This window comes from Paenibacillus kribbensis (assembly GCF_001705305.1).
GTDB classification, from domain to species: Bacteria; Bacillota; Bacilli; order Paenibacillales; family Paenibacillaceae; genus Paenibacillus; species Paenibacillus kribbensis_B.
Genome location: NZ_MCBP01000007.1, coordinates 230687 through 288357 on the forward strand (window position 1 = coordinate 230687; position 57671 = coordinate 288357).

Annotated in this window: 59 protein-coding genes, 2 tRNA genes and 1 other annotated feature (2 of these 62 running past the window's edge); of the genes, 49 read left to right on the plus strand and 12 right to left on the minus strand. The window is 46.6% G+C overall.

Going from position 1 to position 57671, the window contains the following annotated elements:
• The 16 genes from murA to BAZ21_RS15130 all read left to right on the plus strand — a co-directional run.
• Positions 1-649 carry the end of a UDP-N-acetylglucosamine 1-carboxyvinyltransferase gene (gene murA, locus BAZ21_RS15055; RefSeq protein ID WP_176718154.1) on the plus strand. The gene continues 662 nt to the left of window position 1, outside the view, so 649 of the gene's 1311 nt are visible here — the last part of the coding sequence; its start codon lies off the left edge, out of view; the stop codon is at positions 647-649.
• 56 nt (positions 650-705) lie between these two features.
• Positions 706-1470: a cell division protein FtsQ/DivIB gene (locus tag BAZ21_RS15060; protein ID WP_068502183.1), complete on the plus strand. Its 765-nt coding sequence runs from the start codon at positions 706-708 to the stop codon at positions 1468-1470.
• 199 nt (positions 1471-1669) lie between these two features.
• Entirely contained in the window at positions 1670-2941 is a 1272-nt protein-coding gene (gene ftsA / locus BAZ21_RS15065; RefSeq protein ID WP_068502185.1) for a cell division protein FtsA, read from the plus strand.
• Positions 2942-3009: 68 nt separating this feature from the next.
• Positions 3010-4131, plus strand: coding sequence for a cell division protein FtsZ (gene ftsZ / locus BAZ21_RS15070; RefSeq protein ID WP_068502188.1), 1122 nt, complete (start codon positions 3010-3012; stop codon positions 4129-4131).
• A 187-nt stretch (positions 4132-4318) separates the two neighbouring features.
• Positions 4319-5332, plus strand: coding sequence for a sigma-E processing peptidase SpoIIGA (spoIIGA, locus tag BAZ21_RS15075; RefSeq protein WP_068502190.1), 1014 nt, complete (start codon positions 4319-4321; stop codon positions 5330-5332).
• A 53-nt stretch (positions 5333-5385) separates the two neighbouring features.
• Positions 5386-6126 (plus strand): RNA polymerase sporulation sigma factor SigE, encoded by a 741-nt coding sequence (sigE, locus tag BAZ21_RS15080; RefSeq protein WP_068502347.1) that lies wholly within the window; start codon positions 5386-5388, stop codon positions 6124-6126.
• 96 nt (positions 6127-6222) lie between these two features.
• Complete coding sequence (gene sigG / locus BAZ21_RS15085; protein WP_007431182.1) at positions 6223-7005, plus strand: RNA polymerase sporulation sigma factor SigG; 783 nt, start codon at positions 6223-6225, stop codon at positions 7003-7005.
• Between the two features lie 111 nt (positions 7006-7116).
• A complete protein-coding gene (locus tag BAZ21_RS15090; RefSeq protein WP_176718155.1) occupies positions 7117-7458 on the plus strand; it encodes a YlmC/YmxH family sporulation protein in 342 nt (113 codons plus the stop codon).
• Positions 7459-7538: 80 nt separating this feature from the next.
• The gene (gene pgeF, locus BAZ21_RS15095) at positions 7539-8423 is read left to right on the plus strand and encodes a peptidoglycan editing factor PgeF (RefSeq protein ID WP_068502196.1); all 885 of its coding nucleotides are present in this window, start codon (positions 7539-7541) and stop codon (positions 8421-8423) included.
• Positions 8424-8431: 8 nt separating this feature from the next.
• On the plus strand, positions 8432-9133 hold the full coding sequence (locus BAZ21_RS15100) for a YggS family pyridoxal phosphate-dependent enzyme (RefSeq protein WP_068502199.1): 702 nt from the start codon (positions 8432-8434) through the stop codon (positions 9131-9133).
• The gene (locus BAZ21_RS15105; protein WP_010345429.1) at positions 9124-9576 is read left to right on the plus strand and encodes a cell division protein SepF; all 453 of its coding nucleotides are present in this window, start codon (positions 9124-9126) and stop codon (positions 9574-9576) included. The genes BAZ21_RS15100 and BAZ21_RS15105 overlap by 10 nt, the downstream gene beginning before the upstream one ends.
• Before the next feature lie 5 nt (positions 9577-9581).
• Positions 9582-9836, plus strand: a complete 255-nt coding sequence (locus BAZ21_RS15110) for a YggT family protein (protein ID WP_068502202.1) — start codon at positions 9582-9584, stop codon at positions 9834-9836.
• A gap of 8 nt (positions 9837-9844) precedes the next feature.
• A complete protein-coding gene (locus tag BAZ21_RS15115; protein WP_068502205.1) occupies positions 9845-10627 on the plus strand; it encodes a YlmH family RNA-binding protein in 783 nt (260 codons plus the stop codon).
• A 172-nt stretch (positions 10628-10799) separates the two neighbouring features.
• Positions 10800-11309 (plus strand): DivIVA domain-containing protein, encoded by a 510-nt coding sequence (locus BAZ21_RS15120; protein WP_007431174.1) that lies wholly within the window; start codon positions 10800-10802, stop codon positions 11307-11309.
• 173 nt (positions 11310-11482) lie between these two features.
• Positions 11483-11762 (plus strand) — a binding site (T-box leader).
• An 82-nt stretch (positions 11763-11844) separates the two neighbouring features.
• Complete coding sequence (ileS, locus tag BAZ21_RS15125) at positions 11845-14934, plus strand: isoleucine--tRNA ligase (protein WP_068502209.1); 3090 nt, start codon at positions 11845-11847, stop codon at positions 14932-14934.
• 140 nt (positions 14935-15074) lie between these two features.
• Complete coding sequence (locus BAZ21_RS15130) at positions 15075-15467, plus strand: DUF5665 domain-containing protein (RefSeq protein WP_068502211.1); 393 nt, start codon at positions 15075-15077, stop codon at positions 15465-15467.
• Positions 15468-15495: 28 nt separating this feature from the next.
• Here the strand turns inward: BAZ21_RS15130 and BAZ21_RS15135 are convergent, their stop codons facing one another.
• Positions 15496-16233, minus strand: coding sequence for a TraR/DksA C4-type zinc finger protein (locus BAZ21_RS15135; RefSeq protein WP_068502214.1), 738 nt, complete (start codon positions 16231-16233; stop codon positions 15496-15498).
• A gap of 213 nt (positions 16234-16446) precedes the next feature.
• Between BAZ21_RS15135 and lspA the strand changes: the two genes are divergently transcribed.
• From lspA to BAZ21_RS15190, 12 genes are all read left to right on the plus strand, one after another.
• Positions 16447-16938, plus strand: a complete 492-nt coding sequence (gene lspA, locus BAZ21_RS15140) for a signal peptidase II (RefSeq protein WP_068502216.1) — start codon at positions 16447-16449, stop codon at positions 16936-16938.
• Between the two features lies 1 nt (position 16939).
• Positions 16940-17911 carry an RluA family pseudouridine synthase gene (locus tag BAZ21_RS15145; RefSeq protein ID WP_068502219.1) on the plus strand — a complete coding sequence of 324 codons (972 nt, stop codon included), beginning with the start codon at positions 16940-16942 and terminating at the stop codon, positions 17909-17911.
• A gap of 506 nt (positions 17912-18417) precedes the next feature.
• Positions 18418-18984: a bifunctional pyr operon transcriptional regulator/uracil phosphoribosyltransferase PyrR gene (gene pyrR, locus BAZ21_RS15150; RefSeq protein ID WP_068502223.1), complete on the plus strand. Its 567-nt coding sequence runs from the start codon at positions 18418-18420 to the stop codon at positions 18982-18984.
• A complete protein-coding gene (locus BAZ21_RS15155) occupies positions 18981-19895 on the plus strand; it encodes an aspartate carbamoyltransferase catalytic subunit (RefSeq protein ID WP_068502226.1) in 915 nt (304 codons plus the stop codon). Before pyrR ends, BAZ21_RS15155 begins: the two co-directional genes overlap by 4 nt.
• A gap of 59 nt (positions 19896-19954) precedes the next feature.
• A complete protein-coding gene (locus tag BAZ21_RS15160) occupies positions 19955-21277 on the plus strand; it encodes a dihydroorotase (RefSeq protein WP_068502229.1) in 1323 nt (440 codons plus the stop codon).
• A 63-nt stretch (positions 21278-21340) separates the two neighbouring features.
• Positions 21341-22477, plus strand: coding sequence for a glutamine-hydrolyzing carbamoyl-phosphate synthase small subunit (gene carA / locus BAZ21_RS15165; RefSeq protein ID WP_068502232.1), 1137 nt, complete (start codon positions 21341-21343; stop codon positions 22475-22477).
• 1 nt (position 22478) lies between these two features.
• A complete protein-coding gene (gene carB / locus BAZ21_RS15170) occupies positions 22479-25697 on the plus strand; it encodes a carbamoyl-phosphate synthase large subunit (protein WP_068502235.1) in 3219 nt (1072 codons plus the stop codon).
• A gap of 67 nt (positions 25698-25764) precedes the next feature.
• On the plus strand, positions 25765-26559 hold the full coding sequence (gene pyrF / locus BAZ21_RS15175; protein WP_084011666.1) for an orotidine-5'-phosphate decarboxylase: 795 nt from the start codon (positions 25765-25767) through the stop codon (positions 26557-26559).
• Positions 26556-27197, plus strand: a complete 642-nt coding sequence (pyrE, locus tag BAZ21_RS15180; RefSeq protein ID WP_068502240.1) for an orotate phosphoribosyltransferase — start codon at positions 26556-26558, stop codon at positions 27195-27197. The genes pyrF and pyrE overlap by 4 nt, the downstream gene beginning before the upstream one ends.
• A gap of 148 nt (positions 27198-27345) precedes the next feature.
• Positions 27346-27510, plus strand: coding sequence for a hypothetical protein (locus tag BAZ21_RS29020; RefSeq protein WP_010345444.1), 165 nt, complete (start codon positions 27346-27348; stop codon positions 27508-27510).
• Positions 27511-27623: 113 nt separating this feature from the next.
• A tRNA-Ile gene (locus tag BAZ21_RS15185) sits at positions 27624-27697 on the plus strand.
• Positions 27698-28041: 344 nt separating this feature from the next.
• Entirely contained in the window at positions 28042-28665 is a 624-nt protein-coding gene (locus tag BAZ21_RS15190; protein WP_068502243.1) for a LysE family translocator, read from the plus strand.
• Positions 28666-28795: 130 nt separating this feature from the next.
• Here the strand turns inward: BAZ21_RS15190 and BAZ21_RS15195 are convergent, their stop codons facing one another.
• On the minus strand, positions 28796-29128 hold the full coding sequence (locus BAZ21_RS15195) for a hypothetical protein (RefSeq protein ID WP_068502246.1): 333 nt from the start codon (positions 29126-29128) through the stop codon (positions 28796-28798).
• A 164-nt stretch (positions 29129-29292) separates the two neighbouring features.
• On the minus strand, positions 29293-30789 hold the full coding sequence (locus BAZ21_RS15200) for a GDSL-type esterase/lipase family protein (protein ID WP_068502249.1): 1497 nt from the start codon (positions 30787-30789) through the stop codon (positions 29293-29295).
• A gap of 165 nt (positions 30790-30954) precedes the next feature.
• Between BAZ21_RS15200 and BAZ21_RS15205 the strand changes: the two genes are divergently transcribed.
• A complete protein-coding gene (locus BAZ21_RS15205; RefSeq protein ID WP_068502252.1) occupies positions 30955-33216 on the plus strand; it encodes a helix-turn-helix domain-containing protein in 2262 nt (753 codons plus the stop codon).
• A gap of 29 nt (positions 33217-33245) precedes the next feature.
• On the opposite strand, the gene BAZ21_RS15210 is transcribed toward BAZ21_RS15205, so the two are convergent.
• A complete protein-coding gene (locus BAZ21_RS15210) occupies positions 33246-34145 on the minus strand; it encodes a carbohydrate ABC transporter permease (RefSeq protein ID WP_007431156.1) in 900 nt (299 codons plus the stop codon).
• Positions 34146-34413: 268 nt separating this feature from the next.
• Between BAZ21_RS15210 and BAZ21_RS15215 the strand changes: the two genes are divergently transcribed.
• The 7 genes from BAZ21_RS15215 to BAZ21_RS15245 all read left to right on the plus strand — a co-directional run bounded on the left by BAZ21_RS15215 (position 34414) and on the right by BAZ21_RS15245 (position 42619).
• The gene (locus BAZ21_RS15215) at positions 34414-35379 is read left to right on the plus strand and encodes an ABC transporter permease (protein WP_068502255.1); all 966 of its coding nucleotides are present in this window, start codon (positions 34414-34416) and stop codon (positions 35377-35379) included.
• Positions 35380-35400: 21 nt separating this feature from the next.
• On the plus strand, positions 35401-36024 hold the full coding sequence (locus BAZ21_RS15220; RefSeq protein WP_068502258.1) for a YesL family protein: 624 nt from the start codon (positions 35401-35403) through the stop codon (positions 36022-36024).
• Between the two features lie 28 nt (positions 36025-36052).
• The gene (locus BAZ21_RS15225) at positions 36053-37573 is read left to right on the plus strand and encodes an extracellular solute-binding protein (protein WP_068502262.1); all 1521 of its coding nucleotides are present in this window, start codon (positions 36053-36055) and stop codon (positions 37571-37573) included.
• Positions 37574-37777: 204 nt separating this feature from the next.
• Positions 37778-39139, plus strand: coding sequence for a glycoside hydrolase family 28 protein (locus BAZ21_RS15230; RefSeq protein ID WP_068502265.1), 1362 nt, complete (start codon positions 37778-37780; stop codon positions 39137-39139).
• Positions 39140-39164: 25 nt separating this feature from the next.
• Positions 39165-40049 carry a dienelactone hydrolase family protein gene (locus BAZ21_RS15235; RefSeq protein WP_068502269.1) on the plus strand — a complete coding sequence of 295 codons (885 nt, stop codon included), beginning with the start codon at positions 39165-39167 and terminating at the stop codon, positions 40047-40049.
• Between the two features lie 25 nt (positions 40050-40074).
• Positions 40075-41079 (plus strand): pectinesterase family protein, encoded by a 1005-nt coding sequence (locus tag BAZ21_RS15240; protein ID WP_068502270.1) that lies wholly within the window; start codon positions 40075-40077, stop codon positions 41077-41079.
• Positions 41045-42619, plus strand: coding sequence for a glycoside hydrolase family 43 protein (locus BAZ21_RS15245; RefSeq protein ID WP_068502271.1), 1575 nt, complete (start codon positions 41045-41047; stop codon positions 42617-42619). The genes BAZ21_RS15240 and BAZ21_RS15245 overlap by 35 nt, the downstream gene beginning before the upstream one ends.
• Positions 42620-42645: 26 nt before the next feature.
• Here BAZ21_RS15245 and BAZ21_RS15250 read toward each other — a convergent pair whose 3' ends face one another.
• Positions 42646-43569, minus strand: coding sequence for a LysR family transcriptional regulator (locus BAZ21_RS15250; RefSeq protein ID WP_068502273.1), 924 nt, complete (start codon positions 43567-43569; stop codon positions 42646-42648).
• A gap of 117 nt (positions 43570-43686) precedes the next feature.
• On the opposite strand from BAZ21_RS15250, the gene BAZ21_RS15255 reads away from it, so the two are divergent.
• Both BAZ21_RS15255 and BAZ21_RS15260 read left to right on the plus strand, forming a co-directional pair.
• Entirely contained in the window at positions 43687-44712 is a 1026-nt protein-coding gene (locus tag BAZ21_RS15255) for a YeiH family protein (RefSeq protein WP_068502276.1), read from the plus strand.
• A 233-nt stretch (positions 44713-44945) separates the two neighbouring features.
• On the plus strand, positions 44946-46496 hold the full coding sequence (locus tag BAZ21_RS15260; RefSeq protein WP_068502280.1) for a GH25 family lysozyme: 1551 nt from the start codon (positions 44946-44948) through the stop codon (positions 46494-46496).
• Between the two features lie 68 nt (positions 46497-46564).
• Here BAZ21_RS15260 and BAZ21_RS15265 read toward each other — a convergent pair whose 3' ends face one another.
• On the minus strand, positions 46565-46831 hold the full coding sequence (locus tag BAZ21_RS15265; RefSeq protein ID WP_068502283.1) for a DUF2642 domain-containing protein: 267 nt from the start codon (positions 46829-46831) through the stop codon (positions 46565-46567).
• A 191-nt stretch (positions 46832-47022) separates the two neighbouring features.
• Between BAZ21_RS15265 and BAZ21_RS29675 the strand changes: the two genes are divergently transcribed.
• Positions 47023-47145 carry a hypothetical protein gene (locus tag BAZ21_RS29675; protein ID WP_256021231.1) on the plus strand — a complete coding sequence of 41 codons (123 nt, stop codon included), beginning with the start codon at positions 47023-47025 and terminating at the stop codon, positions 47143-47145.
• Positions 47146-47343: 198 nt separating this feature from the next.
• Here the strand turns inward: BAZ21_RS29675 and BAZ21_RS15270 are convergent, their stop codons facing one another.
• On the minus strand, positions 47344-47574 hold the full coding sequence (locus BAZ21_RS15270; protein WP_068502285.1) for a hypothetical protein: 231 nt from the start codon (positions 47572-47574) through the stop codon (positions 47344-47346).
• A 108-nt stretch (positions 47575-47682) separates the two neighbouring features.
• Complete coding sequence (locus tag BAZ21_RS15275; protein WP_068502286.1) at positions 47683-48348, minus strand: cupin domain-containing protein; 666 nt, start codon at positions 48346-48348, stop codon at positions 47683-47685.
• Positions 48349-48785: 437 nt separating this feature from the next.
• Between BAZ21_RS15275 and BAZ21_RS15280 the strand changes: the two genes are divergently transcribed.
• The 6 genes from BAZ21_RS15280 to BAZ21_RS15305 all read left to right on the plus strand — a co-directional run bounded on the left by BAZ21_RS15280 (position 48786) and on the right by BAZ21_RS15305 (position 53388).
• Complete coding sequence (locus tag BAZ21_RS15280) at positions 48786-49427, plus strand: cell wall hydrolase (RefSeq protein WP_068502288.1); 642 nt, start codon at positions 48786-48788, stop codon at positions 49425-49427.
• Positions 49428-49627: 200 nt separating this feature from the next.
• Complete coding sequence (locus tag BAZ21_RS15285) at positions 49628-49978, plus strand: hypothetical protein (RefSeq protein WP_068502291.1); 351 nt, start codon at positions 49628-49630, stop codon at positions 49976-49978.
• 32 nt (positions 49979-50010) lie between these two features.
• A complete protein-coding gene (locus tag BAZ21_RS15290) occupies positions 50011-50997 on the plus strand; it encodes a ketoacyl-ACP synthase III (protein ID WP_068502293.1) in 987 nt (328 codons plus the stop codon).
• A gap of 205 nt (positions 50998-51202) precedes the next feature.
• Positions 51203-51751, plus strand: a complete 549-nt coding sequence (locus tag BAZ21_RS15295; RefSeq protein ID WP_068502295.1) for a GNAT family N-acetyltransferase — start codon at positions 51203-51205, stop codon at positions 51749-51751.
• Between the two features lie 133 nt (positions 51752-51884).
• A complete protein-coding gene (locus tag BAZ21_RS15300) occupies positions 51885-52985 on the plus strand; it encodes a glycerol dehydrogenase (RefSeq protein WP_068502300.1) in 1101 nt (366 codons plus the stop codon).
• A gap of 187 nt (positions 52986-53172) precedes the next feature.
• Positions 53173-53388, plus strand: a complete 216-nt coding sequence (locus BAZ21_RS15305; RefSeq protein WP_007431136.1) for a hypothetical protein — start codon at positions 53173-53175, stop codon at positions 53386-53388.
• 73 nt (positions 53389-53461) lie between these two features.
• Here BAZ21_RS15305 and BAZ21_RS15310 read toward each other — a convergent pair whose 3' ends face one another.
• Positions 53462-54493: a glycosyl hydrolase gene (locus tag BAZ21_RS15310; RefSeq protein WP_068502303.1), complete on the minus strand. Its 1032-nt coding sequence runs from the start codon at positions 54491-54493 to the stop codon at positions 53462-53464.
• A 675-nt stretch (positions 54494-55168) separates the two neighbouring features.
• Between BAZ21_RS15310 and BAZ21_RS15320 the strand changes: the two genes are divergently transcribed.
• The 3 genes from BAZ21_RS15320 (at position 55169) to BAZ21_RS29025 (ending at position 55971) form a co-directional block, all read left to right on the plus strand.
• On the plus strand, positions 55169-55351 hold the full coding sequence (locus tag BAZ21_RS15320) for a hypothetical protein (protein WP_068502312.1): 183 nt from the start codon (positions 55169-55171) through the stop codon (positions 55349-55351).
• 45 nt (positions 55352-55396) lie between these two features.
• A complete protein-coding gene (locus BAZ21_RS15325) occupies positions 55397-55723 on the plus strand; it encodes a YnfA family protein (RefSeq protein WP_068502349.1) in 327 nt (108 codons plus the stop codon).
• Between the two features lie 95 nt (positions 55724-55818).
• Positions 55819-55971: a hypothetical protein gene (locus BAZ21_RS29025; protein ID WP_007431132.1), complete on the plus strand. Its 153-nt coding sequence runs from the start codon at positions 55819-55821 to the stop codon at positions 55969-55971.
• A gap of 68 nt (positions 55972-56039) precedes the next feature.
• Here BAZ21_RS29025 and BAZ21_RS15330 read toward each other — a convergent pair whose 3' ends face one another.
• The gene (locus BAZ21_RS15330) at positions 56040-56231 is read right to left on the minus strand and encodes a hypothetical protein (RefSeq protein ID WP_068502314.1); all 192 of its coding nucleotides are present in this window, start codon (positions 56229-56231) and stop codon (positions 56040-56042) included.
• Between the two features lie 148 nt (positions 56232-56379).
• Positions 56380-56538: an asparagine synthase gene (locus BAZ21_RS15335; RefSeq protein ID WP_068502316.1), complete on the minus strand. Its 159-nt coding sequence runs from the start codon at positions 56536-56538 to the stop codon at positions 56380-56382.
• 237 nt (positions 56539-56775) lie between these two features.
• Between BAZ21_RS15335 and BAZ21_RS15340 the strand changes: the two genes are divergently transcribed.
• Positions 56776-56861, plus strand: a tRNA-Leu gene (locus BAZ21_RS15340).
• Positions 56862-56938: 77 nt separating this feature from the next.
• Here the strand turns inward: BAZ21_RS15340 and BAZ21_RS15345 are convergent.
• Positions 56939-57671 carry the 3' portion of a site-specific integrase gene (locus BAZ21_RS15345; RefSeq protein WP_084011668.1) on the minus strand. It continues 11 nt past the right edge of the window, so 733 of the gene's 744 nt are visible here — the last part of the coding sequence; its start codon lies off the right edge, out of view — the gene reads right to left on this strand; the stop codon is at positions 56939-56941.

Sequence of the window (57671 nt, forward strand, 5' to 3'; positions counted from 1 at the left end):
GATTACAATTACGGGGGTCAGTAGCCTGAATCCGTGTACGTATGAGGTCATTCCGGACCGTATTGTAGCAGGAACGGTTATGATCGCAGCTGCCGCTACACGTGGTAGTGTGTCATTGACACACTGTAATCCCTCCCACTTGTCCGCACTGATTCATGTCCTTAGGCGGGCTGGTGTTCAAATCGGCATCCTGAATGATATAATGACCATAAGTTGTATGAGCCGCCCCAAAGCGGTGGAGAGGATTGTTACTTCACCTTACCCATCTTTTCCAACCGATTTGCAGTCTCAAGTCATGGTTCTGCTTTCTTTGGCGGACGGCTTCAGTGTCATGAAAGAGACCGTTTTCGAAAGCAGATTCAAACATGTGGATGAATTAAATGTGATGGGAGCCGATATTACGGTCGATGCGAATGCTGCCTTTATAAGAGGAGTTTCTCGTCTGTACGGGGCTACGGTAGAGGCTACCGATCTGCGGGCAGGGGCTGCGCTGGTTATAGCGGGGCTGGCTGCTCAGGGACGTACCATTGTTGAGCAGGTTCACCACATTGACAGAGGGTACGACCGGATCGAACGTCTTTTCCAGGGACTGGGTGCCTTAATGATTCGCCAGTCTCCGGTGCCGGAGCAGCTGGATTTCGTAAATTAATGCCTGGAACGTCCCTCCGTCAGCGGGGGGACAAAAGGCTTTTGTGGAGAGAAGCTATGCCAAATGCTCAAATACCTGTTCTTAAAAAGAATAAAACGAAAAAAAGAACAAGCCGGAAGATTGCCGTTCTTCTCATTTTATTGTTCATTGTGTTACTCGCTGTTCTCTTTTTCCGTTCTTCGTTAAGTCGGGTTTCTGAAATCCGTTTTGATGGTAATGTATTTTCGACCCGAGAGCAGCTTCTAAATCGAAGCGGTCTGGCTGTCGGGGACCAGTATTTTGGAGTTAGTTCATCTGACATTTCTGAAAAGCTGCGGGAAATTCAGTCGATTCAGCAAGTCACGGTGGACAAGCAGTTTCCGGGTGTCATTTCTGTTCACATTAAAGAGTTTGCTACGGTCGCTTATGAGTTGCAGAGTGATGGCAGCCTGCGAGCAATTCTGGCAAACGGGTCAAGCGTAGGCGTGGGCAGCAGCGGAATAGCTGTTGAGAAGCCGATTTTAACCAAATGGAAATCGGATGATCCGTATAAAGCGAAGCTGTGTGATGCGTTATCACGTATTCCGGGAGAGTGGACAGCCGATATTTCGGAAATCATTCCTGCGCCGATTCCTTCTTTTCCGGACCGCATAAAAATGTATACACGCTCCCAGTTTGAGGTGATAACAACCGTCTCGCTGCTGAACTCTAAAATCAGCTATTTGAATCAGGTGCTGGAAACAGAAGACCCCGGTCTGGTCACCATGCTGGCGGCGGATTCTTACGTTCCGTTCAAGCCGGATACGAGTGAAGAGGGACAAGAAAAAGACACTACTCAGTGATGTGAAAAAATGTTAGAATTAATTTTATGGGTAATAGACTTGCCTCCTTCTTTTTTCTTCGAATTTTTATTTGACTGCAACCATAAATTGGCTTCTAAAAAATTTGTAGAAAAAAGAGGGAAAGCATGGAGTATGTTGAATATGTACAGTGTGTGTTCAAAGAACGAAATTCATTTTGGAGTCAGGAGGTGCCACAGACTTGAGCAACAATGACATCATTGTTAGTTTGGACATCGGTACATCCAAAGTTCGGGCTATTATTGGGGAAATGAATAATGGAACCTTTAATATTATTGGAGTTGGATCTGCCGACTCGGAAGGGATTCGCAAAGGTGCAATAGTAGACATTGATCAAACCGTGCAATCAATCCGTAACGCCGTGGATCACGCAGAGCGCATGGTTGGTATTCAAATAACAGAAGTGTATGTGGGGATTTCAGGCAACCATATTGGTCTGCAAAATAGTCATGGCGTAGTAGCCGTGTCCAACGAGGACCGAGAAATCGGTGAGGAGGACATTGAGCGTGTACTGAAAGCAGCTGAAGTTATTGCCGTACCACCGGAGAGAGAAATCATTGACGTGGTAGCCAAGCAGTATGTCGTGGATGGCCTTGAAGGAATTCAGGACCCACGCGGTATGATCGGAGTTCGTCTCGAAGTAGAGGCTACGATTGTTACTGGAGGCAAGACCCCGATACATAACCTGTTGCGCTGTGTGGAGAAAGCCGGCTTGAGGATCAAAGATCTGGTGCTGCTGCCACTCGGGGCTGGGCAATTGTCTCTTTCAAAGGATGAAAAGGTGATGGGCTCGGTGCTGGTGGATATTGGTGCAGGTTCTACGAATGTTGCTATTTTCCAGGAAGGATCGATTGTTGCCACATCAACACTTCCAATTGGCGGAGAATTTGTAACCAATGATATTGCCTACGGACTGAGGACTCTTACCGATCAAGCCGAAAAAGTAAAGCTCAAATACGGCTGCGCATGGTATGATGATGCGGCAGCCGATGTCGTCTTTAAAGTAACCCGAATCGGCAGTAATGTCGATAAAGAGTTTAACCAGCAGGATTTGGCTGCTATTATTGAGCCTAGAGTGCAGGAAATTTTTCAACTCATTCAGGCGGAGGTTAAGCGCTTGGGTTACACAGAGCTTCCGGGGGGGTATATACTTACCGGAGGCACCGTCTCCATGCCTGGTGTACTTCAGGTGGCACAAAGCGAACTGGCCGCTTCCGTAAGGATCGCCGTACCTGATTTTATCGGTGTAAGGGATCCAGGCTACACGAGCGGAGTTGGCATCTTGCATAATGCCATTCGTTACTATCGTGGAAGATCAACAAGCGTTAGCAGCGGTGGCGGAAGCACCAAGAAGCCAACCAACCGAACCAAAAGCAGCAGTCCTACCGCGGAAGGCGAGCAAAAGCAGGGGTTGATTGAACGCTTAAAAAATATGTTCAGTGAATTTATATAAACGTTCATTGCTAAATATGCCAATCATGGACGGGCCATCCATGCACATTGAGGGGGAGATGGAATAGTATGTTGGAATTTGATTTTGAAATGGAGAGCTTGGCTCAAATTAAAGTGATCGGCGTCGGCGGTGGCGGCAGCAATGCGGTTAACCGGATGATCGAAAATGGTGTTCAAGGTGTAGAGTTCATTACTGTCAATACAGATGCCCAGGCACTTCATTTAGCGAAGTCTGAGCATAAGCTTCAGATTGGCGATAAGCTGACTCGCGGCTTGGGTGCCGGTGCTAACCCGGATGTGGGTAAAAAAGCGGCTGAGGAGTCGCGTGAGCTCATTATGAACACGCTCAAAGGTGCCGATATGGTATTCGTTACGGCGGGTATGGGTGGCGGTACAGGAACCGGAGCGGCTCCTGTCATTGCTGAAATTGCCAAGGAATGCGGTGCGTTGACAGTGGGCGTGGTAACACGACCATTCACGTTTGAAGGGCGTAAGCGCTCCAATCAAGCTGAACTCGGCATTGAGGGATTAAAAGAAAAGGTAGACACCTTGATTGTAATCCCGAATGACCGCCTGCTTGAAATTGTGGACAAGAAAACCCCAATGCTGGAAGCGTTCCGTGAAGCGGACAATGTTCTGCGCCAGGCGGTACAAGGTATTTCGGACCTGATCGCTGTACCGGGTCTGATCAACCTTGATTTTGCTGACGTAAAAACGATCATGACGGAGCGTGGCTCTGCTTTGATGGGAATCGGCGAAGCAACTGGTGAAAATCGTGCGGCTGAAGCAGCACGCAAGGCTATCATGAGCCCGTTGCTGGAGACGTCTATTGAAGGTGCTCGTGGTGTAATTATGAACATCACTGGCGGCGTCAATCTGTCTCTGTACGAGGTCAATGAGGCGGCTGAAATTGTAACCTCGGCTTCCGATCCGGAGGTTAACATGATTTTCGGTGCCATCATTGACGAAGAGTTGAAAGAAGAGATTAAGGTTACCGTCATCGCAACAGGCTTTGAAGGTAAGCCAAGCCAACCGGCACCGGGACGTAGACCGGCAGCTAATCCGGCGGCTTCCGAATCGACGGAAAAAGGCTCTCCTAACTTGCGTCCATTTGGTAATACTCAAAGCAGTGACCAATTGGATATTCCGACATTCTTACGTAACCGTTCACGCAATAATAACGATAACTAGTTTGAAATCAGAGAGCCCGTATTCTCCTTGGAGATGCGGGCTTCTTTGTGTTTTCCCTACCCGCGCTCCCGGAGCTTCTCCTCTTTCCGACAAAATTAGTCGATCGCCGTCCCCACCGTTAGACAGACTTTGAACAGCATGACTACTATACTTAAGCCTATCCTGCAAATGCTGGGCGGGTGAACCCTTGGTTGTTTATATCGATTTGATTTTTTTGACCAATTTGTTCATTGATGCTGTATTGCTGATGGTCACCGCTTGGATGAGAAAAATCCGTCCAGTGTGGTGGCGGCTGTTTTTTTCGGCTGTAATCGGTGCAATGTACGTGGTCATGATGTTTGTGCCAGAGCTGTCCTTTTTATTTACGTTTCTGATCAAATTTGCATTATCGGTCATTATGCTGCTGGTGGCTTTTGGATATGGCAGCATGCAGAAGTATCTTCGTACAATGGGTGCTTTTTACATGATCAATTTTGTAGCTGCAGGCGGAATTTTGGGGATGCATTATTTTCTCCAAAATACGGGGGAATTGTTTAATGGCATCTGGTATACCGCTTCGGGTGGAATGTCCTTTGAGTTGAAAATTGCATTCTGGTTTATTTTATGCGCATTTGTCGGAGTGATGCTTTTCTTTCGTATTGTACAATCCTCAAAGCAGCGTACAGAAAGGATGAGTGGTTTTTTGGGGGAAGTGCAGGTGTGGATCGGGCAGGATTATATTGAGTGTACAGGCTTGCTGGATACAGGCAACCAACTGTATGATCCTTTGACCCGAATCCCGGTCATGGTGATGGAGGCGGCCTTGTGGGAAGGGTATCTGCCCTCCTCCTGGCTCCAAAAATGTGCTGAGGGGAATGTTGATCAGCTGGTGATGGAACTGGGGGACGAATCGTTCAGCTGGCAGGATCGTGTCCGCCTTGTTCCCTATCGAGGGATCAACCGCAGCCATTCCTTTATGCTCGCACTCAAACCCGATCGTGTGGAGGTGATTATGAATGGGGCTCGTTATGTACAGGATCGAGTGCTGATTGGTTTGGATGGGGGGACCTTGTCGGCTGAGGGCCAATACCGTGCGATTATTCACCCGGATGTGACGGCACATGAAGAAGGGCATGCTGATATGAGCCAGAAGGGGGATGCACGTCTTAGCAAGCATTTACCGGCTCAGGATAGTGGGGTACGGGTACAGAATGAGGCCTGATGGAGACGAATGAGAGTTTGCACTATTTTCAAATTCAAAAGGGGGAGAAGGTTATGCGGGAACAGTTGAAATTAAAAATGAAAATCAGGCTAGCCTTGCAATTGCAATATTATCGTATTTTATTTTTGTTTGGCTTAAAAAGTGAAGAAATTTATTATATTGGCGGCAGCGAGGCGCTCCCCCCACCGCTGACGAGAGACGAGGAAGAGTATTTGCTCGGAAAGCTTTCTTCTGGAGAAGCAGCGGTACGATCCATGCTCATCGAACGGAATTTGCGGTTGGTCGTGTATATTGCCCGTAAATTTGAAAATACGGGGATCAACATTGAGGATCTTGTATCCATAGGTGCCATTGGACTGATCAAAGCGGTTAACACCTTTGATCCTGAAAAGAAAATCAAGCTTGCGACTTATGCTTCAAGATGCATTGAAAATGAAATTTTGATGTATTTGCGGCGCAATAGCAAAACGAGAACAGAGGTTTCATTTGACGAGCCCCTGAATATTGATTGGGATGGTAATGAATTATTGCTTTCCGACGTGATGGGAACGGAAAATGATACCATTTACCGTAATATTGAGGAGCAGGTAGACCGCAAATTATTGCATAAGGCGCTGGATAAGTTGACAGATCGAGAGCGTTTAATTATGGAGCTGCGCTTCGGCTTGCAGGACGGAGAAGAGAAGACACAGAAGGATGTTGCTGACCTGCTGGGCATCTCGCAATCGTATATTTCGCGACTGGAAAAACGAATTATAAAGCGCTTACGAAAAGAATTTAACAAAATGGTATAACGTTTGGGTATATCCGGAAGCGATGGAAACGGCGAATAAAAAAACGCCCTCAGGAGATAATGTACATTAATGTTGCTCCTTGGGAGGTAAGACACGATGACCCGAAACAAAGTGGAAATTTGCGGTGTGGATACCGCCAAACTGCCGGTATTAACCAATGCAGAAATGCGTGAGCTGTTCACATCACTTCAGCAAAATAATGAACGATCAGCCAGAGAAAAATTGGTCAATGGCAATCTCCGACTCGTCCTGAGTGTAATTCAGCGGTTCAACAATCGGGGAGAGTTTGTGGATGATTTGTTTCAGGTAGGCTGCATCGGCCTGATGAAGGCGATTGATAATTTTGACCTTTCGCAAAACGTGAAGTTCTCCACTTATGCGGTTCCGATGATTATCGGAGAGATACGCCGTTACTTGCGGGATAACAATCCGATTCGTGTATCGCGTTCGTTACGGGATATTGCATATAAGGCGCTTCAGGTGCGGGATAGTCTGACGAATTTGAACTCGCGCGAACCGACGATTTTTGAAATTTCAGAGGCGCTGAATGTGCCCAAAGAAGACGTTGTGTTTGCATTGGATGCGATTCAGGATCCAGTTTCGCTGTTCGAGCCGATATATCACGACGGGGGCGACCCAATCTATGTGATGGATCAGATCAGTGATGACAGAAACAAAGACGTCTCATGGATTGAGGAGATCGCTCTGCGGGAAGCGATGCATCGCCTGGGCCAGCGTGAAAAGATGATATTGTCCATGCGTTTTTATGAAGGAAAGACGCAAATGGAGGTTGCCGACGAGATCGGCATCTCTCAAGCCCAGGTTTCAAGATTAGAGAAATCGGCTATTCAACAAATGCAAAAGCACGTAAAATCCTAACGAAATGAATGGCCTGAATGACTGCGATAAAAACGATCCTACGTGGATCGTTTTTCCGTTTATTGGACATTTTTTAGGTTCTCCCGCACATATAGTGAAATAAAGGATGTGATGCGTGTGAATGCGCCGGAAACGTCGGTAAGGGCGATGAAAATTTCCGAGTTCCAAACCAAGGATGTCATTAACATTGTAGATGGACGACGACTGGGACAAATCAGCGATTTGGAGATTGATGTACGACTGGGAAAAATTGAAGCCGTTGTGGTTCCGGGTAACAGCCGGTTTATGGGCTGGTTTGGAGGGGGGAACGAATTGGTCATTCCATGGCGAAATATTGTCAAGATCGGTTCGGATGTAGTGCTTGTACGATTGGAAGGACTGGATGAGCCAGTTACAGGGGAGGAAAAGCTGTATATCGAACGCCAGGAGCGGAGTGAACGCCGGGGCTTCTGAGCAGTAGGGTTATGTATTTTAGCTGCTTGTGAAGACACGGCGACAGCTTTTTGGTACACTGGGCAGTAGAGGTGAGACAAATGGAACCGTTTGTAGTGAATACCGTGGCCACGGGGCCTGCATCCATGGAAGATGGCGCACGTCCCGTGCCGGAGTTGTTATATATTCAATCCTGGAAACGGAAGGTTCAGGGCTTGACAGCAGGTTTTACAGGACGTCATGGCGGTGTTAGCGAGGTGTCGTACGACAGTCTGAATTGTGCGTTTCATGTAGGGGATGAACCGGAGAAAGTGATCCGCAACCGACAACTGATTGCAGAGCAGCTTGGCTTTGCTGCTGAAGCATGGACGTGCGGTGAGCAAGTTCATGGCAATCATGTTGCTGTCGTCAAAGCTGCTGACCGCGGACGCGGCTTTAGGGATCGTGCATCTGCTTTCCAGGATACAGACGGACTTTTGACAGATGTGCCGGGTATTTTACTGACATCCTTTTATGCGGACTGTGTACCGTTATACTTTTGTGATCCGGTGCGGCGTGTAATTGGGCTGGCGCATGCGGGCTGGAAGGGAACCGTGGCAGAGATTGCCCTGAAAATGGTGCAAACCATGCAGAACGAATTTGGATCACGTCCATCTGATTTGCTGGCAGCCATTGGCCCTTCCATCGGCCCTGAAGCTTATGAGGTGGATGAGCATGTGATGAGCCAAATCCGGGTTTTAGAGCATGATTGCCCGGGTAATGATGATTGGGAAGGCTCCGTCTATTTCCCGTTAACTGGCGGCAAAACGCTGCTTGACTTGAAACAATGCAATCGACACATTATGATGAAAGCAGGAATATTGCCGAGCCATATCGAATGTACTACCTTATGTACGAGTAGCCGTAGCGATTTGTTTTTTTCATATCGCAAGGAAGGCGGCGTTACAGGGAGAATGGCGAGCTGGATTGGTCTGGAAGAGAGGTGAGTCCTCCCGTGTCTTTGGAGGAACGGATTAAAGAGGTGAACGCCCGTATAGAAGCAGCATGTGCTCGCAGTGGACGCTCACGTGATGAAGTGAATGTGATCGCTGTCACGAAATATATTTCGGCTGCGACAATGGAATCGGTATTGGACGGCGGATTGGAGCATGTAGGCGAAAATCGCTGGCAGGATGCTGCGGATAAATGGAGCAAGCTGGGTGACCGGGGAACGTGGCATTTTATTGGTCATCTGCAAACCAATAAGGTTAAAGATGTGATTGGGAGATTTGAGTTTATTCATTCGCTGGATCGTCTATCACTGGCTCAGGAGTTGGAAAAGAAGGCTGCCGCTTTTGGAGTAAAAGTCAAAGCCTTTGTGCAAGTTAATATCTCTGGGGAAATTTCCAAATACGGTTTGTCCCCTGAGGCGGTCGCTCCCTTCCTGGAACAAATTCGTGAGCTGGAGCATGTGGACGTCATCGGCTTGATGACGATGGCTCCTCATGAGGAAGACCCGGAAAAAACTCGGCCTGTGTTTCGTGGATTGCGCGAATTGCGTGATACGCTAAATGGACAAGCCCTGACAAGAGAGCCTATCGTTCACTTGTCCATGGGGATGTCCAACGATTTTGAGGTAGCGGTTGAGGAAGGAGCGACCTGGCTGCGGCTTGGTTCCGTACTGGTCGGACGAGAGGAGGATTTCCATTGGGCGTAATGAATAAGTTTATGAACTTTCTGGGGCTTCAGGAAGAAGAGGAAGTTATTGAGCGAGAGATTATGAATACGCCGGAAGAGCAAGAAATTGAAACCCCAAGCTTTGATAAACGTAAGAACCAGAAGGGCAATAATGTTGTCAGTATCCATTCACAGAAAAATGTGAAAGTTGTTCTGTATGAGCCGCGATCTTACGATGAAGCACAGGAAATTGCCGACCATATCCGTTCCCATCGTACCGTCGTAGTCAATCTGCAACGAATTCGCAAGGATCAGGCCTTGCGGATTATTGATTTTTTGAGTGGTACCGTGTATGCGCTAAGTGGTGGCATTTCCAAGGTCGGCAACAACATTTTTCTATGTACTCCGGACACGGTTGAAATTCAAGGGTCTATTACGGAGATACTGGCTGACACTGAACAAGAATTTAACAGAATGAGGTGAGTTTTTTGAGCGAAGTCATTTACTGGCTGTTTCAGATTTATTCTTATATGATCATTGCGTACGTGCTGATGTCATGGCTTCCTAATGCCAGAGAGAGTGTGATTGGTGATTTGCTTGCCAAGTGCGTGGAGCCTTATTTGTCTCCTTTTCGCAGGTTCATCCCGCCAATCGGGATGATTGATATTTCACCAATTGTGGCGCTGATTGCTCTGCGTTTTGCGTCGTATGGTTTGATTTCTTTAATTGGCAATTTCGTCTAGGAGGACTCATGCGAACCGAGATTTATGAGCATTTTCACCCGGATGAACGGGATTATGTGGATCGCGCTTCCGAATGGATCAGTTATGCAGGAGCATATCATGAGCAGAAGCTGACTGATTTTTTGGATCCGCGCCAACTGTACATATTGGAGACCCTATCTTCGAAGGAAGATAAGGTCACGATCAGGGTAGATGGCGGCTACGAGGCTTCGGAACGAAAGCGGGCGCTGATTGCGCCCGATTATTCATATTTAGACGATGAGGATATGGGGATTCGGGTTCTTTCGATCAGCTCAGATGATCATAAAATTAGTACACTGGAGCACGGTGATTATTTGGGGGCTATATTGGGACTTGGAATCAAGCGTGGAAAAATCGGTGATATTCATGTGCTGGATGATGGATGTCATGTATTGGTAGCTTCAGAAATCAGTGATTTCATTATGCTGCATTTACAGCAGGTTCATCGTGTCCATGTATGGACAGAACTGCTGCCTTCAGAAAGCCTGCGGACAAAGGAAGCTGAACTGGAGCCGTTGGATTTGACGGTGGCTTCTTTGCGTCTGGACGGTATCGCCAGTGACGTGTACAAGCTGAGCCGAAGCAAAATTCTAACTCCAATCCGGGCCGGACGATGCCGGGTCAATTGGAAAGTGGAAGAGAATCCATCTACTTTACTTAAGGTTGGAGACGTTATTTCTATGCAGGGTTTTGGGCGTTTCAAAGTGCTCGAAACGGACGGGATGACAAAAAAGGGAAGATTCCGTGTCAAAATCGGTAAGTTTGTATAGCTGGAGGCAGGATTCACGAGTTTTATGTCGAAAAAATTAAGCTAAAGGGTAGAGCTGGAACGATTTTGCTCTGTACAGTATTCACAAAACGGGGTATGATGACCGATAGATGATAGTGAGCGTCGTGACGCGGAATATGTATTTTTTGTCAATCTTATAGGAGGTGGACGGCATGCCATTAACGCCATTGGATATACATAATAAGGAATTTGCCCGCCGGCTTCGCGGTTATGATGAGGATCAGGTCAATGAATTTTTGGATCAGGTGATCAAGGATTATGAAGCTGTTATTCGTGAAAATAAAGAGCTGAGCACTGAGTTGCTGAACGTACAGGAGAAGCTTGACCATTTCGCGACGATTGAAGATACGTTGAGCAAGACGATTATCGTGGCGCAGGAAGCGGCAGATGAAGTTCGTAACAACGCCAAGAAAGAATCTCAGCTAATCGTGAAGGAAGCGGAGAAAAATGCCGATCGCATTGTGAATGAGGCATTGGCCAAATCCCGTAAAATCGCGTTGGAGGTTGAGGAACTGAAGAAGCAGGCTTCGATTTACCGGGCGCGTTTTCGGACTCTGGTGGAAGCGCAGCTTGACCTGTTAAGTCAGGACGGGTGGGAAGCGCTTGAAAACCGGGAACGTGAAGTGCTGGAGCGCGAGCGTGAAATGAAGGAAATTTATTAATAGTCATTTCTGACAGCGCTTATTAGGCATTGTCAGGGTTGACTTTTATCTGTAAACAGGCTATAACTGTAAATACTATACTGAATATCAACCGCTATCCGTGTATCGGTTAAGGGTTGTTATTCAAGTCAGCGGGGATACTGCTGATTCAATACACCGATGAATTTAACATGTGTAATTCGTTGATGGGAACGAGTACGTCATGATTTGTTCCTCAGAGAGTTGGCCACTTGGTGCAAGCCAACGTTCAGAACATGACCGAAGATCCTCCCGGAGAAGTGAGCTGAAGCGCTTGATTTTTACGGCGTGTGTAAGCAATCATCGTTTGCCATACGTTATAATGGCGCCCTGCTGTAGTTGAGTAGGGCTCAGAGAGCCGTGACAGTACCGTTCTTATGGAAGGGTCTGTTTATGGAATCAGGGTGGTAACGCGAGCACAGTCTCGTCCCTTTACAGGGGCGGGGCTTTTTTTGTTGCTTTTTTTTGGGAAACGCTACAACAATCAAAATGATGAGCAAAGAAGGAGAATGACATGATGAACAGAGTGGATGTAAAAGAAAAGGCACGGTCCCGCGACCTGCGCATCCTGAACAAATGGAAAGAGGAGAACACATTCCGTAAATCCATCACCAATCGTGAGGGTAAGCCGAACTTTGTGTTTTATGAAGGTCCACCTACTGCCAACGGCAAGCCGCATATCGGTCACGTGCTGGGTCGTGTAATTAAGGATTTTGTGGGCCGCTACCAAACAATGAAGGGATACCGGGTCGTACGCAAGGCGGGTTGGGACACACATGGCTTGCCGGTAGAACTGGGTGTGCAAAAGCAACTGGGCATTTCCCACAAGCCTGAAATTGAAGAATACGGCGTTGAAAAGTTTATTAAAAAATGTAAGGCAAGCGTGTTTGAGTACGAGCAGCAATGGCGTGATCTGACCGAAGCGATCGGATACTGGACAGACCTCGATCACCCGTATATTACGCTGGATAATAACTATATCGAGAGTGTATGGAATATTTTGGCAACCATTCATGAAAAAGGACTGCTGTATCGTGGTCATCGTGTGAGTCCGTATTGCCCGGATTGTCAGACAACGCTGAGCTCTCATGAAGTGGCACAGGGCTATAAAGATGTAAAGGACCTGAGCGCCACAGCCAAATTCAAGCTTCATAGCAGCGGTGAATACGTACTGGCCTGGACGACAACACCTTGGACCTTGCCGAGCCACGTGGCACTTGCCGTCAATCCTGATCTGGAATATGCCCGTGTGAAGCAGGAGGACGGTGTATACATCGTTGCTAAAAATTTGGTTGAGGACGTCATTAAAGGCGATCATGAAGTGCTTGGCACGCTGTCCGGTTCAGAACTGGTTGGTCAAACTTATACCCCGCCATTTACGTATTTCCAGGTCGAGAAGGGTAATCAGATTCTGGGGGCGAAATTCGTAACAGACTCCAGCGGTACAGGTATCGTTCATATGGCTCCGGCGCATGGTGAGGATGATTACCGGGTATGCCGCGAAAATGGCGTTGGATTCATCAATGTGGTGGATCTCCAAGGTAACTATGTTAAGGAAATTACGGACTTTGCAGGCCGTTTTGTAAAAGACTGTGATGTGGATATTGTTAAAATGCTGTCTGAAAAGGGCTTGCTGTACAGTAAAGAAAAATACGAGCACAGCTATCCGTTCTGCTGGCGTTGTGATACTCCACTGCTGTATTACGCAATGGATAGCTGGTTTATCAAAACAACCGCAATTAAGGATCAATTAATTGCCAACAACAGTGAAGTTGAATGGTATCCGGGCCATGTGCGCGAAGGACGCTTCGGCAAGTTTTTGGAGGAGCTGGTGGATTGGAATATCAGCCGTGACCGTTATTGGGGTACACCGCTGAACATCTGGGTGTGTGAGGAGACTGGGGAACAGTTCGCACCGCACAGTATTGCTGAATTGCGGGAACGTGCGATTGGCGACGTACCAGCGGACATTGAGCTGCACAAGCCATATGTGGATGACATTAAGGTGCGCAGCAAATGCGGCAAGTACGAAATGATCCGTACACCGGAAGTGATCGACGTATGGTTCGATAGCGGCTCCATGCCATTTGCACAACATCATTATCCATTTGAAAATAATGAAACGTTCGAGCAGCAATTCCCGGCTGATATGATTTGTGAGGGGATTGACCAGACACGTGGCTGGTTCTACAGCCTGCTTGCGGTTTCGACGATGCTGACTGGCAAAGCTCCTTACAAAGCAGTAATGGCAACAGGCCACGTACTGGATGAGCAGGGTCAAAAAATGTCCAAATCCAAGGGCAATGTCATTGATCCATGGGAGGTCATTGACGAGTACGGTACAGATGCTTTCCGCTGGGCATTGCTGTCAGACAGTGCGCCATGGAATAGCAAACGTTTTTCCAAAGGCATTGTAGGCGAAGCCAAATCGAAGCTGGTAGATACACTTGTAAATACACACGCTTTTCTGACCTTGTATGCAGATATCGACGGTTTTGATCCGGCGCAGCATCCGTTTAAGCCGTCGGCCCATAAGCTGGATCGTTGGATTTTGTCCCGTCTGAACAGCCTGATTTTGATTGTGGACAAAGCACTGTCTGTAAATGATTTCCTGAATTCTTCCAAAGCGATTGAATCGTTCGTAGATGAGCTGAGTAACTGGTATATCCGTCGTTCGCGCGATCGCTTCTGGGGCAACGGCCTTACAGAGGATAAGCTGGATGCGTACCGCACACTGACTGAGGTGCTGTTGACGACAGCGAAGCTGCTTGCACCGTTCACACCGCTGCTTTCAGAGGATATTTACCTCAATCTGAGCAACGGCGAAAGTGTTCATCTGGATGATTATCCAGCTGCCAATGAATCCCTGATTGATCTGGAATTGGAGCGCGATATGGAAACGGCACGTCGTGTAGTAGAATTGGCGCGTAATGTCCGCAACGAAACGGGATTAAAAACGCGTCAGCCGCTGTCCGAGCTGATTTTGTCGATGGATCAGGATTTTGAACTGAGCGGCTATGAGGAAATCATCAAAGATGAGATCAATGTGAAGCATATTCATGTGGAGACGGACGATAGCGGCTTTGTAGATTTTACACTGAAGCTGAATTTGAAGGTAGCGGGTAAGAAATACGGCAAAAATGTCGGCTTCCTGCAAAACTTTTTCAAAGGCATGTCTGCTGAGGATACCCGTTCGGTTGTAGAAAAAGGAGTACTGAACGTGACTTCTCCAGAGGGAGAAGAGCTGCAGGTTACGGCCGAGGAATTGCTGGTGGAGAAAAAAGCGAAAGAAGGCTTTGCATCTGCTTCCGGCTATGGCTTAACCGTAGCGTTGAACACGGACATTACGCCTGAGCTGGAACAGGAAGGCTGGGTACGTGAAGTGGTCCGCGCGGTGCAGGATTACCGTAAAAAGCTGGATTTGCCGATTGAAAAGTACGTGGCACTGACGCTGGATGTAGATAACGAGCTGCGTCAGGCGATCGAAAGCTTCGATTCTGTACTGCGTGAAAACGTACTGGTCACCACCGTGACATTCGGTCAAGCCGAGCCGGCAGAGCATGTAGAAGTGAACGGTAAAACGATCAGCGTTCATATTGGGGAATAATTACAAGCCCCCTGTCCCATAATACAAGAACAGGCAGCGTATAAAAACGAGCCTAAGCATCGAAAACGGATCTTCTCCGTTACGTGCTTCGGCTCGTTTGCTGCGTTCAGGGCAGCCATTGAAAAAGGGGGATTGTGCAGATGACGGCACGATCAAGGCGTAGACAGGGGATCAGTCGCCAAAAAATAAACGAGGGAGAAGCTGCCATAGCTGCAGATAAAAGTGCAACAGGTAATCAGGCAGAGAAGCTAAATCGTGTAGAAAAGCTGATACATGCTGTTTCAAAGCAGATGGAACGGACACGTATTGCCGATTACGCTCTGCTGCTGAATAAGCCTTGGCGATTACTCTGGCTGAATTTAATATCAGGTATATCCCGGGGTGTCGGCATCGCCCTAGGATTTACTTTTTTTGCGGCCACCATTATTTATGTGCTGCAAGTACTGGGGGCGCTCAATTTACCAATTATCGGTGATTATATTGCCGATATTGTACGGATTGTACAGCGACAGCTGGAGCTTACTACCTACTAGGTTACAGTTCTTTTGTTTTAATCTAAGTTTATGCTTCGTCTTCGTCCGTCATATCTGGCTCCAGCAGACCTTCACCCTCGCCATTTTCTAAATAACGCTGATAAATGGAGCTGCGAATAACAGATACATTTTTTCCATAAATGTCAGTGGCGATAAAGCTTTCGTATGGCTCTACGAAACCCATATTGTCATCGTTGGCTTCAATCTCCATATCATCATAACGATGGATTTCTCTACTTTCGGCCATGGCTGGGGTATTCGAGGTTCCCCAATTTTCAACGATTTGCCAGGCATCTTCACCGTCAAAGCCGTTTTGATCTTCACGTTCATCCAGACTTGTTCTGCCGAATGCGGGGGCCAGAAATTCCTCCTCGACTGGACGGCGCTTGGACACCTCTGTTTCGGGGTTATGCTCTTTGCAGTAAATCGTATAGGGAACGGCCAGCAGGCGTTCATAAGGAATGGGTTTGCCACAGGCGGCACAAATGCCGTACGTACCCTTTTCCATTGCCATCATGGCTGATTCGATACGTTCCAATTGGAATTCATCATGTTCCAGCAAGGAAATGTCCTTGGCTCGCTCGTATGTTTCGGTTGCCAGATCGCCCGGATGATTGTCAATCGGGGATAGCTCGCCTGTTTGATCCCGTTGCGAATCGCCGAGTCCGTAATGTTCATTGCCTTGCAAACGATGCTCAATCTCTTTCTTGCGTTGCAGCAGTTCGTTACGCAATCCCTGCAATTGTTGCTCCGTCAATGGGGACATGGAATCCTCTCCTTGTTTTAGGTTAACATGCGTGTGCATTGTCTCGGGGTATGCTCCTTGTAGTTTGCACCGGGAAGACCTCTTTTACAGTAGGAAATTCTGCTCAAAAACTGTACTTGCGAGCTCATGGGACTCGTGGACGATCTGAGAAGGCTTATGCTACAATAAATGGGTTCGACAACGGATATAAGCAGATCGGAGTGACGAAGGACTGTGATTTATTTTGGTATTGCGCTAATTATTTTTTTGATTGACCAGGGAGTCAAATATTTGGTGGCTACGCGGATGGAATTGTACGAGCAAATACCGGTAATCGGCAATTTCTTTTTAATCACGTCCCATCGTAATCGTGGAGCCGCTTTTGGGATTTTGGAAGGTCAACGTTGGCTTTTTATCGTGATTACCATTGTAGTGGTGATCGGCATCGTATGGTACATGCGAAAAACGGTGAAGGCGGGTCAGAAATTGCTTCCCGTAGCACTAAGCTTGGTGCTTGGAGGCGCAGTCGGTAACTTTTTGGATCGGGCTATTTCAGGAGAAGTGGTCGATTTCGCGCAATTCAATTTTGGAAGTTATACGTTTCCGATCTTTAATGTGGCGGATTCGGCGATTGTCATCGGTGTAGCCCTGATTATTTTGGATACACTGCTGGAGTCGCGTCGGAATAAAGAAAATGGCAATGATAGCATTGAAGGGAAGTCGTAGCATGAAAGAAACGAATGAAAGCAGTGAATCCACAGGTCTGTCTTATGAGGAAGAGCTGGAGAGTGAATCATTAGAATGGACAGCGGAAGCCGGTGATGCCAAAACGCGTATAGACAAATATATCGCCGAAAAAATGGAGGATGTGTCCCGTTCCCAGATACAGCTGTGGATCGGAAACGGTCGGGTGCTGGTCAATGGCTCCGCAATCAAAGCCAATTACAAGCTGGCTGAAGGAGATCGTATTGAATTATCCGTACCGGAGCCGGAGAGTGTCGATATTGTACCGGAAAATATTCCGTTAGATGTTGTCTACGAGGATTCGGACGTGATTGTCATTAACAAGCAGCGCGGTCTGGTCGTGCATCCTGCACCGGGACATACTTCAGGAACACTGGTCAATGCGCTGATGTATCACTGTCATGATCTTTCAGGCATTAACGGAGAATTGCGTCCCGGGATCGTTCACCGCATTGATAAAGATACATCAGGACTGATCATGGCGGCCAAAAATGATCAGGCTCATGCTTCGCTGGCAGCACAGCTGAAGGAACACAGTGTCACACGTAAATATATAGCGTTGGTGCACGGCCATTTGAGCCACGATCAGGGAACGGTTGATGCTCCTATAGGCCGTGATTCAGGTGATCGTAAATTGTTCACCGTGACGGAACGCAACAGCAAGCATGCAGTCACCCATTTTCTCGTCATTGAGCGTTTGGGGGATTACACCCTGCTGGAGCTTCAATTGGAGACAGGGCGCACACATCAAATTCGGGTACACATGAAGTTTATTGGGCATCCTTTGGTTGGTGACCCCATGTACGGGCGTAATAAAGGGATTCGCATGAATGGCCAGGCACTGCATGCAGCGGTATTGGGCTTCAAGCATCCAGCCACTGGCGAGTATATGGAGTTCAGCAGACCGATTCCTCCCGATATGGAAGATGTATTGGCGTCTTTACGCAGTCGCTAAAAACAACGAAGGTCTGTATTCGTATTCAAAAACCTGAATAAATTATTAAATACAACCGCCTATTTGGCGGTTTTTTTATTGTTTGGGCAAGGTATGGGTAAAAACAACTATGGATAATTATACAATGAAGTTGTATAATTATTAGAGTGCTTCCGGTGGTTCCGGTTGAACAGGTGTTGACACGTGATTTTCAATCTGTCATACTTCTTGTAGTTGCGATGAACTTTGTCCAAGAGATGGGTCACCATCTCATACTATGAGAAGCTGGATAAAGGAAATCCTGAATAGCACCTTTAAATCAGTCCCGTGAGGCTGGCAAGGTAACGTGAATGGATCACTGATCAGTGCATCCGCTGCGGCGGCATGTCTTCAGTGTGTCCGAGAGATCGGAGAACGGTGGAAGACTGTTCATACGAGACTCCTTGCCAAACTTGGGCAAGGAGTCTTTTTTGTATCCGAACACGGGACCAGGTCTGAAGGGAACATCACCTGAGGAGGCTGGGAGCATGAGTAATGAAACATATGTACTGATGGATGAAATTGCGATTCGTCGGGCTTTAACACGGATTGCACATGAAATTTTGGAGAAAAACAAAGGTATTGATGATTGTGTACTCGTAGGAATTCGAACACGCGGGGTTCATTTGGCGCAGCGCTTGGCTGAGAAAATTGCCGAAATCGAAGGTGCACCGATCCCATGGGGAGAGCTGGATGTCACAGCCTACCGCGATGACCGGAGCAGCGTTGGCGAAGCCAAAGGAAATGGAAATGAGCTTTTGATGAATCCTGCTGACGTATCGGTTCATGATAAGAAAGTCATTCTCTTTGACGATGTGCTGTACACAGGCCGCACCATTCGCGCGGCGATGGATGCATTGATGGACTGCGGACGACCACAAATGATTCAGCTGGCAGTGCTGGCGGATCGCGGACACCGTGAGCTTCCGATTCGTCCGGATTACATCGGCAAGAACATCCCGACTTCCAAATCCGAGGAAATCGTAGTTTCGCTTCAGGAGACGGACGGCAAGGACGAAGTGACGATCAATCAGAACCGGGGGGAACAGGAATGATCACAACAGCCAGTCAACTTAGAGAACGCAGCCTGCTCGGATTAAAGGAAATGAGCCGCAATGAAATCGAGTCCATTCTGGATCGCGCTCATTATTGGGAATCACAGCAGGAAAAGCTGATTCCAGTACTGCAATCACGCTTCGCGGCCAATATGTTTTTTGAAAACAGTACACGCACTCGCTTTTCTTTTGAAATGGCAGAAAAGCGGCTGGGCGCTCAGGTTCTGAACTTCTCTGCTGCGGCTTCCAGCGTGGAAAAAGGGGAGTCCATTTACGATACAGTACGCACGCTCGAATCCATGGGCATTGATGCTGGAGTCATCCGGTTAAAGCCAGCTGGGGTGCTGCAAGAGCTTGCTGAGAAAGTGAATGTGCCGCTGGTTAATGCCGGGGACGGCAACAATGAGCATCCGACGCAGGCTCTGCTGGACCTGTACACTATGCGTAAAGCTTTCGGTGAGCTGAAAGGCTTGAGCGTATCCATCATTGGAGACATTCTGCACAGCCGTGTGGCTCGTTCGAATCTGTGGGCCTTGCAGAAATTTGGAGCCAAGGTCAGCTTCTGCGCGCCGGATAATATGCAGGCATCTGATCTTGCGGCGTACGCGCCTTATGTATCGATGCAGGAAGCATTGCAGGCGGACGTGGTCATGATGCTTCGGGTACAGCTCGAACGGCATGCCGAAGGTATGCTGCGCTCAGCGGATGAGTACCGAGAGCAGTATGGTTTGACAGCGGAGAGAGCAGCGAGTCTCAAGCCCGGAACGATCATTATGCATCCGGCTCCAGTCAATCGGAATGTGGAGATCGACAGTGCAGTTGTGGAAAGTGAGCAATCACGGATTTTCCCACAAATGGCAAACGGGGTTCCGATCCGCATGGCGGTTATGGAACGGGCAATGAAGCTGTAGAAGCTGTCAGCAGCATCGTAGGAAAAGTCGTACAAAACCTGAGCGGAGGAACATTTCACATGAAACAATTAATTATGAATGCAAGCGTATTGAATGAGCAGGGCGAGGCTGAACTGAAATCCATTCTAATTGCCGACGGAAAAATTGCGGCTATCGTAAATGAGGGCTCCGGACTGAGTGTTTTGATACCCGAGGGAGCATCCGAAAAAGAACGCCACATCGAAAAAATCGACGCCCAGGGCAAGCTGGTCATCCCCGGTTTAATCGACATGCATGTGCATCTGAGAGAACCCGGCTTTGAATATAAAGAAACGATTGCAACTGGTAGTCGCGCAGCGGTCAAAGGCGGTTTTACGACGATTGCCTGTATGCCGAACACACGCCCGGTAACGGACAATGTGGACACAGTTCAGTTGGTACTGAAAAAGGGGGAGGAAGCCGGGCTTGCCAAGGTCCTCCCTTACGCTGCCATTACGAAAAATGAGCTGGGACGCGAGCTGACGGATTTTGAAGCACTCAAGGCGGCAGGCGCCATCGGCTTTACTGACGACGGTGTAGGGGTACAGAGTGCGCAAATGATGAAGGATGCCATGGCACGGGCCAAAGCGTTGGATATGCCGGTTATTGCGCACTGCGAGGATAACACGCTTGTTGAAGGAGCAGCGGTGACGGACGGTGAGTTTGCCAAGCGTCACGGGCTTAAAGGCATTCCGAACGAATCCGAGGCGATTCACGTTGGACGGGATATTCTACTATCTGAGGCAACCGGGGCACACTATCATGTATGTCATGTCAGCACAGAGCAGTCGGTGCGATTGATTCGCCATGCGAAGTCTTTTGGCATCAAAGTGACTGCTGAGGTATGCCCGCACCACTTGGTATTGTCGGATGAGGACATTCCTGGGCTGGATGCAAACTGGAAAATGAATCCTCCGTTGCGCTCTCCGCGTGATGTACAGGCATGTATCGAAGGACTGGAGGACGGTACGATTGACATTATCGTAACCGACCATGCGGCACACAGCGAGGAAGAGAAGGCAAAGGGGATGGAACTGGCGCCATTCGGCATTGTCGGATTTGAGACAGCTTTTCCGCTGCTATACACGAAATTTGTAGCTACCGGACACTGGACACTGGACTTTCTGGTACGCCGTATGACGGCTGACCCGGCGCGTGTCTTCCGCCTCAACACGGGACGCTTGGAGGAAGGAGCACCCGCCGACCTGACCATGATTGATCTGGAGCAGGAGCAGGCAGTTGATCCGCAAACGTTTGCCAGCAAAGGTCGCAATACTCCTTTTACAGGCTGGAAGCTCAAGGGCTGGCCCGTAAAAACCTGGGTAGACGGCAAGCTGGTTTGGTCTGCAGATCAGACCAACTAAAAATACAAATCATTCGAAAAATAGAATCTTATAGCAGGAAACAATACAGAGGAGTGAGACGGGATGCAGGCAAGATTGTTGCTTCAGGACGGCACGCTGTTTACAGGCACATCATTTGGTGCGGAAGGTAAACAAACAGGCGAGGTCGTTTTCAACACAGGGATTACAGGCTACCAAGAGGTTCTGACGGATCCCTCTTATTGCGGACAAATCGTAACGATGACTTACCCGCTGATTGGCAATTACGGAATTACTCGTGATGACTTTGAATCGGTACGGCCTTATGTTCACGGCTTTGCTGTTCGACATTACGAGCCGGTGCCAAGCAACTGGCGCGCTCAATACAGCGTGGGCGATTTGCTGAAGGAATATGGCATCATTGGCATTAGTGACATCGACACCCGCATGCTCACCCGGATTATTCGCCATCATGGCACGATGAAGGGCATTTTAACGACTGGCACTCAACCGCTGGAAGAACTGAAGGAAATGATGGCTGACATGACCATTGAAGAACTGCGCAATCAGGTGCCTTTGACTTCCACACCTCATCCGTACAGCAGTCCTGGCAACGGCGAACGGATCGTATTGATTGATTATGGTGCCAAAAGCGGTATTTTACGCGAGCTGAACAAGCGAGATTGCGATGTGGTTGTCGTTCCGCATAATACGACGGCTGAGGAAATTCGCCGCCTGAACCCGGACGGAATTCAGCTGTCCAACGGCCCGGGAGATCCGAAAGATGTGCCGCATGCTGTTCGTACGATCGCTGAGCTGCTGGGGGAATATCCTATGTTTGGGATTTGCTTGGGACACCAGTTGTTCGCGCTTGCTTCGGGAGCGGATACGGAGAAACTGAAATTCGGGCATCGTGGTGGCAACCATCCGGTGAAAGAACTGGAAAGCGGACGCTGCTTTATCACCTCGCAAAATCACGGCTACACGGTGAATGAGGAGTCGATCCAGGGAACCGACCTTGAAGTGACACACATTAATAACAACGATAAGACGATTGAAGGGCTTAAACATAAGAAGTATCCCGCGTTTTCCGTGCAATACCATCCGGAGGCTGCGCCGGGACCTTACGATAACGGCTATCTGTTTGACCGCTTTCTGGACATGATCCGTGAGCACAAAAGAAATCATCCAAAGCAACCGCGTCAGGCCGCTATCGCCGCCGCAGTGAGAGGAGAGCGCTAATATGCCGAAAAATACAGAACTTAAAAAAATACTCGTGATCGGCTCCGGTCCTATCGTTATTGGTCAGGCAGCGGAATTTGATTACGCTGGTACACAAGCTTGTCAAGCGCTCAAAGAAGAAGGCGTCGAAGTGGTATTGATCAACAGTAATCCGGCAACCATCATGACAGACACCAACATGGCTGACAAGGTATACATTGAACCGATTACCCTTGATTTTGTCACACAGATTATCCGTCAAGAGCGTCCGGACGGCCTGCTTCCTACGCTGGGAGGACAGACAGGTTTGAATATGGCGGTAGAGCTGGCTCGCGCCGGAGTGCTGGAGCGTGAAAACGTCAAGCTGCTGGGAACACAGCTTAATTCAATCGAAAAAGCCGAAGACCGTGATCTGTTTCGTGATCTGATGCGTGAGCTGGAACAGCCTGTACCTGAAAGTGTAATTGTTACTACATTAGAAGAATCCCTCGATTTTGCCAAAGAAATCGGTTATCCGATTATCGTTCGTCCCGCTTATACACTGGGGGGGACAGGCGGCGGAATCTGTGCGACCGAAGAGGAACTGCGTGAAACGGTCAGCTCCGGCTTGCGTTACAGCCCAATTGGACAATGTCTGGTGGAAAAAAGCATCGCAGGTATGAAGGAAGTCGAGTATGAGGTCATGCGTGACGGCAATGATAACTGCATCGTTGTCTGCAATATGGAAAACTTTGATCCGGTCGGTGTGCATACCGGCGACAGTATCGTCGTAGCGCCGAGTCAGACGCTATCAGATCGCGAGTATCAGATGCTGCGCTCTGCTTCCCTGAAAATTATCCGCGCCCTCAATATTGAAGGCGGCTGTAACGTACAGTTTGCGCTTGATCCGCACAGCTACCAATACTATGTCATTGAAGTTAATCCGCGCGTGAGCCGCTCTTCGGCACTGGCTTCCAAAGCAACCGGATATCCAATTGCCAAAATGGCTGCCAAAATTGCGCTGGGCTACACACTGGATGAAATCGTGAACCCAGTAACGGGACAAACGTATGCTTGCTTTGAGCCGACACTGGATTACATCGTGAGCAAAATACCGCGCTGGCCGTTCGATAAATTCATTTCTGCCAACCGCAAGCTGGGCACGCAAATGAAAGCGACGGGCGAAGTAATGGCCATTGGCCGTACGTTCGAGGAATCTATCCATAAAGCGATTCGATCCCTGGAAATTGGTGTGCATCGTCTGCACCTGAAGGGAGCCGATCAGCTGTCTGATGAGGTGCTTAAAGAGCGTCTGATTAAAGCAGATGACGAGCGTTTGTTCTTGGTAGCTGAGGCATTCCGTCGCGGCTGGCAGCAGCAGGAGATACAGGATTTAACGAACATTGACTGGTGGTTCCTCGATAAGGTAGAAGGAATCGTTAAGTTTGAAGCTGTCATTGCAGGAGAGTCTGAGCTGACTTACGAAACGCTCTATCAGGCCAAACGCAAAGGATTTACCGACCGTTCTATCGCCGAGATTCGCAGTCTGGGTCAAACCACTAACAAGCTGACAACCGAGCACGAGGTGCGTGAGTTCCGTCTGGGTCACAACCTGCGTCCTGTCTACAAAATGGTAGATACGTGTGCAGCCGAGTTTGAAGCCACAACGCCTTACTACTACTCCTCTTATGAGGTGGAAAACGAAGTGATTCCATCCAACAAGGAGAAAGTTATTGTTCTCGGTTCCGGGCCGATTCGGATCGGGCAAGGGATTGAATTTGATTACTCCACCGTACATGCGGTATGGGCTATTCAAAAGGCAGGCTACGAAGCAGTCATCATTAATAATAACCCGGAGACCGTTTCGACCGACTTTAACACATCTGACCGTCTCTACTTTGAACCACTTTTCTTCGAGGACGTCATGAATGTCATCGAGCAGGAAAAACCAATCGGCGTTATCGTTCAGTTCGGCGGTCAAACAGCCATTAATCTCGCAGCTCCACTTAGTGCGGCAGGCGTGAACATTTTGGGTACAAGTTTGGAAAGCATTGACGAAGCGGAAGATCGGAAAAAGTTCGAGCAACTGTTGTCTCGTCTGGCCATCGCACAGCCTAAGGGCAACACGGTTACTTCTGTAGACGAAGCGGTAGGAACCGCTCAGGCGCTGGGTTATCCGGTGCTGGTACGTCCATCCTACGTCCTGGGCGGACGCGCCATGGAAATTGTCTACTCGGATGCGGAATTGCTGCGGTACATGGAAGAAGCCGTTAAAATCAATCCGGAACATCCTGTGCTCATCGACCGTTATATGCTGGGCAAAGAAGTTGAGGTCGATGCCATCTGTGACGGCGAAACGGTACTGGTACCAGGCATTATGGAGCATGTGGAACGGGCTGGGGTCCACTCAGGTGACTCTATCGCCGTGTATCCGCCACAGCACTTGTCTGCCGAGCTGAAGCAAAAAATCGTGAATATTACGATCAGCATCGCCAAGGAATTGAAAACGATCGGTCTGGTCAACATTCAATTCGTCATTCATCAAGAGCAGGTGTATGTCATCGAGGTTAACCCTCGCTCCTCGCGGACGGTTCCTTTCCTGAGCAAGGTAACAAACATCCCGATGGCGAATCTGGCGACACAAGCTATTTTGGGCGGGAAGCTTAAGGATGCAGGCTACACAGAGGGGCTATGGCCTGAAAGTAACTATGTCTCGGTTAAGGTTCCGGTATTCTCCTTTGCCAAACTGCGCCGTGTAGAGCCAACGCTGGGGCCGGAAATGAAATCGACAGGTGAAGTTATGGGTCGTGATATCCAGTATGCCAAAGCGCTGTACAAAGGACTCGTGGGCGCGGGTATGAAAATCCCATCCACCGGAGCGATCATCATCACGGTAGCGGATAAAGATAAAGAAGAAGCTGTCGAGCTGATGCAGGGCTTTTACAGACTGGGCTACAAAATTATTGCTACAGGCGGAACGGCAACGGCACTGGAACAGGCTAACATTCCGGTGAACACGGTTAACAAGCTAAGTGAGGGCAATCCGAATATTCTGGATATGATCCGCACAGGCGAAGCCAATTTCGTCTTCAACACGCTGACCAAAGGGAAAACGCCAGAGCGTGACGGATTCCGCATTCGCCGCGAAGCGGTTGAGAACGGTATTGTCTGCATGACCTCGCTGGATACCGTACGCGCTTTGTTAAGAATGCTGGAGACGATTAATTTCACGTCCGAATCCATGCCGGTTCTGAGCAATTAACGCGATACAAATAGATCATGAAAAATAAGTAGCACCAGGAAGGACATTCATCAGCTTTTGCTGACGGATGTCCTTTATCACGGGCAAATATACCCGAATTGACGTGAAAAGGGGATGTAGAACGGTGAACGAAGCATTTCAGCAAATGGCAGGACGGCTGATGGTCGCGTTAGATTACCCTGATGCGCAGCAGGCGGAGCAGTTAATTCGGCAGCTGGAGGGTATCCCTTGTTATATAAAAGTAGGTATGCAGCTGTTTTATAGTGCAGGACCTGCTTTTGTAGAACAGTTAAAATCGAGAGGATACTCCGTTTTTCTGGATTTGAAAATGCATGATATCCCTAACACGGTGCGGGGAGGGGCGGAGAGCATTACCCGCTTAGGCGTGGATATGTTTAACGTACACGCTGCTGGAGGCCGCAGCATGATGGCAGCGGCCAGAGCCGGAGCCGAAGCAGCGATTTCCGCAGACAGCTCGCTCGCCATGCCGCTCATTATTGCAGTTACACAACTGACCAGCACGGATCAGACGACCATGAATACGGAGCTGGGCATTCCTGGTACGGTACAGGATGTAGTCGTGCGCTACGCACAGCTGACTCGTGAGGCGGGGCTGGACGGTGTGGTAGCATCCCCATTGGAAGTGCCTGCGATTCGCGCCGTATGCGGGTCTGACTTTAAAACCATAACCCCTGGCATTCGCCCGGCAGGCAGCGCTACAGGCGATCAGTCGCGTGTGCTTACCCCTGGACAAGCCATTGCCCAAGGCAGCAGCTACATTGTCGTTGGACGACCGATCACGGCGGCACCAGACCCACGCGCCGCAGCGGAACATATTATTGAGGAGATGAACCAAGTATGACTACATTAAACAATACACCAGAGCAAATTGCATCCCATCTGTTACGCATTCAGGCGGTGGCATTGCGTCCGCAACAGCCTTTTACATGGACATCCGGTATTAAATCCCCTATCTACTGTGACAATCGCCTTACCATGTCCTACCCGGAGGTGCGTGAGCTGATTGCAGACTCATTTGCTGCCCTCATCCGCGAGCAATATCCCGAAACCGAAGTCATTGCAGGGACCGCTACAGCAGGGATTCCTCATGCGGCCTGGGTGGCGCAAAAGCTGAATTTGCCGATGGCCTATGTAAGGGACAAAGCCAAAGGACACGGGAAAGAGAACCAAATCGAAGGCCGCATCAGCGCCGGACAAAAGGTTATGGTTATCGAGGATCTCATCTCTACCGGAGGGAGCTCCATTAAAGCAGCACAGGCTGTAGAGCAAGCAGGCGCTCAGCCGTTAGCTGTACTGGCTATTTTCAGCTACCAGCTGGACAAAGCCACTCAAGCTTTTGCAGAAGCGGGCGTGAAGCTGCAAAGCTTGTCCAATTACACGGCTTTGATGGAGGTTGCCTTGCGTGAAGGAACCATTCAGGAGGAAGAGATGGAGCTGCTGCGTTCCTGGCGTCAGGACCCGGCATCCTTTGGCAAATAAGGCGGAGCATATAGAGGCAACGGAGCTAATGACTAGTACGGCACAGACTCTTTGCCATCCAGCATAGATTGTTATGCTTCAGGCTGTGTAAATCGAATTCGATCCGGTTACACTAACTCCTACCATCATGTGAAAAGAGGGAGTTCGGATGTATTGGGTTTACTATGGCAGACTGTACACGACTAAATTTCAGGCCGGGTGCCTGGCAAAAAGGCTGGAGCATGACGGCTGGATGTACGGCTACAACGATCCCCGTGCAGTGGAGGTGTACCGCTCGCGCAAGGGACGTTATGGCGTCCGATTTATTCCGTGAGCTATTAAAGTAAAAAAATATTTAAAAAACTATTGACGAAACACAAGAAAATGTTGTATATTAATTAACGTTGCTGTTATGAATATGTAGCGTGAATATACATATTTTTTTGAGGGCCCTTAGCTCAGTTGGTTAGAGCGGTCGGCTCATAACCGATTGGTCGGGGGTTCGAGTCCCTCAGGGCCCATTTCCTCGAAAACCCTTGCGTAGCAAGGGTTTTTTTGTTGTTTTCAACCTCTTTTTAGTTCTATGGAGGAATGGGTAGTGAGTATAAGAAAAGAAGTTTCACAGGGAAATAGGGATTTTAGAACAGTACGTTAATTCTGACTTTATGTGTAGTCGCGGTAGATGCGCTGATAGAACTAGGCGGTCTGACGGAGAATGATGGGTTGGAGCAAGAGCTTATTGATGACCAGAGGGAGTTGAATGCGGCGGATATTGAGCCCCAGGAGGATGACTACGGAGGTTGAAAAAAGAACAGCAACGCGTTAATATTATGTATCCGAAATTTCAATTAATGGAGGCACATTCATGAATGACATACTAGCTTTTGTGATATTACTTATTTTTATAGTCATGTCACCCGGGATTGATTTCGCATTAATTACAAAGCGAACACTCACCGATGGCAAAAAGGATGGTATCAAAATTGCACTAGGTATAACTACGGGTGTTCTTGTTCATACGGCTGCTGCTGCATTGGGACTTTCTTTGCTCTTAATGAAATCAGCATTCGCATTTGAAATTGTTAAGTATATCGGGGCGATCTATTTGATTTATATGGGCCTATTATCTTTCATCAAACGACGTAAACCAACAGAGAATTATGATCAGTCAGTACACTCGAAGAAATCACCCTTTATGCAAGGGCTCATATCTAACACCTTAAATCCTAAAGTAGCCATATTTTTTCTAACGTTTTTACCACAATTTATTATGCCGGACTACAATCCAAGCCTGCAATTTTTACTTATGGGATTTTTCTATGCAGCTGTTTCCATTGTTTGGTTTGCCACAATCGTATTCTTATTGAGTTATGTAAGGAAATGGTTAATGTCTCCGCGAGTACAAAATGTTATTGATAAAGCTACGGGTCTCGTTTTGGTTGGATTCGGTCTGAATATGATCTTTAGAGTTCAAAGAACAGGACATTGAATAGCAATAATATTGAAGCACTCCATGAATACGTTGCTATAGCTAGTAGGATTAGAGTCTATAAAGAAAGACGTCCATAAAGAAAGCACTGCCCAAATAAACGGACAGTGCTATTTTTATCGTTTTTATCTTAGAGTACTTTAACGGTGTATACCATTCTCAATTTGCCGTTACCACCATAAATTTCGACTCTTGCGGTCGTTGCAGTGGTGGTTGTTACCACGCCGGAGGGGGAGACTGTGACATTTCCGCTTGCTACTTTATAAGTATCCCCTGGGTAATTCGACAGTGCATAGGAATAATTTCGTGGCAGCGTAGCAGTTCTGTAGTATACTCCGTTAACTTCTACAATAGGCGTAATTACCGGAGAAGGACCTACTGCTGCGGACGCACTAGGGACGATAATACTGCCAATGAGTCCCAAAGACAAGGCTGCTGATAATAATATTTTTTTAGTATTCATAAAGAATTCCTCCTGATGTATGATATGAGCTCCTAAAATATACCATGTAAAATTGTTGATTTCACTTCATTCGACAAATGTTGTCAAAATCATACAATAAAACGGTTCTAAAGTCCTATAAGATACAAAAGAATTAAAATATAACAATTAAAGAATTCTTCATGTCATTTTACAAGCTCGTGCATCAGACATTCACCGTTGTTTTGATTCCATCCGACCATACGTCGCTTTAATGTAGACAATTCGGCACATTGATGAATGGCCTCTGCCACAAGCTTGGCGATCTGTCTTGCTCCTTCGTCGGAAAAATGGGTATTATCCGTTACACCGGCAGGATAATTCGGATGCGTTTGTTCAGGCAAATGCATAAATAGCTGCCGGGACGCTTCTTCACCCATGGAACGATAAAGCTGCTGAGAAGCCTCAAAAATATCGAGCAGCGGTGTATGGGTTTGCTCCGCTACTTGTCTCATGGCTGCGGGATAGGCTCCCACAGCCAGCGGATCAGGTTCACCGTCTGCGGTAAAGCGGCGGCGGCTTACAGAGGTTAATAACACGGGAACCCCGCCGCGCTGCCGAGCAGATTCGATGCATTGAATGAGGTTTTGGCGGTATTCCCCGTCAGGATCGGTATAACGGGTGGGATCTTCTTTTTTCTCATCGTTGTGTCCAAACTGAATAAACAGATAATCGTCAGCTTGAAAATCCTTTTCAATATCAGCCAACCGGCCTTCTGCTATAAAGGATTTGGTGCTGCGCCCATTCACCGCGCGATTGTCCACATGAACAGACGGGTCCAAGTAGCTTTGCAAGTGTTCGCCCCAGCCTGTCATCGGTTTTTCGGTAGCTCCTTTTTGAGCTGCAGTCGAGTCTCCGGCGATAAATAGTCGGGTGGGCAATGGCTGTTTTGCTTGAACATAATGATTTTTTTGAAGCCATGCTTCGGCCAGCTTGAGCCATTGTCGGCATTCAAGGTTATCCTCTGCCAGCCCTAAACCGTGTCGTCCTTCCTCGAATACATGTAGCTCAAATGGAATCCCTTCCTTGGACAATGCGGAAGCAAACAAGAGGCTGTTTTCTACCGGAACGGTGGCGTCATTGGCTGTAGTCCACATAAAAGTTGGAGGTGTCTGTGAAGTCACTTGCTGATCGGATGAAAAGGCTTGAAGCTGGTCCTGTGTCGGCTGTTCACCTAAAAAATGTGTACGGCTTCCGATATGTGTATAACGGTCGTGGAACGAAATGACGGGGTATCCCAGCAGCAGAAGATTGGGCTTCTCCGATCCTCTGGTGGCAACGATGGAGGCCAAATGCCCACCCGCCGAGAAACCGATCAGTCCCACTTGTTCAGGAATCACAGGCCAGTCTTTTGGTGTTTGGCGAACCCATTGCAGGGTATGCTCCACATCCTCCAACAAGGAGTTGATCTCGAAATCGCCGATTTGATATTCCAGCACTCCTGCATGGATGCCCAAATCATTCAACCATCGGGCGATAGGTTCTCCTTCATGTGAGGCCAAATGCTCATAGCCACCGCCGGGCAATACCAATATAAAAGGACGAGCCTCCTGAACTGCAGCTGGATAGAGGGAGAGAAAGGACGTGTCTGATGGAAATTGTTCTTTTATAATCTCTTCTTTAGTACTGATAACGTGTAACATAAGGTACCTCCAGGTTTCTTTTTAGATGCCGCCAACGAAAAAAATCAACTTAAACTGGAACCATACGGATGTAAAAAATAATGCACACGTGAAAAAAATGATTTAAACCTCATAATGAAAGCGCTATAATTTTGGTGTAATGCAAAAAACCAAAGGGGGAGCGCAATGAAAAAAGGAAGAATGTTCTACACCATTTTTATTACGATTCTGGTTTTGGGAATAGGACTGGTGGCCAGCTTCGGCAGCTACATCTATTTTACAACAATTAGCTCCGTTGTAGAGAGAGTTTCCAATACCAAGCAAAGCTACATGGCACAGATGAGAAACAGTCTGGAGCAGAAGATACAAACGATTGAATATGCTTTTAATACGTACAGCACAACCAGCTCGTTTAATGAAGTTGTGAAACATCCCATTACAGAAAAAGATTTTATAGCCTATCGGAATGTGAATACGCAGCTTAATTATATTGCCACGATGGGATTGGAAGGAACGGAATATTCACTAATCAGCCTGGACCAGAATTGGAAAATCTCTAATGGCAGCCTGTCCTATTTGACAAAAACAGAACGGGAAAAGCTGATGAATACGTATATCGATGAACAGGATAAGGGTTTGTTCTGGATTAAAACAGATAAAGGAATCCGTTTTGTGAATACCTTGCCTGTATTCTCCAAAAAGAAGCAAGCCATTGCCCTGTCCGATATATCGCTGCAGACTTTAAATCGCACCATTCAGACAGAGGATCATATGCCCGTTTTCATTCTGAATAATCAAGGCGATTTAATGTACGAAACTCAGCCTGTACAACAGTTACTGTCTGCCCAGCAACTCAGACACATTTCAGAAGTTACGGCTAAATCTGACAACACAGGCATGCTGACATTGGAAAAAGGCAATCATCAGCCTGCACGGCAAATCATTTATGCCAAATCTGCATATAACAATTGGACTTACTTAACGGTATTAGATAAAAATGAAATTGCGAATGCATTTCAAACGACCAAATTTGGGATCATCATGATGGGACTTGTGCTAACGCTTTTAATTGTAGTGGTGGCGTATTTCATTGCTATTTATTTTACCAAGCCATTCCAGCAGATTCAACGCAGTCTCCCCAAGAACCCTAATTTCACGTTCAAAAATGAGCCTTCCAAAAATGAAATTGAATGGATCATTGATTCTATTGACACCATTGTTACAGAGAAGGAAAGCCTGGAAAGCCTTATTCAGTCCGAAATGCCGCAGCTTGAAACCCAATTGATTCTCAACCTGTTCCGCAAACGTATTTCTGAGGAGGAATTGGCACGAAAAATGCCTCGCCTCGGCTATTCGCAGTTTGAAAATCAAATGTATATTACAATGCTGATCCAACTGGACAATCTGGGAGATCGGGAGCCGTCGGATAAAGATGTGCTGCTGCTGGCCATTAACAAAATTGTAGAAGAAACGATTCCAGAGCAGCAGCGCATGCTGCCCATCATTTTGAATGATGATACCCAGGCTACCATATTCATATTGACAGACAAGAACGAGCATGAAATAAGAAAGCAGGTACTGGATGATGCGACTCTTTTGATTCAAACCGTAAAAGAGTATTTGAATGTTTCCATCAGCATCGGCATTAGTACAGCGTATAGCAACTTATTGGATAGTAAAGAAGCCTGCGAGATGAGCAAGCAAGCCTTACATCATCGTTTAAATTTAGGTAAAGAGTCGATTATTTTTTACGAAGATATTTCCATGGTCATTTCAGGTCCGGTGCTGCTTCACTATCCTACGGAATTGGAATCGCAGCTGTTTGACGCCATCCGAATAGGAGATGAAGAGCAGGTAAACCATACGGTCCATTCTTTATTGGCGGAAATGATGACCAAGAACAATCATTCCATGAACTTTGAGGTGCTGCTGGTACGGTTTGTGAATAACCTCATCCAATTGGAACAGCTGTTAGGAATCGAGGTGCTGCTGACGCAAGACAATCATGCCCTGTATCATCGCTTGCTGGACATCCGAAACCCGGAAGAGATTGAGCGTATGCTGGTAGAGCAAATTATTTTGCCCATGGTAAAAAGCATGAAGGAGAAGACGAATCAGCAATTCCGCTCGCTCTCGGAAAAAATTGCTGCTATTATCCGTGCTGAATATGACCAGGAATTATCTTTGGAACTTATCGGAGACCGGCTTCATTACAATCCGAATTATTTAAGCAGTATTTTCAAAAAAGAATACGGAACGACGTTCAGCGAATATCTGATGGGCTACCGGCTGCAAATGAGCAAGAAGTGGCTCGTCGAAACGGATATGACGATTAAAGAAATCGCCGAGCGCTTGCAATATCATAATTCGCAAAACTTTATTCGCTCGTTTCGGAAGAAGGAACAGGTCACACCGGGAGCTTATCGGAAGATGAAGCAAGCCAATTGACCTGAACTTCACAGCAATCCAGGGGCAGCTTACCCTTTAACCGCCCCTAGCAAAGCCCCTTTGACAAAGTGCTTTTGTACAAATGGATACACGATTAACATCGGCACGGTTGCAATGACAATGACCGCCATCTTAATTGTCTGCGCAGGCGGGATGACATCTACAGCGGTTCCTTCTGCCTGCATGCCACTGGAAACGATTACAATTTGACGGAGCAAGACTTGAATCGGCCATTTGGCAGAGTCATTGATATAGAGAATGGCGTGCATATACGTATTCCAGTAGGCTACCGCATAGAATAGGGAAATGGTTGCAATCGAAGGCAAGGCTAAGGGCAGCATAATTTTAAAGAAGATTCCAAAATCGTTACACCCGTCCATCTTGGCGGATTCCTCCAAATCATCCGGCAAAGCCTGAAAAAAGTTACGCATAATAATCAGGTTAAACGCATTAATGGCCACGGGAAGAATCAAGGACCAATACGAGTTGATAAGCCCCATGCTTTTGACGACCAGGAAGGTCGGAATCATTCCCCCGCTAAACAGCATCGAAAACACAACAATGAAGTTAATTGTATTGCGGCCAAGTAAATATTTTCGTGATAATCCATAGGCCATAAAAGCGGTAAAAATCATACTTACGACGGTACCGACGATCGTTACTCCGACCGAGACCCCGAGACCTCTAAAAATCGTTGGAGTCGACAGGATATAGCGATAGGCATCCAAGGAAAAAGTAACCGGGAATAAAATGAACTTTTTGGCTATCACTTCTTCGGTTGAGGCAAAAGAGCTGGCGATGATATTCAAAAAAGGCAAGAGACAAGTGAGGGCAATGAGAATCAATAATGTACTATTTACAATGTTGAAAATACGACTGCCCAGCGATTCTTTTTTTCGTAATTTTTGTTTTTGTAATCGTTGCGTCAATAGGGTGACCTCCTCGTAATCGTTTACATGTCTACCTTATCAAGTGGAAGAAATTCCGTATATAATCAAAACTTGAGGTGCTCCCTAAGCATGGAAAAAAGAGGATAATCATTAGATTGTATAGTAATCATTAGGTAAGGTGAAAAGGCTGAAAAGTAGGCTGTGCATACAGTTTTGTAAACGCTATCATTTGGTGATTATATGCGGAACGCGAAAAATCACGTACTCTTGAAAACGTATACAGGAACGTTTGGAGGAGGTCGAATGAATGAAGGTTTCAAGTGTCCCCGCATCTGACATGAAGATGAAAATGAAAAAGAACAAAAGAACCCCGGAAAGTCTTTTACGCATGCAAAAACACAAGCTGCTGTATCTGATGGTGTTACCCGGGCTGGTGTACTTCATTATTTTTAAGTACTTCCCCATGGGGGGCTTGGTCATTGCGTTTCAGGATTATCAAGCCTTTCAGGGAATCACGGGTAGTCCGTGGGTAGGCATGAAGCATTTTATCCGTTTATTTACCGAGCCTACATTTTTTATGCTGTTACGCAATACGCTAATTTTATTTGCACTGAACATTGTAATCTTTTTCCCATTACCTATCATTTTGGCATTGATGCTGAATGAGGTCAGGAAGCTGTTTTTTAAAAACATTATTCAAACCATCATCTACATCCCGCACTTTATGTCATGGGTTATCATCGTTTCGATTTCTTATGTATTCCTTACGGTGGACGGCGGGGTATTGAATGAAATAATTGCCGCGCTGGGCGGTGAGAAAATCAGCTTCTTAACTTCTCCGGAATGGCTGCGGACTGTCTACATGGGGCAAGTCATCTGGAAGGAGCTCGGCTGGTCTACCATCATTTATTTATCCGCAATCACAGTGGTAGATACGCAATTGTACGAGGCAGCAGAAATGGACGGTGCAGGACGATTACGAAAAACATGGCATGTTACCTTGCCGGCAATCCGCCCGGTTATTATTACACTGCTCATTTTGAAAATCGGCAGCACGCTGGATTTGGGCTTTGAGCATATGTATCTGCTGTTGAACTCACTGAACCGTGAGGTTGCCGAAATTTTTGACACCTACATTTATACCGCGGGCTTAAAAAATGGACAGTTAAGCTTCAGTACGACGGTAGGACTTTTTAAAGGGGTAGTAGGATTAATCCTGATTATGTTCTCTAATCGACTGGCCAAGAAATTTGGTGAGGACGGCGTTTACTAATGACGACGGGAAGGATGCAGAATGGTACGGTTTGTAGAAAACATGAACAAATGGTGCATGCGCCTGCTTCGGCTGGTTTACCTTAACCTGCTATGGACGGTTGCGACAATCCTGGGCTTGGGCTTTATAGGTGTGGGGCCTGCAACCGTCGCCATGCTGAGTGTTTTAAGGCAATGGATTCGGGGCAATGAGGATGTGCCCATTTTTTCGACGTTTGTACGTTACTTTAGAGAAAGTTTTAAAGAAGCAGCGATTATTGGCGGACTCTACAGCCTCGTGGGCTATGTGCTTTACGTGGATATCGTCAATGTCTCGTCCTGGTATGTTCGTGTGGTGACGCTTATTGGAGCCTTTTTGTATCTGATCTCTTTGGCGTACATTTTTCCGCTGCTGGCTCACTATGATTGGAAAGGCATCAAACTGAAAATCAAAATGTCGATCGTGATTGGATTTTCGTATTTACAATATACACTTGTTCTTTTTGTAGCCATTGTCGTGCTTTTTGCATTGATTTTAGGCTTGTACCCGGGAATTCTGACTTTTGCCGGAGCGAGTATCCTCGGTTATCTCGTGATGTGGATGACGCATCAGGTGTTTAGCAAAATAGAGCGAGAGGTTCTGGTGAAAGAGGAAGATATGGCATAAACATATGAACAGAAAAGGAGCAAACATGATGAAAAAAGGGATCACGATGAAAAAGGGAGTATCGGGCCTTCTTGCCGTACTTATGGTCATGAGTGTTTTTTTAGCTGCTTGTGGTGACAAGGGAGCAGAGGATCAAAGCAGCCAAACCTATGATCCGAAGTCCAAACTGGAATTTACCTGGTTAAACGTATTGCATACAGCTTCGCCGCCTACAGAAACGATCAAAAGTAAAATCGAAGAATACACCAACTCCAAAATCACCTTCAACTGGGTGCCGGATGCTTCCAAGGAAGAGAGAATCACCACTGCACTAGCTTCGGGTGAATTGGCAGATATGGTGACTCTGACGATGATGACAAATTCTTCAGTGCGGAGTTCATTGAAATCGGGTCTATTCTGGGATGTAGGAAAATATTTGGATGATTATGAAAATTTGAAAAAAATCCCGCCTGAAGTGCGGGAAGCCGCTTCCATAGAAGGGGTGCTGTATGGTGTTCCGTTCCAGAAGAATCTGGCTCGGGCGGGGCTGGTCATTCGTCAGGATTGGCTGGATCGCTTAGGTTTGAAGGTGCCGACGACGCTGGATGAACTGTATGAAGTTGCGAGAGCGTTTACAGAAGATGATCCGGACGGGAATGGCAAAAATGATACGACCGGGTTTGGTGACAGATCGGATCTGCGCTACAGCAGCTTCAAAACCTTAAGTTCCTACTTTGGTACACCGAATGGCTGGAAAGTAGATGAAAGCGGAAAGTTTACGCCGGAATTTGACACTCCTCAATATCTGGAAACGTTAAAGTATTCCCAAAAGCTATACAAAAACGGATATATCTCTAAAGACTTTGCTGTAACCGCCAAAACGGACCAGCAGCAACAATTCGCTCAAGGGAAAACAGGTATTTATACGGGCATGATTGATATCTCTAACCTCAGAACACTGTCCCAAGGATTACAAAAGGGATTGAAGCTGGTGCCCGTTAACAAGATTTCGAATGGAGATGGCAAATACCACGTATGGTCTGAGGGAAGCGGGGTAGGTGGTTTGCTGGCGTTTCCTAAATCCGAAGTAAAGACGGAAGCTGAGCTGAAAAGACTGCTGCAATTTGTAGATGACTTAATTGACAAAGATGTATATATGTATATGACCGGTGGGATTGAAGGCACTCATTATAAGATTGAAAAAGACGGAGCCTTTAAAATTATGAATACAGATTTGTGGCAGGCCGATGTTCAGCCGTTTTCAAGCTCCAGACCAAGTGAAGTGACCTATAACCTTAAAGATGCCAATCCGGAAAAGGAAATGGCTAATGAATTAGTCCGGGAAAATAATAAATTTGCTGTTCTGGACCCGACGGTGCCCCTGGATTCAGTCACGGCTAATGAGCAAGGCACAGAGCTGGAGAAAATCATTACCGACGCCTCCTTCAAATTTATTATGGGTGAGCTTGATGAAGCCGGATTTAAGGCAGCCGTAGAAAACTGGAAAAAATCCGGTGGATCACGGATTACCGCTGAATATGAGGAAGCGTATAAGAAATCAAAAAAATAAGGACCTGATAAGTCGATTTCAAAAAATGAACACAAAAACGTAGCAGACGGAATGGTGCTATACTAGCGAAGCGGTCACTTGAAAAGCTTTCCGTAGGAAAGCTCGCTTGGATAGCATCATCCGACTGCTCCATGTTACCAAACTGGAACGGACCACATCCTTTATTTTCCGCATTCACAAAATACAGAGATGGGAGAGAACGAAATGCAAGCGTATAACATTGTAGATTATGGAGCCCCTCAGGATGGTACGACGTTGGCAACGGAAGCAATTGCGAATGCAATTGAAGCGGCCAGCAATGCCGGGGGAGGCACGGTAGTTATTCCTTCGGGTACGTACCTTACAGGAGCTATCTTTCTTAAAAGTAATATTGAACTGCATTTAAGCCCTGGCGCCATTCTTTCTTTCAGTACAAATCCAGCCGACTATCCTGTGGTGGAATCCAGATGGGAAGGGGTTCAGCGGGAAGTACATGCTTCGTGTATTTACGGACAGAACCTCGAAAATATTTCAATTACAGGTAGCGGAACCTTGGATGGAAATGGTCAACCGTGGTGGGAAAAGCATCGAAACCATCCTGAGGAGCTACAGTATCCGAGACCGAAATTAATCAGCTTTGACCGTTGTCAGCGGGTCACCATTAAAGATGTCATGCTGAAAAATTCCCCCAGCTGGACTGTCAATCCCATCGCCTGCTACAACGTGACGATTGACAATTTGTCCATTCTTAACCCGGCAGACTCCCCCAATACCGATGGCATTAATCCCGAATCCTGTTCCAATGTTCGTATCAGCAACTGTAATATCGATGTGGGCGATGACTGTATTGCGATCAAAGCAGGAACAGAAGATACGCAGGAGCGGATTCCATGCGAAAATATTACGATTACCAATTGTACGATGGTGCATGGACATGGCGGCGTCGTATTAGGGAGCGAAATGAGCGGAGACATCCGTAATGTTACGATCAGCAATTGTGTGTTCAAGCAAACAGATCGGGGCATACGTTTGAAATCAAGACGGGGACGCGGCGGAATCATTGAGGATATTCGCGTCAGCAACATTGTGATGGAAGAGGTCATTTGTCCATTTATTCTGAACCTGTATTATTTCTGCGGACCTCGGGGCAAGGACAAATATGTCTGGGACAAAAATCCCTATCCGGTTACCGATGAAACTCCCTGCTTTAGACGAATCCATTTCTCCGATATTACGGCACGGCAGGTTCATGCAGCCGCCGGGTTCCTGTACGGGCTTGCGGAGCAATACATTGCTGAAATTACATTTTCCAATATAGATATTTCCATGGCGAAAAATGCGATTCCCGGTCGTCCCGCTATGATGGCAGGGATCGAGGATATGAATAACCGTGGCTTCTATCTAGGTAATGTGAAAGATATCCGTTTTCAGCAGGTGACGATTGAGAATCATGAGGGTCCTGCCTTCTACATTGAAAATGGGGAAGACGTTGAAATCAATCGTTGTCATTCCAAGAATACAGCCAAGCCAGAAAAGCTGATAGAACAAGTAACTGTGGAGCCTTCCAGTCAAACTATTTTGAATTAGGGAGGAGCTGAGGGGAGGAAGGAACGTGGATAGGCTGCAAGCATTATTAGGAGATCTTCCGGAGGATCGGCCTGTGACAGCAACTTTGCTGAACCAAGAGGAGCAGGAGGGATATCGACTGGAATGTCTCCTGCTGGATATAAACGGGATCGAGCCTGTACCCACTTATGTTGCCACCCCCTTACAGGGGGACGGCCCGTTTCCACTGGTCATTTTCAATCATTCGCATGGGGGCAATTATTCGAACGGTCGCAAGGAATTGATCAACAGCAGCTCTTATCTGCAGCAGCCCTCGTTTGCTGCAACCCTGACAGACATGGGGTATTGCGTATGCTGTATTGACATGTGGGGATTCAATGAACGCGGGGGGAAAACCGAGAGTGAACTGGTCAAGGAAATGCTCTGGCAGGGACAGGTGTTGTGGGGCATGATGCTTTACGATAACCGACGCTTATTGGATTATATGTGCCAGCGTGAGGACATTGATGCTTCCCGCATCGCAACGATCGGCATGTCGATGGGTGGCCTCATGGCGTGGTGGCTGGCTGCCCTGGATGAACGGATACAGGTCACCGTTGATATTTGCGGACAGGTAGATGCCCATACGCTGATCGCCAAAAGAGGCCTGGATCATCACGGCTTCTATTCCTATGTCCCGGGCTTGTTAAAGCATTTTACGACCCTGGATATTCAAAAACGAATTGTGCCTCGTCCACGTATGAGCATAACAGGCCAAAATGATCGGATGTGTCCGATTGAAGGGGTTGAGCATTTGGCAAAAGGACTGCTGGAAGCATACAGGGAAGCGGGTCACCCTGAGCATTGGCAGCCTGTGATTGCGGGCGGCGGACATATGGAGACGCTGGAAATGCGAACGGCGTGGCAATCATTTTTAGCCGAGCACTTGTAAATCGAATGAAAGGATTGGGGAAACCATGCTGGTGGGGAAAGAATCCTTTTGTGATTTCCATACGATTCAGGAGGCGATTGCTGTATTGGAGCAGTCGTCTTCCAACGAAATGGAAACGCTAACTATTTTATCAGGTACCTATGAGGAAGAGGTGCGGATTTACCGTTCCAATCTACATATCATAGGTATCGGACAGGTCGACATCCGTATGAACCGGTACGCCAGGGAGCGTGATGAAGCAGGGGAGGAAATAGGCACCTTTGCGACACCCACTTTATTTTTAGGGGGCAGCCATCTGATCCTGGAAAATCTCACAATTTCCAACACGGCCGGACAGGGAGAAGCCATTGGGCAGGCCGTTGCCGTGTATGCTCATTGTGATAAAACCGTGTTTAGAAACTGTACCTTTAAAGGGCATCAGGACACGTTATTTACAGGTCCTCTGCCTCCGGCCCCGAAGGAGCGCTTAAAGTTTGGCGGAATTCCTTTGAGAGAGCACCACGCTCACTATCGCCAGCTTTATCAGCATTGCTATATTGAGGGGACGGTGGACTTTATTTTTGGCGGGGCCACCGCTTATTTTGAGGATTGCGAAATTCGCAGTTTACGCCATCATGAGAACCAAACGAGCTATGTCACAGCCGCCTCTACACCACAAGGGCAAGCGTACGGCTATGTATTCCACCGCTGCTGTTTAACCGCAGAGCCGGATATTACCCCGGTATTTTTGGGACGTCCGTGGCGTGAGTATGCCAGGACGGTGTTTGTCGATTGTAAAATGGGCGAGCATATTGATCCACGCGGCTGGGACAATTGGGATAATGCCGCGAATGAGAAAACCGTGTGTTATCAGGAATACGGTGTATCCGATGCTGCTTTGCTGCGCAGCCAGCGCGTTCCGTGGGCGGATTGTTTTGAAGCTGGAGCAGAGGCGTGGGGCAAGGGGCAGATTTTTGGTGGAATTACATTTTGGAAGCAAGGAGAAGTGATATCTCATGATGATCCAAAATCCCATATTAAAAGGCTTTAATCCCGATCCATGTATTATACGTGCCGAGGATACTTACTATATCGCGGTGTCATCGTTTGAATGGTTGCCTGGCGTACGAGTGTATCAGTCCAAAGATTTGGCCCATTGGGAGCATTGTACGGATATTTTGACTGATCAGGTTGATTTAAGAGGAAACCCGAAAAATTGCAGTATTTGGGCGCCACAGCTGAGCTATGCGGATAACCTTTTTTATCTGCTCTATACGGATGTGAAGAGCACCAAGCGTCCATTCAAGGACGTTCATAATTTTGTGATTACGGCACCTACCATCCAGGGACCGTGGTCAGAACCGGTTTATCTCAACAGCAGTGGATTCGATCCGTCTTTATTTCACGACGAGGATGGGCGCAAATGGCTGTTGAATGCGTTGTGGGATTACCGCATGCTGGAAAGCAATAAATCTTCGGGGATTGTCATGCAGGAATATGATAGCAGGCGGCAACGTCTTATTGGCGAGCCTGTTAAAATTTTCGATTGTACTCCTTTGAAGAAAACAGAAGCGCCTCATATCTATAAGCTAAACGGATATTATTACCTTATTACAGCGGAGGGCGGAACGGGTACGGGGCATGCGGTTACCGTAGCGCGCTCGAAGCAGTTAGCCGGGCCGTATGAAGTGGACCCGCAGAACCCGATGCTTACGTCACGCGATCAGCCTCAGTTCCCCTTACAATGTGCAGGGCATGGCAGTCTTGTGCAAACGCCGGACGGCGAATGGTATATGGCGCATTTGTGTACACGTCCTGTGGAAGGGAAATATGCCATTTTGGGGCGGGAAACAGCGTTGCAGCAGGTGTACTGGAATGATGCAGGCTGGCTGCGATTAACCGCTGGGGGCCATACCCCTCAACTGGAGGTGCCTGCACCTAAAGGGACGTTCTCTGCCAAGCAAGAGCAAGGCTATATATTTGAAGATTTTTTCGAGCGACCTGCTTTATATAAAACGTGGAATACACTGCGTATACTGGCAGACGATAGCTGGTGTTCGCTGAGCCAGCGTCCCGGCTATCTTCGAATTCGGGCTGGAGAATCGATACAAAGCCTGTTCCAGCATCACGTGCTTGCCATTCGGCAAACGGATCATCATTTCCGGGCAGAAACAGCCCTGGAGTATCAGCCTGTAAGCTATTTGCAAATGGCGGGGCTTTTGCTGTATCTGAACGAAGAGGATTATTTGTATGCGTATGTTAGCTATGAAGAGAGTCTAGGAAAAGTGCTGCGCATGATGCGATGTGAAGCTAATTCATTTACGCTAGTTCCGCAAGTGATTAAGCTTCAGGATGATCTTCCTGTACATTTGGCTGTAGAAGTCCAAGCAACCCACGGGCAATTTTATTATGGAGTCGGGGGCGAACCTGAGTGGAAGCGACTTTTTGAAATGCAGGATATCAGCTTTTTATCCGGTGGCTTTACAGGAAACTTTGTAGGTATTGCCGCCCATGATATGCAACAATTTCAAGGCAGCTACGCTGATTTCTCCCATTTCCTGTATCATGGAAAAGATCATCTCTCCACATAAAGCAATCATTTGTTAAAGCTTATTTATTAAAGCACCTGGTCGGTGCTTTTTTTGTTGCTTCTGAGTTTTTTCACGCTATATCCTCGCAAAATCTCTAAAAAAACGCTGGTCGCTTTGGTCTCAAATACCGCAGAAGGGGTCAGAAAAGAAAATTTTCGAATAACCGGGAGATTACGGATATCTAATATTTTTAGTGTACCTAAAGTGAGTTCCTTCTGAATGACCCATTGGGACAGCAGCGAAATCCCCAAGCCTGCTTCTACAGACTCCTTGATGATCTGTGTGCTGCCAAAATCCATCATATGAGAAGGGGAAAACTGAAACTGCGCAAACATCCTTTCAACTGCTTCCCGGGTTCCAGAGCCTTCTTCGCGCAGAATCCAGATCTCCTCTTGCAGCTCACTTAAATCCACTGGAGGTCTGCCAGCCAAACGGTGATTTGGTGGAGCGACGATAACCATTTCATCATCAGCAAATGATTCAATATACAAATGATCATGCTGAAATTCTCCTTCAATAATTCCTACATCCAGCTGATTACGGATAACCAGTCTTTCGATTTCTTGGGTGTTGCCAATAGTAATGGAGGGCTGAATGAGCGGATATTGCACTCTCATTTTGCCAATCACATGCGGCAGCACGTACTCGCCATACGTGTAGCTTGCACCGATAGACAGGTTCCCTTGTGCCGTATTCATCAGCTCATCCACCAAATACTGCATTCGGGCGTTCATGCGGATGATCTCCTGGGCATGATGATACACAATTTCACCTGCTTTGGTTAAGCGCACATATTTGTTGCTCCGTTCCAAAAGGCGGGCTCCTACGGTTCGCTCCAGCGTTTGAATATATTGACTTACAGCAGGCTGAGTCATGTGCAATGCTTCAGCAGTTCGTGTGAAGTTTTGTTTGTCCACGACCATAACAAATACGATTAAAGATTGATCCAATGCTCATTCCTCCAAATCGATCATATCTGTTTACTTATTATAATTATAATAATGATTTATTTTTCTTATGACAAAAAACGGATTAAGCTGGATACATACAGAACTGGAGGAGTCACCATGAGCAGTCATACAAAATACATCAAATTATCATCAAACAGGAAGCGATGGCTCCAATGTGTACTAGGTATCGTACTAACGATGATATTCGCGTTGGCAGGCTATGCTCTGAACGAATTGCCGGGTGTTCATTATGTCGGCCCCTTGGCTTGCGCCATGTTTCTTGCTGTCCTGTACCGGCAGTTGCAGGGGTATCCTGAAGCTGTACGCCCAGGGGTTGAGTTTTCGGCTAAAAAACTGCTGCGAGGAGCTATTGTGCTTTATGGGCTAAAGCTTAATATGGATGTTGTCATTCATCAGGGCCTGGGTTTGCTTTTGCGTGATGTAGGCATTGTTATATTTTCTATCTTGTTTACGATTGGGCTGGCCAAACGTTTCAAGGCAGATGCTTCGCTGTCGCTTCTTCTCGGTATTGGAACGGGAGTTTGTGGTGCAGCAGCCATTGCGGCTGTTTCCCCCTTGTTGAAATCCAAAGACGAGGATACGGCCATTGGAGCTGGATTAATCGCCTTGGTTGGAACGGTATTTTCCATTTTGTTTACAGTGCTTCGTCCATGGATTCCTTTGACGGATATACAGTACGGAATCTGGTCGGGTAGCAGTCTGCATGAAATTGCACATGTGGCCTTAGCTGCGGCGTCTGCCGGACAGGATGCTCTTGCGATGGGCCTGTTGGCCAAACTGGGGCGTGTCTTTTTACTAATACCGCTCAGCTTTATTTTAATGTACTGGATGAAACGCACGGGGAAGCTCAGTTCAGAAGCAAAAGTAGAGTTCCCTTGGTTCCTCATTGGCTTTATCGCTACAAGTATGTTGGGCAGCTATGTTTTTGGAAAATACATTGTAGTTCCTTCAAGACTGATGAACGGACTTTCCCAAGTTGCTACATTTATGCTAACGATGGCTATGGTAGGCATGGGGCTGAATGTAAGCTTTAAGGCTTTGCGGGAGAAAGCGCTGCTTCCCTTACTGGTGCTGTCTATCACTTCGATCATGCTTGTAGGTTTAACCTATTTAACAGTGTGAATAAGAGAGAAAATATTCATTCGTATGTGCTGAAAAATCAGTATAAACACCTGAAAGAACTCTGCTTGCTGTATAGCGGGCAGAATTTTTTTGTACAGTGAATGAGTAAGTTTTAAATATATGCTAAACTAATCGTAACTTTTTACATATTGTTCGCGTCTATCAAAATAAAAGGTTTTGAGATCATAGATTGCAAGATGATAAGCGAAAATTTAGAGAATGGTAGGGTACATATGAAGAACATTCGTTGGTTTGCTTTTTTGTTTTTATTTTTACTCGTATTTCCAGAAGAAAGCCACGCTGCATCTTCAAGCTCACATATTCAGCTGGACGGTAAAGATATAAGTGTTGCAGAGGGAGTTCAGATTCAGGAGGTAAAGGGGAATGTGCTGGTCCCACTTCGTCTCATTGTGGAGGAATTAGGTTATAAGGTCAATTGGGAGTCCAGGACAAGTACTGTAACTATACAGAATCAAGATAAGAATCAGAATCTCAGTCTTCAGGTCAACAATCCCATTGCCTCTGTTAACGGACGACAAATGGGATTAGCAGTAGCTCCATTGCTTACAGGAGGGACGACCTATGTTCCGATTCGCTTTGTATCTGAACAGACGGGAATTGATGTGACCTGGAACAGCGAGCTTAAAACAGTGATCCTGACTACTCCAGCTACCTCAAATGGGAATAGTGAGTCTTCCCACGGAAATTCTGCCACTCAGACTGTCACTGATGTGGAAGAGAGTGCACGTGCGGCTATCAGCCAAATTAGCTTTACTGATCATCAATTAACCATTGCAGTGAATGGAAAAGTAAGCCCCAAAGTAACTACGTTAACTAACGCAGATCGTATTGTGGTAGACATTCCTGATTCAAAACTCTCTGATGATTTTCTATCATCACAATCTTTTGACAAAGGTGGACAAGGGGCTTTTCCAGTTACAGATGATCCTGATGTTTCACAAGTCAGATACTCTAAATTTAGTACAAATCCCGCTTCAGTACGCATTGTGGTAGATTTGAATAACAGCACATCTTATCATGTACAAAATGCGGATGACGGTAAGGTTGTTATAGCATTGGATCAGAAAACAGAGGAGGCGACACCTGCCGGGCCAGATACAGCTATTACACCAACTGAGCCTTCGATTGCTTCCGACGGACATGCGCAGGGGATTGACGTTTCCCACTACAATGGCAATATCGATTGGCAGCAAGTGGCGGCGGCAGGCAAGACTTTCGCTTTCATTAAAGCAACGGAAGGGACCCAATATCAAGATAATCAATTTTTAGTGAATGTCCAGGGGGCCAGAGATGCCAACATATTGGTCGGCGCTTACCACTTTTTGAACGCGACTACTGTGGATGGGGCTCGTCAGGAAGCTGCTAATTTTGCCAGGGCTATAGATTCAGCAGGAGGCAGGCTGGATCTGCCTCCTGTGCTGGATTATGAAAATAACCCCAAAAATCTTTCTCCCGCACAAATTAGTGAAGTGGCTCATGCTTTTTTGGATGAAATGGAGAGGCTTACCGGGCGCCAGCCAATCGTATACACAGGCAATGTTTTTGCTTCCAAGTTTGACCCTACGTTTTCTATGTATAAACTATGGGTAGCCAGATACAGCACTACGCAAAAGCCGACTGCAGTTCCAGCCTGGAATAGCTGGTGGGCTTGGCAATACAGCAGCACAGGCAGTGTTCCGGGTATCCGTGGCGCGGTGGATTTGGATGAATATAACGGAACGATCGATGAATTGCGTTCTTCACTGGCGGGAGAGCTTGATTAGTACGATATAGCACGATAAATCCTCGCGAATCTGGATAGGATCTGCGAGGATTTTTGTTGTCTGATCGTTTAGCTGGGCATAATCCATACAATTTCGCTGATTCGAACAAAGTATTTTTTTCCGTATATATCTAAAATGACATGGTCAGGCTTACAGTCCACCACGCATCCGTCAATCCTGCCACGTGTTGTCTCTAGCACAACATATTTGCCGATCACCGATTTTAATGTTTCTACTACACACGGATCTACAGGATATACCACGACATGGTGAGGGGTAAGGTGATGGGGAAAAGGTTGATTGGTGCTGTAACTGAACGCTTGATTTGAATTCAATTGCTTCACTCCTTAAGATTAGTTATGATATCGTATGCTCCTGCCCAGAAAGGGTGTATGCTTCTGCCTAGAAAGGGTATATGCTCCTGCCCATAAACGGAAAGAGTCACAACATTGCCAAAAAGCCCGGTCCACAAGGAAACTCAATACATAAGCTATGTTGTACCCTGAATTAAAGGAGGAACTTATCCATGAGTGAATGTGAAAGAGGTTATGGCGGCGGCGGCGGATACCCAGGTGCTTGGACATCAACAGGTGCTATTCTGGTATTGTTCATTCTTCTGGTCATCATCACCAAGTCTTTATGGGTCTAAATTGAAATGAGTAGGTTAAACCCCTCATCGCTATATAACCGGTGAGGGGTTTAATCATTTTAGAATAAGCTGGATGGTTTATATAATAAAGCACCTCAAATCGCAGTGTACAAAGCCCTGACACAATCTGTGCCGGGCTGGACAGCTGTCATATGAGGTGCTTGACATGTGCATACAGGGCATGACACGGATCACGGATTAAATTAATGCAATTGCAAGCAAGGTGAACAGGCTCAAAGTTAAGATTTGCTCATTAACTCCCCAGTAAGGATAAAAGCCAGATGTTCGTACACAACCTTTTGACTCGGGTTTTAAGTACACGTTATTACGATCGACATCCATAATCGTTCCTACATACTGTTTTCCGTCCATTGTTAGAATACGCACCTTTTGGTTCATACATTTCATGCAGCTGTAGTAAGCGTCCATTCAATCACCCCCTCTTGTACATTCGCATTTTATGAGAAGAAGGGTCTAATGGTAACGGCGAATATACAGGAAAGGGGGATTTAATCCCAACTTAGGGTCTGATCAGGGTTAAGCCTCCTGATAGGGATTAAAGGAAAAACCGGGATATTCGCTTGTATATGCGTAGCTTCTTTCAGGGCTGGTCTGTTGATGTGCCACAGTATCGGCAAGTCTCACATGTATGCCCGGTTTTCGGAGCGGCTGCTTGCAATCCTTGGGAGGGCCGATGAGGACAGACTTTTTAATAGGGCTGAGCGCCTCCTGAATTTTATTCTCATTCAGGCAGTACGTATGAGCCAGAATATTACTTGGCGTTAACCGCAAGACGTCGGAGCCAAGAATGAATTCAGGGATGGGGGCATTAAATATTGTTAGCAAATGAGTGTTGTCCATCGTAGCAACGAGATAATGCCACCATCCCTGAGGGACGTTAGCCACCTGACCAGGTGTAATCGGGAAATGTCGCAACTCGCTGGTAAACGGATTAATCAGCGATACCGTTACTGCTCCAGTGATGCAGTATACCAATTCTGTGGCATTTTGATGGTAATGAGGTTCTACCACGTTGGCCGTACTGAGTCGGATGTCCAGCAACGATACATTTGCCAACGTATTCAATTGTTGGATCGAAAGCTCGTTAATCGAATTTTGAGCGTCCTTTTGAAACAAAACATTGTCGCTTAAATTATAGGTAAATTGTACGGAGGGAGAGGTGTAATCCACATCTGCATTCACGTGCCGTTTCCTGCCCTTCTGTTATTCCAAATTTGATGATCGTACAGCTACCTTATGTATTTGCCTATCTATGTGTGCATGGGCAAGATTCTGGGTTCCGGGCGAGATGAAGACGAAAATAGCGAAAAAAGTCACGTATTCAAGTGTGGTCAGAACAGGGGTTCATTGCCTCTATTACGCTTCAGCTCTTTAGAACTTGCGTTTATTGGCTGGTGTAGTCTTAGGACCAGAGCCGGATGATACGTAATTGCGGCTTGTGGTATACTGCAACGGACGTGTGAAAGAAGCTTTGTCCGATTCCATATGTAGCAACGCGTCTTTCCGCAGCTAGGCAAATAAGCTATGGCAGAAGAAACATCATCGGATAAACGCCCCTGAGTTGTACAGGCCGGAATGATTGTACCGGACAGAACATGAAAGAGGAGGTTGTCTGGAATATGAAAAAACGATCTATTTTAATCCTGTCCTGCGCGTGTATGCTGGGCACTGTCTTATCAGTCGCACCGGGGCAAGCATCAGCGTTGAAGAAGGGGGTTCAGAGCGTTCGGGTACTGGAGCTTCAGCAGCAGCTGCATTCGCTCGGTTATTTCAAGGCCGGTTTTACTGGGTACTATGGTTCTCTGACCAGTAAAGCAGTAGCCCGCTTTCAACGAGACAATGGCCTGACGCCTGACGGTGTAGCGGGAGCGGCTACACGGGCCAAGCTGGATTCCTTCGGCAAGGTGCGCTTAACTGCTTTGGAACAGTTGGCCCGGATCATTTATTCGGAGGCACGAGGAGAATCATTTGAAGGACAGGTAGCTGTTGGCGCTGTCGTATTAAACCGTGTACAGTCCAGTGAATTTCCAAGCTCGATTCCGGACGTTATTTTGCAGCCGGGTCAGTTCACCGCTGTACAAGATGGTCAATACCGTCTCAAGCCAAATCAGACCGCATACCGTGCGGCAAGACAAGCACTGAATGGTGCTGATCCGACGAATGGGTCCTTGTATTATTACAATCCGGCCATTGCCACAGCCAAATGGAGTAAAAGCCGTCCGGCTGTCATTTCGCTCGGCAGGCATACGTTTACGAATTAATTCAATGTAAGCTAATAACTTGTTATCCGCCACTGCTCCTGTAGTCAGAAGCAGTGGCGTTTTTTTGTATATTCACAAATTTGTAAACTATTAGTGGTGATTTTTTTAGATTAATATTAAAAAATCTACATATTTTTCCGATATTCTTATAGTCCGATATTCTTATGGGAAAAAATTGAAATCAAAGGAGTATTGCTAAAATGAGTCAACATCCTTACAACATTGAAGTGAATCAAGCTATGAAAACGGTACATATGGCGGTGAATGGAGTTTTTAGCCAAGAGGAGTATGAGAGTTTCGTAAGAGATTATGCAGCCAAAACTTCGAGCATTCAGGCATCCGTGTTTACTCTTACGGTAGATTGCACCCAAATGGAACTGCTGGGCCCGGAAGAAGTAGAGAAATTGAAGGGCTCTTTTGTGCGTTATAAAGAAACCGGATTTGCCAAAGTAGTTTTCCACATCAGCCTTCAACAAACAATTATTAAAATGCAGCTCGGTCGTGTAGCACGTGAAGCAGGTTTAAACAACGTTGATATTGTTGTAAAATAATGCTCCGAGGTGAGTGCAAGGGGGAACTGCCGGTGAGCCATATTAAGATGAAAGCATTGGGTGTTTATCATCCGTCCCATTCACTGGATAACGAGTATTACATTCGCCATTTTGACGAGCAAGGCAAAGATATTCGACGCTTTATGGAGCATATGGGCAGAAAAAAACGTTATATCATTGATAATCCGGATGAGAACGGTCTGACGATGGGAATTGCAGCCGCACAAAAAGCGCTGGAACAAGCCGGTATGACAGGTCGTGATGTGGATATGATCGTGTTCTCCAGCCAAGTTCCTGAGTCGCTGTTCCCGATGAATGCGCTGTTTGTTCACCAAGCGATTGGGGCCAGGCATGACGTAGCTGTGATGGATTCTAACGCAAACTGTGCAGGTATGACAGTCGCTGTTGATCAAGCCAGCCGAGCGATGCTGTCTAATTCCGATGTGCGGACAGCGCTTATCATTGGCTCGGATTATAACTCGCTTATTTCCGGTCCCGAGGATGAAATTACTTATGCGAATTATGGAGATGCTGCGTGTGCGGCCATTTTGGAGCGTACAGAAGAGGATACCGGCTTTATAGATTCCATGTACTTTACAGACCCGATCAATATAGATAAAATTTTATATCCGGCTCAGGGATTAGCGGCAACACTTCAAAGGAATGCACCCGGAAAATACATTCAGTGGCTTCCGTTTGATGCCAATATGGCATTGCCCCCAACATATGATCTGCTTGAACGTATTTTAAAGAAGAATGGACTGGCACCTCAAGATGTACGGGCTTATTGCCTATCTCAGTTTTCGTTGGCAAATGTGTTGAAGATCCAGGACCATTTGCAGCTGGAGGACGCCCAAATGATCTATGTGGGTGATCGCTATGGCTACACGGGCACCAGCAGCCCGTTCATTGCCTTGTATGAAGGCATTGAATCCGGTCGCATCCGGCGCGGTGATTATGTGTTGTTCTGGACGATTGGAGCTGGATATCAACTGGTTGCTATGCTGTTTAAATATTAAGAATACGAAAGACCTTGCGGCCGCAAGGTCTTTTTTGAGCATTTTGTAAATAGGATGCTTATGATATTTTGATTGTGTTATGTTCGATTATTTTGTAAAATTTAAACATTAAATTCATAAGGGGAGCTTATATTGCGGGTATTTAATAGATTGACAGTTATGGTGAAAAAAACGGACAAAATGTACAACAGGAGATGAAGCGCGTATGAAGATGGAAAATTTATTTTGCGGAGAACGAATTAAACTAGCCGCAGTGAGAGAAGAGGATGCCGAGGTGATGTTCAAATGGGGAGAGGATGCAGAGTATCTGCGAAATGTAGATACGGATCTGGCACTCCCTTACACATTGAAGCAGATGGAGTCAGAAGGGACTCCAAGCCCTAATGAGGTGTATTTTCGATTAAGAACATTAGCCGATGATGTCCTGATCGGTTTTGTTGCTATTCATGGGATTGAGTGGAATAATCGAACCGGGCAGCTTGCAATTGGCATTGGCGATATGGAATACCGCGGCAAAGGTTATGGGGCAGAAGCTGTGCGTCTCATTCTTCGTTATGCCTTTTATGAATTAAATTTGAACCGGGTCGGATTGGATGTCATTGAATACAACAATCAGGCCATTCGGACCTACGAAAAAGCAGGCTTTCAGCTTGAGGGAAGGGTTCGTGCCGCTGTTCTGCGTGATGGTAATAGCTATGACCGTATCATGATGGGAATCCTGTATTCTGAATGGAGTGCGGCCGTAAAAGGATGATGGTCTACACAGTTTGTTCATAAAATATTCCATAAAACTCCTTCTAATATGGTAAAAAGAGGTTTATAGTTAGATTGTCACATGCTGAAATGGCTTTCGTTTCGGCATGAGTCAAAGTTGAGGAGGAATTTACATGGAAAACGTTGTAAGGTCCGTTACTTCACCCAAAAAATTTATTTCTGGTCAAAATCTGCTCTCGTCATTAAATGACTACATTAAGGATTATGGCGATAAAGCCTTTGTTATTTGTGATGAGTTTATTCTTGAAAGGGCTCAAAAGGAGGCTGGTGCTTCTATTCAAGCAGCCGGTAACCAGGCGATTTTCGAGAAATTCCAATATGAGTGTACGAAAGAAGAAATTGAGCGTAACCGTGAATTGGTGCGTAAGCATGGCTCAAACATCATTATAGGGATTGGCGGCGGTAAAACGCTGGATACTGCCAAGGCAACCGCTTATTATGAAAAGCTGCCTGTCGTTATTTTCCCGACAATAGCTTCTACAGATGCCCCTTGTACCGCGCTCGCGGTTATTTATAAGAAGGACGGCTCCTTTGATGAATATCTGTTCCTGCCTACTAACCCGGACGTTGTACTGGCAGATACGGGCATTCTGGCAGCAGCGCCTGCGCGTTTCTTTGCAGCCGGAATCGGTGATGCGTTAGCGACTTATTTTGAAGCCCGGGCTTGCTATCAGTCCAACGGGGACAACCTGGTTTTGAACAAGCCTTCCACCACAGGACTGGGACTTGCTCGTCTTTGCTATGAAACGCTGCTGGAAAATGCAGTGAAGGCCAAACGTGCCGTGGATCGTAAAGTATATACTCGTGCGGTGGAGGACACGATCGAAGCGACCATTTATTTGAGTGGTGTCGGTGCGGAATCAGGTGGGTTGGCAGCAGCACACGCTATTCATAATGGTATGACGGCTGTTCCTTCGCTCCACAAAGCACAGCATGGCGAGAAGGTTACATTTGGTCTGTTAACTCAGCTGGTGCTGGAAAATGCTCCGAAAGAAGAACTGGAAACCGTAATTAAGCTGATTAAGGATGTAGGTCTCCCGTTGACGCTTGGTGATTTGGGGGTAGAGGAATTTGTTGAGGCCGAATGGCGTCAAGTAGCTGAGACTGCTTGTGCATCCAATGATACGATGGTCAACATGCCATTTCCAGTCAGTCCTGACGACGTGTACAATGCTATCATTGCAACGAATGCAATAGCAGAATCCTATAAATAATAGATTCTTCGTAATTTATGCAAACAGCTTTACAAAAACGGGTCTGTCACATCACTGACAGGCTCGTTTCGTTTAAGTGCAAAATCATATGAAACGGGTAAAGAGTACCAAGGACTTATATCCTATCTTGTTCTGACCGATATACATGTAACAGGGAAATTAGGATGTTACAGCAGGAGGAGATTTGATGTTGGTACATGGTAAAACACGAAGAGGCAACTTGTACATCCATATGTCCAGCGGTTTTCACAAAATTGGGGATTTTCGGGAAGAATATTCTGTAGTACCGGGTGATCGGCTGATGTCAAGACTGACCAAGCGGATCTACACCATTGTATCCGTGCATCTTGGTGAAGAGGCGTATGCCGATATCGATCTGGAAGAAGTAATCAGAAATAGTTAAGGACTTATTTGGGTTTTATTATAAAAAAGCTTCAACCTCACTCATAGAACGAAGTTGAAGCTTTTTTGTCCTTTCAGCGGAAGGACTCATGGAGAAATTCTCGTGTGATAATATTGTTCTGGTTCATAAAATGTCTGATCGCTGCCTGAGAATTGGCTGCCGACAGTTCCTTTCCCCATGTCATGGCATAGGCCCAGGCGGGCTGATTTTGCAACACCTTTGCACTCGGCAAAATATCACTTTCCCCGATTCCGATAGGCTTGCCCTGCGCAAGCTTTAGCAATTCGGTGTAGTAGGAGGCTTTGTAATCATTGTTGTAGATATCAGCTGCGAGAATATCCACACGATGAATGCCTGGAAAGGTTCGATTATAGGGGGTGCTATATGCGTTCGGAGCATTGGGACTCCATACCCACAACAGGTTATCGAGATGATGGACACGTACAAACCGATCATACATCAGATCCCACAGCTTGGCGTAATTTTGCTTGTTCCCCCACCAAAACCAGTTGCCGTTCATTTCATGATACGGTCTCCATAAAACAGGCACATCTGCGTCTCGCAAGGTCTTAAGTGACAGAGCAGCCTCGTCCAAATCAGCGATCAGCTGTTTATATTGAGGGGTGCCTGGCGTAATATAACGATTGAACTCAGCTTGAGTCATTTTAGCTTGTACATTCTTCCATGTTTTGGGTGTACCCGGTAACGCTTGATGAAAGGTGATAGCTACGATCCCGCCGTCCTCACTCCATCGAATAGCGCTGTCCACAACACGCTGCCGCTGTTCTCGCAAGGCAGTACGGGACTGATTGGCCAATCCTCCAAACTCATAGCCGTGCAGCCCTGCGTATTGGCCACTGATTTGTTGAAGCTTGTTATTTTGTTCATCTGGTGCCTCCAAGTAATCGTGCTGCCCGGAGATCAGCATACCCGCAGGCACATTGGAAAGGTAGGCAAGTAGCTGCTTTGCTTCAGCTGAGGCTTCAGCATTAACAGGTGGGGCGGCATCAGCTATGATAAACGATTGCTGAGAGCCGCTAAAAAGTAAAACAAGCATTAGCAGTAGCACCCTCTGTAACCAAAAGCGTATTGAGTGAGATTTCATGGCGCTCCTCCTTTGATGCATGTTATGTGACTAGCCTTTTCCTTTTTGTTTTCTAAGCTGTATGCATGCGCTAATCATGATCACTAGCAGACAAATCATTGTCCAACCATTGAACTCCTGTGAATATATCCAGTTTTCCCATACAATGAAGCCTACTATCAAAACGAGCAAACCCAGTGTAAGATACATTTTGGTTTGTGCTGGACGACGAGTGTGCTTGGAAACCCAATGTACAATGCCCAGAACGATGGCTGACTGAAATAACAACAGACCCATTAACATTATAGTAGCTAAAAAGAGTGGTGACATCGGTATCCTCCTTCGGAATTACAATCAGAATATGCAGGTTTGTAACCGGGATGCGAATTCTTGGATGTAAATCCATCAGTGTTGGGGAAGTAGTCATACTCTGATTACGTTCTTGAACAAGTTGACTAAATTATACCATAACTACCGTCCTGCAATGAAAGGCGTCTAAATACCCACTCTGCCCTAATTCGCCATCGTACTTTATATTCAGTGAAATATCGACACGTGGTTGTACACTTCATAAATATGAAGACACAGTGGGAATATGCAGTAAGCAGCAAACGATAATTGCAGGCGCATAATCAACGCGAAATCAGAGGTGAAATTTGGTATCATGAAGATGATACTGATTAGGAGGTCGTGCACATGAATGAAGCTAACAGACCGTTTTCTACGCCTGTAGATGCTGAAGGAGCCAAAGCAAACTTTGATGTGAATCAGCACAAGCTTCACTCTGAGGGAGTCTCTGGTTTATGGCGTCAGGTCAGTAACCTGCTTATTCTGGTTGGGGTGATTGCGTTGATTATTATTTTAAGTCGGTTGCTCTAATTCAAAATCAATCGAATAGATGAGCAAAATGAAGGAGATGAGATGGTGTTAAAGGCAGCGTTGCTTTTTATTCTGGCTGGCATCGCAGAAATTGGAGGAGGATATTTGATTTGGCAATGGCTGCGTGAAGGGAAGACATGGTATGTCGGACTTTGCGGCGGAGTGATTTTGGCTGTGTATGGGATCATTGCAACCTTTCAGGTTTTCTCATCCTTTGGGCGTGTGTATGCAGCATATGGAGGTGTCTTTATTGTTCTTTCTATTGCATGGGGCTGGTGGATTGATAAAAAGACACCTGATATGTACGATATTATTGGTGGATTGATTTGTTTGGTTGGTATTGCTGTCATACTTCTTCCTCGCTCAGGATGATAGGACAAAAAACCCTTTTTTATTTTATAAAACATGACTATTGATCTACAAAACTAAGCTTCATATTCCGAAATAGAACTTAAGGAGGGGGTTCTATGAACTGGAATCAAATGAAGCTTAGATTGAAACTAGGAAAAGCTTTGCCGAAGACTGAAGGTAATTTCTCTGTAGGTATTGTGTGTGGGCTTGTCATAAGCACTATGTTGTGGATTTCGATTATTGGCTGGATTATGCTTATTTTCAAGTGATTTTGCGAAATCACTGTATATACGCAGACTCAATTATATGTGGATCACTAGGTCTGGTTTCCTATGCTTTATTTTGTAAAATCGTTCCGCAGCTTATCGATTCCATGGCCTACGGCTTCATCAATCATGTCGGTAGCAGCAGGTGTATCGGCATCGGCGTCAGGAATACGATTAAATCCCGGCTCGCGCTTGTCCAGGGATTGTGTATGCTTGATTTGATCGTCAGTACGCTTCTTTTCTTCGGAGTTATTTTCTCTCATAGCGCATCACAAGCTCCTTTTTAGGTCAGTATTTTGCAAAATCCTCAGGTATATATTCAGATGCTACACTTTACATAAACGCTTAAGCTCCAGTTGGTAAAAATAAAACCGGGGAGGAATTGAATCCCGCCCGGCACTTCCCAAACAACTAGCGACGCCCCATCAGATCAATCGCTCCCAGAACAACATGAGCCAGTCCGAAACCGAGAATGCCTGTAGCTGCAAGTTTGTACCTACTGCTTAGCAACGCAGCGCCTGAAGCCGATACTACCGTTCCGAGAACAGCTGGAATCATACCTTCACGCATTCGTAACACCCCTTCTGGTAGTTTGGAAAGACGTTTATTAGTGTAATTCAAATGAGCTAAAGTTATTCAAACAGATTATTTTATTAATTTTGAAAAAAACACTTTACAATGTGATGAAATTGTCGTATTATATGTTGGTGACCAATTGAACGGTATTTACAAAATGAGAACAAAAGTTGAATGTTCCTCTGATACTTGTAAGACAAGTAAGTGTAAAAATAACGTTCCTAAATGCATGCCGGGGTGGCGGAATTGGCAGACGCACAGGACTTAAAATCCTGCGGTAGGTGACTACCGTACCGGTTCGATCCCGGTCCTCGGCATCCTAGTTTTTTGTACGAAACCCTTGATACTCAAGGGTTTTTTCGTTTTTTTAGGAATTGAGATCATAGCGTCCATATCACAGGGATTGAGTACCTTTTTCGCTTTTGGGGACGGATTGGGGACGAACTTTTGGATCGAAGACGTCAAGGTGAGTTGTCGTTTTGCGGCTGAGCTTCTTGGTGACGTGCGCATAGGTATCTGTGGTCACCTGAGAAGTGGAGTGTCGCAGTCGATGTTGAATTTCCTTGATTGATGCACCCTGCCCCAGCAAATAGGTTGCGTTCGTGTGGCGGAGTCCATGGAGGGAAACATTGCGGAATCCGTTCCGCTCACACCAGTCTTTCCATCTTTGGGATAGCGTTGTGTGATAATAAGGCTTCCCCGTCCCGGAGTGGAAAACGAAGTTACGATCCCCACCTTGCCACGCTCCCATCGCCTTTGCCTCAAGCCGTAATTTACGCATAGCTTTGACATGGGCGGCTAGTTCATCCATATACCATTTAGGCATATCCACGTAGTCATCGGAGGCTTCATTTTTTGTGCCGGTTATGTCTGCCTGTCCATTTTCGGTGTGCGAAATGTTTTCGTCGATACGCAACCGATTATTTACAAAGTCGCAATCATCTTCGTCTAAAGCAATCAGTTCCCCGCGTCTGAAACCTCCAATTATTGCTCCGAGAAAATAGAGTCTCCAAACCGAATTGCTCTGTATTAACGTATCAATGACCTCGGTAGCTTCTTCTTCCTCAAAATAGTTCTTTCGATCTTTTCGCGTCTTCTTATCCTCTTTACTGATCTGAGGACGCTGG

Coding starts and splice junctions, on each gene's coding strand:
- BAZ21_RS15135 (WP_068502214.1), bottom strand. CDS start 16,233: ATGTCCCCATTGACGGAGCAACAATTGCAGGGATTGCGTAACGAACTG.
- BAZ21_RS15060 (WP_068502183.1), top strand. CDS start 706: ATGCCAAATGCTCAAATACCTGTTCTTAAAAAGAATAAAACGAAAAAA.
- pyrE (WP_068502240.1), top strand. CDS start 26,556: ATGACTACATTAAACAATACACCAGAGCAAATTGCATCCCATCTGTTA.
- BAZ21_RS15285 (WP_068502291.1), top strand. CDS start 49,628: ATGAGTCAACATCCTTACAACATTGAAGTGAATCAAGCTATGAAAACG.
- sigE (WP_068502347.1), top strand. CDS start 5,386: ATGCGGGAACAGTTGAAATTAAAAATGAAAATCAGGCTAGCCTTGCAA.
- BAZ21_RS29675 (WP_256021231.1), top strand. CDS start 47,023: ATGAGTGAATGTGAAAGAGGTTATGGCGGCGGCGGCGGATACCCAGGT.
- BAZ21_RS15295 (WP_068502295.1), top strand. CDS start 51,203: ATGAAGATGGAAAATTTATTTTGCGGAGAACGAATTAAACTAGCCGCA.
- BAZ21_RS15190 (WP_068502243.1), top strand. CDS start 28,042: ATGAATGACATACTAGCTTTTGTGATATTACTTATTTTTATAGTCATG.
- ftsZ (WP_068502188.1), top strand. CDS start 3,010: ATGTTGGAATTTGATTTTGAAATGGAGAGCTTGGCTCAAATTAAAGTG.
- ileS (WP_068502209.1), top strand. CDS start 11,845: ATGAACAGAGTGGATGTAAAAGAAAAGGCACGGTCCCGCGACCTGCGC.
- BAZ21_RS15120 (WP_007431174.1), top strand. CDS start 10,800: ATGCCATTAACGCCATTGGATATACATAATAAGGAATTTGCCCGCCGG.
- BAZ21_RS15230 (WP_068502265.1), top strand. CDS start 37,778: ATGCAAGCGTATAACATTGTAGATTATGGAGCCCCTCAGGATGGTACG.
- BAZ21_RS15310 (WP_068502303.1), bottom strand. CDS start 54,493: ATGAAATCTCACTCAATACGCTTTTGGTTACAGAGGGTGCTACTGCTA.
- BAZ21_RS15240 (WP_068502270.1), top strand. CDS start 40,075: ATGCTGGTGGGGAAAGAATCCTTTTGTGATTTCCATACGATTCAGGAG.
- carB (WP_068502235.1), top strand. CDS start 22,479: ATGCCGAAAAATACAGAACTTAAAAAAATACTCGTGATCGGCTCCGGT.
- BAZ21_RS15245 (WP_068502271.1), top strand. CDS start 41,045: ATGATGATCCAAAATCCCATATTAAAAGGCTTTAATCCCGATCCATGT.
- BAZ21_RS15200 (WP_068502249.1), bottom strand. CDS start 30,789: ATGTTACACGTTATCAGTACTAAAGAAGAGATTATAAAAGAACAATTT.
- BAZ21_RS15335 (WP_068502316.1), bottom strand. CDS start 56,538: ATGCGTGAAGGTATGATTCCAGCTGTTCTCGGAACGGTAGTATCGGCT.
- BAZ21_RS15215 (WP_068502255.1), top strand. CDS start 34,414: ATGAAGGTTTCAAGTGTCCCCGCATCTGACATGAAGATGAAAATGAAA.
- pgeF (WP_068502196.1), top strand. CDS start 7,539: ATGGAACCGTTTGTAGTGAATACCGTGGCCACGGGGCCTGCATCCATG.
- pyrF (WP_084011666.1), top strand. CDS start 25,765: ATGTCCTTTATCACGGGCAAATATACCCGAATTGACGTGAAAAGGGGA.
- sigG (WP_007431182.1), top strand. CDS start 6,223: ATGACCCGAAACAAAGTGGAAATTTGCGGTGTGGATACCGCCAAACTG.
- BAZ21_RS15305 (WP_007431136.1), top strand. CDS start 53,173: ATGTTGGTACATGGTAAAACACGAAGAGGCAACTTGTACATCCATATG.
- pyrR (WP_068502223.1), top strand. CDS start 18,418: ATGAGTAATGAAACATATGTACTGATGGATGAAATTGCGATTCGTCGG.
- BAZ21_RS15220 (WP_068502258.1), top strand. CDS start 35,401: ATGGTACGGTTTGTAGAAAACATGAACAAATGGTGCATGCGCCTGCTT.
- BAZ21_RS15280 (WP_068502288.1), top strand. CDS start 48,786: ATGAAAAAACGATCTATTTTAATCCTGTCCTGCGCGTGTATGCTGGGC.
- BAZ21_RS15155 (WP_068502226.1), top strand. CDS start 18,981: ATGATCACAACAGCCAGTCAACTTAGAGAACGCAGCCTGCTCGGATTA.
- BAZ21_RS29025 (WP_007431132.1), top strand. CDS start 55,819: ATGAACTGGAATCAAATGAAGCTTAGATTGAAACTAGGAAAAGCTTTG.
- BAZ21_RS15260 (WP_068502280.1), top strand. CDS start 44,946: ATGAAGAACATTCGTTGGTTTGCTTTTTTGTTTTTATTTTTACTCGTA.
- BAZ21_RS15205 (WP_068502252.1), top strand. CDS start 30,955: ATGAAAAAAGGAAGAATGTTCTACACCATTTTTATTACGATTCTGGTT.
- BAZ21_RS15225 (WP_068502262.1), top strand. CDS start 36,053: ATGAAAAAAGGGATCACGATGAAAAAGGGAGTATCGGGCCTTCTTGCC.
- BAZ21_RS15270 (WP_068502285.1), bottom strand. CDS start 47,574: ATGGACGCTTACTACAGCTGCATGAAATGTATGAACCAAAAGGTGCGT.
- BAZ21_RS29020 (WP_010345444.1), top strand. CDS start 27,346: ATGTATTGGGTTTACTATGGCAGACTGTACACGACTAAATTTCAGGCC.
- BAZ21_RS15160 (WP_068502229.1), top strand. CDS start 19,955: ATGAAACAATTAATTATGAATGCAAGCGTATTGAATGAGCAGGGCGAG.
- BAZ21_RS15130 (WP_068502211.1), top strand. CDS start 15,075: ATGACGGCACGATCAAGGCGTAGACAGGGGATCAGTCGCCAAAAAATA.
- BAZ21_RS15330 (WP_068502314.1), bottom strand. CDS start 56,231: ATGAGAGAAAATAACTCCGAAGAAAAGAAGCGTACTGACGATCAAATC.
- BAZ21_RS15090 (WP_176718155.1), top strand. CDS start 7,117: ATGCGTGTGAATGCGCCGGAAACGTCGGTAAGGGCGATGAAAATTTCC.
- BAZ21_RS15320 (WP_068502312.1), top strand. CDS start 55,169: ATGAATGAAGCTAACAGACCGTTTTCTACGCCTGTAGATGCTGAAGGA.
- BAZ21_RS15300 (WP_068502300.1), top strand. CDS start 51,885: ATGGAAAACGTTGTAAGGTCCGTTACTTCACCCAAAAAATTTATTTCT.
- BAZ21_RS15145 (WP_068502219.1), top strand. CDS start 16,940: ATGAAAGAAACGAATGAAAGCAGTGAATCCACAGGTCTGTCTTATGAG.
- BAZ21_RS15115 (WP_068502205.1), top strand. CDS start 9,845: ATGCGAACCGAGATTTATGAGCATTTTCACCCGGATGAACGGGATTAT.
- BAZ21_RS15255 (WP_068502276.1), top strand. CDS start 43,687: ATGAGCAGTCATACAAAATACATCAAATTATCATCAAACAGGAAGCGA.
- BAZ21_RS15195 (WP_068502246.1), bottom strand. CDS start 29,128: ATGAATACTAAAAAAATATTATTATCAGCAGCCTTGTCTTTGGGACTC.
- carA (WP_068502232.1), top strand. CDS start 21,341: ATGCAGGCAAGATTGTTGCTTCAGGACGGCACGCTGTTTACAGGCACA.